The following is a 55,544-nucleotide window of genomic DNA, read 5'->3' as shown; positions in this document are numbered from 1 at the left end:
ATCCGCAGCTGCTTGAGACGATCCGGCGCAAAGCCTTGGAATTGAAGGAGGATCGTGCGTACCAGAAGCACCTGAATCTGACCTTCATTACAGGCGCCGATCGCTATATCCCTGAAATCGAAGAGCTCATTCACGATCGCAACCGGCTGGATCGTCTGAGCGCCTTCGCCGGCACGCGGCTTGAGCCTTACCCGCTTTCGGTGGTCGGATCGACGGTCACCTTCATGAGTCCCGAAGATGGAAACGTCGATTGGCACTGTGACGGCGTTCCGGTGACCGAACTTATCCCGCTTTCGATCAGCGATCCGATCATCGGCGGCGAATTGGAGGTGTTCCTGGGGGGCTGCGAACCCGGCAAGGCCCGCGTGGATCGCGGTGAGGAACTTGATCCGAGCGAGCTCCTCCGGATCAAGCATTCGGTCGGTCACAGCACGCTCGGCCACTTCCTCGGCGTTCTGCACCGGACCAAGCCGCTGGAGTACGGCGAGCGCGTCACCTTGGTGTTGAACCTTCGGTCGGTCGAGCGCCCCTTCGTGGACGACAACCGCATGTTCTATCTGGCCGCCGACAACGATCTGGACCGCGCTTGGGTCAATGAGATGGCCGAGGATGTCTGGACCAACCAACTGCCCGCATATCGCTCTTCCGGACGAGCGAGCGTGCCTGCGGAATGAGCCATGTCCGCGACGGTGTCCGAGCCTCAGCTCCGGTCGCGGGTGAGAGGCTCGGGGGGTCGCTCGCGGTACCTTGCGCTCTTGCCGCCATAGGGTTCTGGTCGACCAACGCCGTGGTCGCAAAGTACGCGCTCGTCGAACTTTCGGTGCCTCAGGTTCAGGCGCTGCAGTTCGCGGGCGCGACCTTTGCGCTTTGGCTGTTCGGCTTCGGCTTGCCGCGCAAGCGCGTGACCTGGCCGGCACCGCGGGCTTTGGCCTTGGGCGCCTTGGGGCTGGTGGGAACCATGGTTTTCCAGTACGTCGCCTTCGCGGTCGGCCCGATTGCGACGGTCAACCTGATCGCCTACTCCTGGCCATTGCTCACGGCGCTCATCGTAGCCGCCGTTGGCGTCGCCTATCGCCCGCTCCGTCTCGTGATCACCTCGGCGGCGGGGTTCGTCGGCGTCGGTTTGCTGATCGGTGGCGATGCGGCGTTGCTACAGGGCGGAGGGTCTCTCGGCGGATACGCGGCGGCTTTCGCGTCGGCCATTTGCATGGCGGTCTACACGGTTCTGATCGGCCGCTACTCGGTTTCCGCCTCCAGTCTTCTGCTGGCCGCCGCGCTGATCGGGTTGATCGGCACCTCGGCCTGGTGGCTGCTTACCGGCGCCGGAGTGCCATCGGTGCCTTACATTCTTCTCGGCCTCTACCTCGGCATCGGGCCCATGGGGGTTGGCTACCTTCTCTGGTCCCTGGCCCTTCGCCGTGGCGCGGCCGGCTCGATCTCCACTCTCGGATACGCAACGCCGGTGCTCTCGACGGTCCTGCTCTACATCTCCGGCGAAGCCGTGACATGGGGTGCCGTCGTCGGCGGCCTCATCATCATCGTCTGTTGCGTTTTGGTCGGTACAGGAAAATTGGAACAGCGAAGTGATGTTAAACCAGCATGAAGATGTAGATACTGTCGCCGATGCGTTGTGGCGACGGTACGGAGAGGCGGCCCGGCTGCAAGCTGCGCTCGCTGCTTATCAGGCGATCCAGCGTGAGGATTTGAAAGCCTGCGCAAGGTGGCGTGGCATTCTCGACCTGCTGGAAGAGAAGGCCGCGCATCGATGCGAGCGTCATTAGCTCGGGCATTCCGCGACGCGAGGCACCTTCACCTGACCGCGAGCGAAAATTTTATCCAAAAATCCTGGAAATCGAGTTTTTCTAGGGCTTTTGGTATCACAGAGCGGTGATCGCAAAGCCCGGAAGAGCGAAAATCCGCCGTTTTCCTCTCTACCTTTAGTTTTTCTAAGTGGCTTATGGCGGGCGGATCGTCGAGCCTGCACCTATGGTTCGAAACATTGATCAACACGTCGGGCGGCGGATACGTCAGGCCCGAGCGCTGCGGGGCCTGAGTATGGAAAAGCTCGCTCAAGCCCTCGGCATCTCATACCAGCAGCTCCAGAAGTACGAGGTTGGAAGCAACCGCGTAAGTTGTGGCCGGCTCTGGCTCATTGGACAAACCCTGGACCTGCCGATTGGCTTCTTCTTCGACGGTCTCGAGAACGAAGGGCTGGCGGCCGGAGGCGACGATGCTCTGGTGTCGCGTCGAACGATCAACGCGGCGCGTCAGCTCGAGGAGATCGAAGATCCGGCTTTGCGCGACCAGTTGGTCGCGATGATCCGGACCTGCGCACGCTCCGGTCACGTCGTTTCCTGATGAGGCCGCCCGTCTCCTGAGGCCTCGCGTCCTTTGACGTCGCCCGTCTTAGGCGTCCGAGGACCGTGAGCGACCGTCGGGGTCGCTTTACTCGGGCCGTCGGTCATATCTCGTCACGCAAATGCGGCCGCTCTATGCTCGCCCCGGCCCGGCGAACGGGTCACCCAATCGAATAGGTCGTGGGGAGGACTTTGCGTGAACGAGCCGCTCGTCTTCTATTTCGATTTCTCCAGTCCCTACGGCTTTCTGGCCGCGCGGGAAATCGGTGAGCTGGCGGCCCGTCATGGTCGCGAGGTGACTTGGAAGCCGATGCTGCTGGGCGCGGTTTTCAAGCAAAACGGTATGCAGCCGCTCATGGACATCCCCCTGAAGGGCGATTATGCCCGGCGCGACCTGTCACGTGAGGCGCGGCGTGTGGGGATCGACTTTCGTTTGCCGGATAGCTTTCCCTTCGCCTCCATCGCGGCCGCGCGCGCCTTCTATTGGCTTTGGGATCGGGACCCGGCCGCCGCCCGAGATTTCGGTTTGGCCCTGTTCGAGCGCGCTTTCATTGCGGGACAAGACATTTCGAAATCGCAGTCGGTCTTGAGCGTCGGGGAGGCCCGGGGCATGAACTGCGAGGAGCTTGAGAAAGCTCTGCAGGATCCCGCTCTGAAGGACCGGTTGCGCCGGGAGGTCGAGGGCGCGATTGCCGCCGGCGTTTTCGGCTCGCCGTTCGTCCTGGTCGACGGCGAGCCCTTCTGGGGATATGACCGTTTCCCGCGGATCGAGGGCTGGCTCGAAACCGGCGGTTGGTAGGTCGCGGAGAACAAGCGCCGATCCCGTTTCAGACCTGTCCCAACACATCGCGGAACAGCGCCGCGTCCACGTTACCGCCGCAGAGCATGACCGCGACCTTGCGGCCGCGGTTGCGTTCCTTCTGTTTGAGACAAGCGCCCAGGGCGGCTGCTCCGGCACCCTCCGCAACGTTGTGGCAGTCGGTATAGAGAGCCCGCATGGCCCCGGTGATCTCGTCTTCGGACAGGGCCACGATCTCGGTCACGCCTTTCAACAGCACCTCGACCGCTTCGGGCTCCGGGACTCGGCAGGCCATGCCGTCGGCGACGGTGACCGCTTGTTCCGTCGAGACAGGCTTGCCGGCTTCTAAGGAGAGCTGATAGGCGGGCGCACCCTCCGCCACAACGCCAACCACTTCCGTCTTCAGCCCCAGTGCGTCGCGCGCCGCGAGCGTGGCGGTGATGCCCGAGCCCAGGCCCACGGGCACATAGACGCGGTCGAGATCGGGCACCGCCCGGAAAAGCTCCAGCGGGTAGCTGGCGACACCGCGCACCAGGCGCTCGTCGTAGGAGGGCAGCATGTGCAACCCTTCGCGCGCGGCCAGGGCCTCGGCGTGTTCGCGCGCGGCTTGGAAGTCGTGGCCTTCGACGACGAGTTCGCCGCCGAAGGCGCGCATGGCGGCGTTCTTCTCCACCGAATTGCCTTCGGGGACACAGACCACCGCGCGAAGGCCGTAGCGCGCGGCGGCAAAGGCGACGGACTGACCGTGGTTCCCGCGCGTCGCGGTGATGACTCCGGGACCCTTGGTTCCTCGCGCGGCCAGGTCCGCCATGTAGACCAGGCCGCCGCGCACCTTGAAGGCGCCGGTCGGCGTGTGGTTTTCGTGCTTGACCCAGACTTCGCAGCCGGCGCGTTCGGCCAGCAGCGGCCAAGCATACTGCGGGGTCGGCGGCATGGCGGCATAGACCGTCTCGGCTGCGGTCTCGATCTCGCTCAGGCTGGGTAGACGCATGGCGTTTCAGGTGGCCTCCGTTTCGGGGTCTCGGCTCGCTCCGGAGCTCAGTTTAACGCCGCCGCTCGCGTTCGCGCTCCTCTTGTTCGACGGTGTAGCGCCGAATCTCCGTGAAGCCGAACAGGAGGAGCAGTACGCCGAGTACGATCTGGATCGCGGCAATCACGCGGATCGGATCGCTGGTGGGAACGATGTCGCCGTAGCCCACGGTGCTGAGCGTGATGACGGAGAAGTAGAGGCTCTCCAGAAATGCGATCTCCCGCAGCTCCCCGGCGATGCGGAAGTGCGGCGAGAGCGTGTAGACGTCGATAATGCGGTAGAGGCAGGCGAAGATCACGATCAGCAGCGTATAGAAAGTCAGAAAGGCGAAGGTCGGCACCACCAGCCGGCTGATCCGCCTGAAGAAATCCTCGAACAGCAGGCCTGTATCCAGCAGGAAGATCGCAACCTCGCGGCTAACGAAAAGCACGATGAGCGCAACCAGGGTCATCGCGCCGACGAAGAGGCCGTCATGCCAGGCCGTGGAGAGTCCCTTGCCCGGCAGGGCGAAGGTGGCGGCTCCGATCAGCATCACGGGCAGAAGCCAGATGAAGGGGCGCCAGAAGCTGCGTTGTTCGCGCAGATGCTCGGCCGACACGATCGACTGGATGCGGGGGCGGTCGCGCAAGGCCCCCAGCATGAAGGCGATGATCGGCAGCAGAAATCCGACCTTGATGGCCCAAAGCGACAGATTCGGCAGGAAGTTCACCTGCACAAAAAACACGAAGACGCAGGTGTAGAGCGCCAGGTAATTGGCGAAGGCTACGGTGAAGAAGCGGCCGCTGGCGAAGGCGAAGTAAAAGACCGAAACAGCGGCGGCGATGCTGGCGATGACGACGAGGCCGAAGGTATTCAGCCCCGGCGAAACCGCCAGGGTCACCAGTAGGATCATGGTGACAGTGAAACCCACCGCCGCCGCCCAACCGCGTCGCGAACGCTGCATAGCCTGTTGTGCTCCTGTTGGCAGAGCCACGAAGCGGTAGAGGCTAGCGCCCTGTACGGCGCCACGGCAACGGGGCAGGGCGGCGACCTTCAGGTGGCCTTGACGCCGTGCTGTCGAAAGATCGGTCTCTGGGTTCGGCTCTGTCGACCGAAGCGCGTCAATCGTTCGCCGGCCCTTGCCAGTTCGGCTTACGCTTGTCGAGAAAGGCCGTCAGGCCTTCCTGACCCTCGGGCGATACGCGCACGCGCGCGATGCGCCGGGCCGTATCGGCGATGACCTCGTCAGAGGCGGGGCGCTCGGCGACGGCGAAGATCAGATCCTTGCACTCGGATACCGCCTGCGGTCCGTTCTTGAGCAAGGTCTCGATCAGGTCGTCGCCGGCGCTTTCCAACGCGTGCGGCGGCACCACCCGATGGACCAGCCCGAGATAGTAGGCCGTCTCGGCCGAAAACTTCTCGGCCGTCAGAAGGTAACGTCGTGCGGCGCGCTGACCGATGGCGGCGATCACGTAAGGACTGATCACGGAAGGGACCAGGCCGAGCTTGACCTCGGTCAAGGCGAAGGAGGCCTCTTCCGACGCGATGGCGATGTCGCAGGCGCAGACCAGTCCGACGCCACCGCCGAAGGCGGGGCCCTGTACCAGGGCAATGGTCGGCTTGCTCAGGAAGTTGAGGGTGCGTAAGAGCTCGGCCAGCGCTTCCGCGTCCTGCAGGTTCTCGGCCTCGCCGTAGCTGGCCATGGCACGCATCCAGTTGAGATCCGCCCCGGCGGAGAAGGATGTACCCTCGGCGGCCAAGGCCACCACGCGCACCCGCTGGTCCTCCTCGAAGCCACGCAGCACCGTGGTCATCTCGGCGATGAACTGGTCGTTGAAGGCGTTGTGCACCTCGGTGCGTGTCAGCGTGAGTCGCGCCACGCCGCGCTCGTCGATGGATTCGAGGAAGAGGGGGTGCTGCATGGAGAAGACCTTCGCTACATCCGGAAGACGCCGAAGCGCGTCTCCGGGATCGGGGCGTTGAGAGACATGGAGAGGCCGAGGGCCAGGGTCATGCGGGTGTCGAGCGGGTCGAGGATCCCGTCGTCCCACAGGCGGGCGCTGGCATAGGTCGGGTGGCCCTGTTGCTCGTACTGTTGGCGGATCGGCGCCTTGAAGGCCTCTTCTTCCTCGGCCGGCCAGTTGCCGCCCTTGGCCTCGATACCGTCGCGCCGCACGGTGGCCAGCACCCCGGCCGCCTGCTCGCCGCCCATCACCGAAATGCGGGCATTGGGCCACATCCAGAGCAGGCGAGGGGAGTAGGCGCGGCCGCACATGCCGTAGTTGCCGGCGCCGAAGCTGCCGCCGAGAATCAGCGTGAACTTCGGCACCTGGGCGCAGGCCACGGCGGTGACCAGCTTGGCGCCGTCCTTGGCGATGCCGCCGGCCTCGTACTTGCGGCCGACCATGAAGCCCGAGATGTTCTGCAGGAAGATCAGCGGAATGCCGCGCTGGCAGCAAAGCTCCACGAAGTGGGCCCCCTTCAGCGCCGACTCGCTGAAGAGGATGCCGTTGTTGGCGACGATGCCGACCGGATAGCCCATCAGGCGGGCGAAACCGCAGACCAGCGAGGTGCCGTAGAGCGGCTTGAACTCGTCCAGCTCGCTGCCGTCGACCAGGCGGGCGATGACCTCGCGCACCTCGAAGGGCCGGCGCAGGTCGGGTGGCACGATGCCGTAGATCTCGGCGGGGTCGTAGAGGGGCTCGCGCGGCTCGGCCAGCTCCAGGCCGTGGCGCTTCGGACGATTGAGATTGGCCACGATGCGCCGGGCGAGGCCGAGCGCGTGGGCGTCGTTCATCGCCATGTGGTCGGTCACGCCGGAGGTGCGGGTATGCACCTCGGCGCCGCCCAGATCCTCGGCGCTGACGACCTCGCCCGTGGCGGCTTTGACCAGCGGCGGCCCACCCAGGAAGATCGTGCCCTGGTTCTTGACGATGATCGACTCGTCGGCCATGGCCGGGACGTAGGCTCCGCCGGCGGTGCAGGACCCCATGACGGCGGCGATCTGCGGGATGCCCTTGGCGGAGAGATTGGCCTGATTGAAGAAGATCCGGCCGAAGTGATCGCGATCCGGAAAGACTTCGTCCTGGCGCGGCAGGTTGGCGCCGCCGGAGTCGACCAGATAGAGGCAGGGCAGGTGATTTTGCTCTGCGATTTCCTGCGCGCGCAGATGTTTCTTGACGGTCAAGGGGTAGTAGGTACCGCCCTTCACCGTGGCGTCGTTGGCCAGGATCATGCACTCGCGGCCCGAAACTCGGCCGACGCCGGCAATCAGGCCGGCGGCCGGTACGTCGTCCTCGTAGACCTGATAGGCCGCGAACTGCGACAGCTCCAGGAAGGGCGAACCGGGGTCGAGCAGGGTGCGCACGCGCTCGCGCGGCAGCAGCTTGCCGCGCCCGATGTGCTTCTCGCGTGCGGCCTCGCCGCCGCCCAGCTTGATGCGGTCGACCAGATCGCGCAGCTCCTGCACCAGGCTGCGCATCGCCTCGGTATTGGCGCGGAACTCCGCGCTGCGGGTATCGATGTTGGATTTGATGACGGTCATCTGTCTGGAGCGGTGAGGGGCCGTAACGGCTTGAGGAACGGGGCGGCTACCATGTCCCCCAAGCCGGTTTCGGGCAAGCCGCTTCTGTGGGCGTTTCTCGGTGCCGCCCAGACGGCCAGGAGATTGGCTGGCGAGGAAATCAGTCCGCCAGGAAGTCGGCGATGGCCTCGCCGGCCTGGGCGATGTTGAAGATGCCGTTCAAATGGCCGAAGGGGCCGGTGACGGTCACCACCTCGGCCTCGTTGCCCTGGGCGCGCAGCTTCTCGGCCCAGCGCTCCGACAGGAAGGGCGGGAAGATCATGTCGCCTTCGGCCGGGACGAAGAGAACCTTGGCCTGAATACGATCGATCTCCTCGGCCACGGAGAAGGTCATGTTGGCCTTCGACATATAGAGGAAGTGATTTGCATCGGTCGTCGTCGCGCGCCCGTCGCCCGAGGCCTGCAGGCCGGCCTCGACCTTGTAGGCCGCGCCGAAGGCCGCCTTCGGATCGCCGCCCTCCTCGGCCGGCGCCCGGCCGAAGGTGGTGTCGGCCCAGTCGAAGTGAAGGGCATTGAGGGTGACGAGTTGCAGGGCGTTGGACAGCCCCTCGACCGGCGGTTCGCCGTCGTAGTAGTCGCCGCCGTTCCAGTTGGGGTCCATCTGGATCGGCATGTTCCACATCTTCAGCAGACCGATCACGTAGGCCGGCATGTCGAGGCCCGGGCTGATGACGGGAATGGCGCGCGGGACCATCTCGGGATAGGCCGCGGCCCATTCCATGGTCTGGACCGAGCCGCCGGAGGCCCCCATCACGGCGTAAAGCGTCTCGATGCCGAGGCTCTCGAGCAGGGCCTTTTGAACCTCGACGAAGTCGCGCATGGAAACGACCGGGAAGTCGAGGCCGTAGGGCTTGCCTGTCGCCGGATCGATGCTGGCCGGGCCGGTGGTGACGACCTTGGGGTCGGCGACGTTCAGGTTGACCAGCGTATCGCTGGAGATGACGTAGAAGCGGTCGGTGTCGATCGGTTTGCCGGGCCCGATGATGGCGTCCCAGTATCCAGGCTGCGCCTGGTCTTCGCTGTACTTGCCTGCGGCATTGGAGGTGCCTGAGAAGAAGTGGCAAATCAGGATAACGTTATCCCGAGCCTCGTTGAGTTCGCCGTAAGCCTCCCAGCCGATGCGCACCTCGGGAAGGGTTTCGCCCTGCTCGGTGACGAAAGTCTCCAGCACGAATTCGCGCTTCTCGACCAGTTGGTCGTAGGCGGTCGCCGGACCGACAACGATCGGGATTGCAGCCAAAATCGCGGCGGCCCCGACAAGGGCGCGCCAAGTTCCGCAGAGTCGCATCTGTTTCCTCCCCGTTTCTCTCTTTCGGTTCGGCCCACAATCCCCAGGACCAGGCCACGTGTCGACGATAGCAGGCCGGCGAGGGCGCCGACATGGCCTTGCGCGGGTTTGGATCGCCCGGGACAGGATCTTGTGACGCCGGGGCCGGGTTGCGCCGATGGCCCGAGGCGATCATCTTCGGAGCCGAACCACGGCGGCCGATGGCTGCCGACATTGATTTCCGGCGACGAGAGCGGGAGTGAAGCATGACCATCGATGTCTATTCCTGGGCCACCCCCAACGGGCACAAGGTGCACATCGCGCTGGAGGAGTTGGGCCTGGACTACAAGGCCCATGCGGTCGACATCGGTCAAGGCGACCAGTTCAAGCCCGACTTCCTGAAGATCAGCCCGAACAACCGCATTCCCGCCATCGTCGATCCGGAGGGTCCCGACGGCCAGCCGATCTCGGTTTTCGAGTCCGGAGCGATCCTGATCTATCTCGCGGAGAAGACCGGCAAGTTGCTGCCCGGGTCCGGTGCCGGGCGCTATGCCGTGCTGCAGTGGCTGATGTGGCAGATGGGCGGGCTCGGTCCGATGCTGGGTCAGGCGCATCACTTCCTGCAGTACGCGCCGGAGGATGTGCCCTACGGCAAGACCCGCTACGCCAACGAATCCCAGCGCCTCTACAACGTGCTGGACAAGCGTCTCGGCGAGGCCCGCTTCCTGGGCGGCGACGACTACTCGATCGCGGATATCGCGGCCTGGCCCTGGACGCGGCGGCCGGACCGTCAGAACGTCGAGACCTCCGATTTGCCCAACTTCAAGCGCTGGTTCGCGGAGATCGAGGCGCGGCCCGCGGTCCAGCGCGGCGTCGAGGTTCTGGCCGGCGTTCGCAAAGAGGGCTTCGACGAGAAGGAGAGGGAGATCCTCTTCGGCTCCGCCCAGCTCGAGCGGCGCTGAGACGCGAGCGCGTGAAAGTGCTGGCCCGTCCGCAGACCTTTGGCCATTCTCGCGCGCCATGAGCCGAAACAACGATCTCAAGCCGGAAACGCTCGCCGCCCAGGCTCTGCATTTCCTCGACGGCGAGACGGGGGCTGTGGTGCCGCCGCTACACCCCTCCACGACCTTCGCCCGCGATGCCGACTATGCGCCACGCGGCGCCTCGACCTATGCGCGCTACGGCGGCCCGGCCGTCGACCAGGTCGAGGCGCTGCTGGCCCGGCTGGAAGGGGCGGAGGCGGCGTTGGTCTTCGCCTCCGGTCTGGCGGCCTCGGCGGCGGTGATCATGGCTTTGAAGCCGGGCGACCGCATCGTTTGTCACGCCCACATCTACTGGGGATTCCGTGAGTGGCTGGAGGACTTCTGCCCGCGCTTCGGGCTGGAGCTGCGGCTGATCGACATGACGGAGACCGCCCAACTCGATGATGCGCTGGCTGGCGGCGCGGCCTTGGTTTGGACGGAAACGCCGAGCAATCCGCTCTGGGAAGTCATCGACATCGCCGCCATCGCCGAGAAGGCTCATAAAGCCGGGGCGCGGCTGGCGGTCGACAGCACGGCGGCCACCCCGGTGCTGCAACGCCCCCTGGAACTGGGGGCCGACATCGTTATGCACTCGGCGACCAAGTATCTGAATGGCCACAGCGACGTCCTGGCCGGCGCGCTGGCTGTCAAAAGGACCGATGAGTTCTGGCAGCGGATCCGCTTCAACCGGACGGGTGTGGGCGCCATGCTCGGCGCCTTCGAGGCCTGGCTGTTGCTGCGCGGTCTGCGCACGCTCTATCTCAGGGTACGTCATGCCAGCGCGACGGCGCTGCACCTGGCCAGCCGGCTCCAGCGGCATCCCAAGGTGCTGCAGGTGCTCTATCCCGGATTGCCCGATCATCCGGGGCACGAGATTGCCTGCCGGCAGATGGAAGGCGGCTTCGGCGGCATGCTCTCCCTGCGCGTCGCGGGGGGACTGGCCGGAGGGTTGAGCGTGGTGAAGACGACCCGCGTCTTCGTGCCGGCCACCTCTCTCGGCGGTGTCGAGAGCCTGATCGAGCATCGCAAGACGATCGAGGGCGAAGCCTCGATCCTGCCCGACGATCTGCTGCGCCTGTCGGTCGGCATCGAGCATCCCGAGGATTTGCTGGCCGACTTGCAACAGGCGCTCGACCAACTCGCGCTCAAGGAAGGAACCGCCGCGGAATGACCATTCAGCTCTATACCTGGGGAACGCCGAACGGACGCAAGATCTCGATCGCTCTGGAGGAACTGGAGCTGCCTTACGAGGTCCATGCGATCAACATCACGAAGGACGAGCAGTTCGCTCCGGCCTTTCTCAAGATCAGTCCGAACAACAAGATTCCGGCCATTGTCGACCCGGAGGGCCCGGACGGCCGCGAGATGGCGCTCTTCGAGACCGGTGCGATTCTGCTGTATCTCGCCGGAAAGACGGGGAAGCTGCTGCCGGACGATCCTCGCGAGCACTGGGCGGCGCAGCAGTGGCTGATGTGGCAGATGGGCGGCTTCGGGCCCATGCTCGGCCAGGCGCATCACTTCCTGCGTTTCGCGCCGGAGGACGTGCCCTACGCCAAGACCCGCTATTCGAACGAAACCCGCCGGCTATACGGCGTGCTCGACAAGCGGCTGGGGGAGGTGCCCTACCTGGCCGGAGACAGCTATTCGGTGGCGGACATCGCCACCTACCCCTGGGCGGCGCGGCATCCCTGGCAGCAGATCGAGCTGGAGGAGTTCCCCCAGGTCAAACGCTGGTACGACGAGCTGACCGCGCGCCCGGCCGTCGAACGCGGCATGGCGGTTCCCGCCTGACGGGACGGCCTCGCGGCGGTCGCCGTGTGGAATGCCACGAGGCGATGCTTAGAGGGCGGCCCGCCGCTCGACGAGGCGGGGACGGCCGCGCCGGCGCTGCGCGACCTGCGGCAGAGGCTCGACGGTTTCGCCGACAGGGTCGCCGCGCCCCGCCAGGGTCATCAGTTCGCCGCGGGCTTGCTGCAGGCGCGTCAGTTCGCGTGCGTCGTCGCGATCCCACACCTCCATGCAACTCAGCCTGATCTCGACGAGATCGATCAAGGTGTCCAAGCTCTGCGTGGAAATAGTCATGCTCCGTACCCTCTCATCCCTCCGGGCCGTGGCTCCCCCCGCGCAACTCCGACACCTTTTGAGAGGGTCGGCTCCCGCGCTCCGCGCCACGGCGTTTGACGGGGCAAGGTTGTGTCGCATTTGGATAAAAAAGGATGAACCTGGCGAGCTTGATTTGAGCTTTTACAGGGCCTCGTGCCATTTTCCCGAAAAACGATTGCCGGATACTTTTTACACGCACTATAGATTGTTGAGGTCGGGAGTGTCCGGGGCGGCAATACATCCGCAGGCCAAGCTGATGCGCGCCGGCAAGCCGGCCCTCATGCCCGCCGCCTCCGGACCGAAGACTTCCGGCCGCTACGGCTGCGAACCGCGAGCCCGCGCAAGCGGCGCGTCGTTGACAAGCCGAGTTCGGCGCAGCTAGAACCAGCATCCGCATACGTCGTGGAAAACCGCCACTCGTACTGCGGAGGGGTGGCCGAGTGGCTGAAGGCGACGGTTTGCTAAACCGTTATACGGGTAACACTGTATCGAGGGTTCGAATCCCTTCCCCTCCGCCATTATCTTCGATCAAAAAATAAGTCAATTAAATCAACGAATTTCCAGCGTTGTGGCTCGTTGATCCCCACACGATTCCCCCACACGTTCCAGTCTTTGGTTAGCCGCGCCACCCGCATATAGTTTGCAGCCACGCGATACCGAACCTGCGTGTTCTGCTCGATCCGCGCCTTGAACTGCCCGTGGGGCGTGACGGCCTTCTGGGCGAGAAGCTCCTGCCCAGCTCGGCGGGCCTCCAGGAGCATTCCCTTGGCGTGGTTCTCATTTTTGAAGGGAAGGGGGGTAGGTATGCAGAATGCACAGCGTAGGAGATGCATAGCTTCAGGCTAGAAGTCCGAGTCCTCTTCTTCGGGCAAGAAGGGGTCAGGCACCTCGCGAAGCTCCCAGAGTACCTCAGGAAGTTTCCTCCCGAAGTACACCTCGAACGCCTTCGCTGTGACCTCCGGGTTGTTCGCTAGTTTTGTCCCGAACGCCCTAGCCATTCTATCTGCCCAGTCGTTAGCCAGCGCCTCTAAGGCTTCTTCTCGTTCATCGTCGGTCATGGGCGCGAACTCCTGCTTTCGGGCTGCCGCACGCGCGGCGTACCATGCGGAGTAGTTCTTGGCGTCGTCCCCAAGCGCCGAAGCAGCGCGTCTCATAGTTGCTACCAACCCGTCTGAGACACCGGCTGCCTCCCGAGTTTGTCTCTTTGAATACCTGCCCAACAGGATCAGCCTCCAGGCGTAGTCTTGTCGGTCTCTGGTGGTCATTGGGAGCTTCGCTTTGCTGTTCGCCCGCCCTGCCTCTAGCACGGCCTCTTGCAGGCTCCCCTTGAATGACCGCACGGGGACAGGCTGAGTGAACTTCTCTTGGAGGTACGCGGCGTGGCGGTGGTGCCCGTCAATGAGGACGGGTTCGTCACCAACCCAGATCACCGTGAGGGCGTCTAGGACACCCGTGTTTCGCAGCGACCGCCGCAGTTCGCTTACGTGTCTCTCCTCGATCTCGCGGGGTTGAAAGAGGCGGGGGTAAAGGGATATCGCCTTGACCGGCAGCCTGTCGGGCAGGGGTGAACCTGCGGGCGATGCCGCTGCTGCCTTTCGTTCAAGTTCGGCTTGGATGGCTGCAGGTTCGAACGTGTCGTTGTTGGTCACCCTGCGGCCCTCATTAGCTCGCCAAGCTCTCGCTGTGCCCATTCGTCGGGCTGCTTCACAGCGACTTCCTCAAGGTGATCTTGGAGCAGCCTGAATGCGCGCCGTGTAACGACCGTCGTTGAGACTGGCCTCCCGAGGGCCTCTGTGTAGGTCGCCTGGAGGCTCGCTAAGATCGCTGAGTGTCTGGGTGACAGGAATATCCGTATCGCGCGCCGCCGCTCGGCAACGGGCTTCTTGATCGCGAGGAGGGTCATGGCGTGGAGTTCCTTTCCGCACGTGGTTGGGCTGTTGCCACACGAGTGCGTCATGTCTGCAAAATGAAACGGGGCCGCCCTCTATGTGAGAGACGACCCCGCTAAACGGGATAGAGACGGGCGCGCTGTCGGCTCCGATGCCTAGGCGTCTGACTGCGTCAGAAGTCTGAGAACTGATAGATGTTTATGAATACTGGTGTATGTACTCCATCGCTCTCGACACTCCGTCGCGCTGGGGCGTCTGACCGCATCTGGGCAGTAGAGGCTAGGCTCTTCCTATAGGGCAACTTAATCACCCAGCGCCTCAGACATTCCTATAGAGGAACCTATTTCCCCCTGACTTCCCCCAACCTGCGCAGCGTGTACCAGTTGTCCCAGGTCACTTCCCATTTTTCCTTCCCCCGCGACGGGTCAATGAAGACCTGCCCAACTTGCGGTATGCGCAGGAAGAGGCCTCCCGAACCGGGCGCGTCCGTCTCCAGGATGAATTTGTCATTCAGGCCTTTAATCAGCATAGCTTCACACTCCAGGTGGCTGTTGAGCATAAGAGGCCAGACCTCGCGGCGGGGGCTTGTTGGCCGCTATGCTGGCATGCGACACCTTTCGGGATATCGTCCCCTCGGTGTCTGCCTGGAGTGGACTCCGCGCCGTCACGCGTGTCCAGTATATTCTACTATGCGCAAGTGGGTAATAAGCGTGCGTCCGCTTAGCGCGGGCAGTACCCTGGCAAAGGCAGCCTCTTCCCCGCGACCGTCTCCAGGTGGGCGTATCGGCCCCCCGAGTACCGCAGACAATCCCGCCCTAAGCCGGCAGCGATCACCTCTGCGGAGATATCCCGATCATTGAGGAAGCAGTCGCCTATCTCTCGGTCATAGTTGCGCCGTCCTTCGAGAACGCAACGAACCCGCTTACCTGCTACGAGGCTCACCATGAAGGCCTTGGCCTCCTGTCCTCCCGGCTGGTCCATCTCGGGGGCATGAAGACCGCTGAGCCGCACCGCAGTGCCTTCCACCTCGATGGTATCGCCGTCGCGTACCCGAGTTACCGCGCCTTCGAGTTCGGCAGTCGGGTCACCCCTGTGTGTAACAGCAGCGTGTTCGTCAAAGAGGTCAGGGATGTGAGTTACCGTTGCTCCAGCAAGCGCTGCCACGATCACAATGAGGACGAACCGGCGTCTTGGGCGGTGCATACGCCTTCTGCCGTTTTCCAACTTCATTGTCTTCCACATGGCGCGCTCCTCCACCATTGATCGGCGCACGGGGGTACTCTGCTGTTGGTAACTATCCAGCGCCTAGGGGCCGCAATCGCACTCTCGCCAGAACTACGCTTTGTCCAACACTCGGTAGACGCTGGCGCGGCCTATCCCCAGGCGGTTGGCAATCTCCGTAGCCCCTAGCCCCTCTGCCTTCATACGGCTGACCTCGGCTGGGTTGATCTTCGGCTTGCGCCCTTTGTAGACCCCCTTTGCCTTCGCCCGCTCAATGCCCTCCATCTGTCGTTCGCGCCTTAGGTTCGTCTCGAACTCAGCGAAGACCCCGAGCATGTCCAGGAAAGCCTTGCCGGCTGCGCTCCCTGTGTCGATGGGCTGCTCGGTGGCTTGGAGGTTGGCTCCGCGTTTCCTCAGCTCCCGGACTATGTCTTGTAGGTCGCCTATGCTCCGCGCCAGCCTGTCTACGCGGGTTACCACCAGTGTGTCGCCTTCTCTCAGGAACTCCATAAGGGTTGCCAGTTCCGAGCGACCTGCGCGGCTAGTGCCGCTTACTTTCTCCTGCCGGATCACGTCGCACCCGTGGGCCTCCAGCGCTGCTGTTTGGGTAGAGAGGTCTTGGTCGGTAGTCGATACCCGAGCGTATCCGTAGACAGCCATTCTGGCCTCCAAGTGTCTCGTATGGGTCTTAACCCTGAAGACGTACTGTCTTGGAATGCCGATGTCAATCCTATCGAGACACCAAAAGCTTAGCTCCGGCTGTCTCGCTCATGTGTCTCGTTGAGGTATAGCTTAGAGAGACGCAGAGGTTGTCTGATAGCTTCCCGCCTCAGCAAATACTAAGGTGTATAAGGCACTGTGTTAGAGGAGTTGAAATGGTGACTAGCCTGAAAGACTTCGTTCGCAGCGCGATATTAGAGGTTGTTGGGGGGCTGACTGAAGCGCAACACGCTCTCCAGTCGCCTGAGGCAGGTTCTTCGTATCCGGTCCAAGTTGTGCCCAACTGGCGGAATGTGCGGGGTGCTAATCAAGCTGTTGCATTCGACTTCGATACCGGTCAGCCAATCGACATGGTTGAATTCGATATCGCAGTGACAACTGGCGACACTACCCACGCTGGTGGCGGCGCCGGTATTCAAGTTGTGGGGATCAAGTTGGGCGGTGAAGCCGGCCAGCGGGTCGAGCAGGCTTCGACAAGTAGGGTAAAGTTTAAAGTTCCTGTGGCGTGGCCAACCAATCAATCGGTTAAATCCCAGCCGGGGCCTTACAGAGCCGATACCGATTACAATCCGTATGCTAAGACAGAGTGATAAGGCTGTGCAGCTCTACACTCCAGCCGGCTTGTTTGCTGGTGGCCAAAGTGCCGCATGGCTGTTGCTGCGCGCTACTCAAGCTTGACCCGAGTTCGAACTCGTATGAGAGAAGCCCCCCCTTTACCGGGGGGAAATCGTCCCGTCCCCCTACATAACAGCCGATCAGAAATGCGCCGCGAAAATCCGCGGGTCTCTGCCTGGGATTTCCTCCCGATCACTCCGGTTTTCAGGAGGCTCTGAGCGGCCTCAGAACAGGCCTTGGCACATGCACGGCTATTGCGGTGGACGTAGGTTCACTCCCGAAGGCGGGCTATTGTAGGCGTTCTGCAGCGCTTTCGTCCGTCAGCCCTCAAAGTTGCTTCTGTGCCTTCGTTCGGCTACTATTGCGCGTGTTCAAAAGAGGGGGATGTGCCCGTGCTGGGGGCGCTTACCGAGCTGTTCGGAGGGGTGTTCGCCGTCGTCGTTAAGGTGGGCGGTACGCTGTTCTTCATTGCGGCTGTGCTCTTGGCACTAGAGAAGGCCACGCAGCTCGCTGAGATCGGAATACTCCGTTGGCGCTGGGACAAAGCTGATCGCCTTAGACGTGACCGATCTAACAGAGGATCTTAGGTGGGCAACAGCGCGTCTCTCACGGGACCAAACCTACGTGCGGTAGCTGCTCTGGCCTTGACCTGGAGTGTTCCAGGAAGACAGCGGCAACGCCGCAGCAGGACGGCCTAGCGTCCCAACGCGCTGCTTCGGCGCTTATCCAGTCGGGTGCGCGATCCCCTAGCACTCACCTACGGTCTCTTCGGTTTCCCGAACCCCGTTGTTAGCACAGACAGCGCGTTCACTGGACCACAGCCATGGCACGACCGTGGCGTTCTCTCTTTGCACCTAGCCCTGGCCCCTACAGGGACGCCTCACGCCGGGTGCCATCCACCGCGCCGCGAGACCGGGGAAAAGAAAACAGCTTCGAAAAACAAAGCAGCCCCTTCCTACCCCCTTTTGTTGAGGCCTACTCGATATGGGTGGTATCGCCTTCAAGCGCAACCTTTAGACACAAGATTTTGTGATCTAGTGCCCGTGCGCCGCATCGTCGTGTTGTTAAGTTGGGTAGCTCAATTTCTCGATGGCCGCCCTAAGCACCTCCAAGCGGCTCCCCCCAGAGTAAACACCGTAGGTCATCGACGGCTTGTCATGCCCGAGGATGTCCGCTGTGACGTTCTCTGTTATCCCCGCGTTCTCCAGTTCCGTTGTCACCGTCTTGCGGATGGAGTGGAAGACGTGCCGCTTGCTGTGCCCTAGGTCGTCCTTAAGCCGGCCGAACCGTTTCCCAACGGCGGCAGAGCGCTCGCCGTGCTTGGTCTTCTTGAGTCCTGGCAGAATGTAGTCGTCGGCGCCGTTCGCGGCGGCCTTCAACCTGCTTAGCGTCAGTGCGAGCTTCGAGTGGATAGGGACCTTGCGCCACCCTGCGGGCGTCTTTGCGTCCACCACCTCGAAGTGGTCCGCGTGAACCTGTCCTGCAGTGAGGCTGCATAGCTCTTCGATCCGGCAGCCTGTCCACATCCCTAACCGGATCAAGTCTGCCAGCGTTCCGTCCTGGCGTTCCTCTGCCGCTCTCAGTAGCGCCACGACCTCTGCAGGCGTAAAGGGCAGCCACCGCCCGTGCCGTCCGCCGCTACCTGCCTTAGTGTTCTTCACCAATGCGCGAAAGGGATCAGCGTCTCCCGATACCAGCCCATAGTCCTGGAGGTAACTCCAGTAGCCCCGACAAGGCGCGAGTACGCGCTGTACTGTCTTCCGACTTAGCCCGCCACTGCCCATCAGCTCCTTGTTGACCCAGGTTATCAACTCCCGGCGTGTCACGTCTTGGAGATAGGTAAACCGTCTGGAAAGCCTCTGGAGGTCGCTGCGGTACATTGATCGTTGCCGAGGTCTTAGGTCGGTCTTGGTCGCTAGCCACTCCTCCAGGCGTTCATCAGTGCGAACTAGCCGCCCGAACGCCACGTCTGCGAAGCGCTTCGCCTGGCTGTGCTCTGGTAGCTGCTGAAAGCGCGGGTCGCGGTCATCTTCGATGCCGGCCCGTGCGGCAGCGGGATAAGTGATCCGCTCTGCTGCGTCGGCAATCTGGTCGTCAATGATCTCCCGCTCGTGGTCGCTGGTAGCCGTCTCCCGGAGCCGCCTCCAATAGTTCGCGTCCCGCGCCAGCGCGTCTCCTGACTGCGATCTTGCCCGCTCGATCTCGCCGCGCCAGCGGGCCTCTAGGATACCTGCACGGCGCTGTGCTTCTGCTTTGCTCTCAGTCGCTAGGCTCTGACAGAAGCGCTTGCGGCCGTCGAAGGCGGGGCGCACACTCTCCGGTATCTCGTGGATGGCATACCACTTCCGCCGCCGCTTCTCCAGGTACATAGCGAGGGTTTCCCACACGTTTCCCCCATACGCTATGCCCAAAAATGCTTGGAATTCAAGGAGTTTATGGGATTTTGAGTGCTGGGTCGGAGCCTCCCTTCCCCTCCGCCATTCATCAATTGATCTCCTTGTATTTCAATGGGTTGCCGCTCAGATTGTCTAACCTTTTTGCAGGGTTAGACACTTCGTGTTCCAGAAGCGTGCGCATCGTCGCTTCGCGACGCCCTCCGCGGCGGTGGGTTGGCCGCCCGGTGCCCGGTCGGGCGCTTGACCTCTTCGGGTTCGAACTTAAACCCTCTCTCGGCCATTCGCCGCCGAACGCGCGACATCCCGCTATGACATTTGACGACCGCTATAGGGAACAAAGCACCCGCTGACGGGCAGGCTCAAACGAACGATCTTGACCTGATGAAAGGTATTGCGCGGGTTGGAACCTTGTATAACCCACAGCACGAAGCGAATGCTGAGGAATTGGAAGCCCACACATGCCGACGAGCGAGCCCGAGACAACAAAACCCTCAGCGCGATGGCGCGCCGATGCGATCAAGGAATATCGCTGTAAAAACCTTATAGCGGTGATCGAAAACCCGAAAGACATTAAAAACATTGGAACCGTTATACGGAACGTCAATGCGCTGGGTGTTGAGAAAACCTACGTTATCGATCCACGCAAAGCGCTGGCGAACGATTGGCAGGATATGAGGGAAAAAAGGAGTTCTCTCAGCAAGGTATCCGTTTCGGCGGTGAAATGGAGCTTTGTGAAGCGCTTCGATAGTACAGAAGAGTGTATCGCCCATCTTCGCAAGAATCGGTTTGCATCGATCGTCACATCACCTCATGTAAGGGGAAAGAAGAACGCTGTGCTGGACGAGACGGATTTCACAACACACGCCAAGCTTGCAGTATGGTTCGGAAGCGAAAATCAGGGCATTAGCGACGTAGCGGCAGAAAACGCCGAACTGTGTGTGAGTATTCCGATGTTCGGAATGATCGAAAGCCTAAATCTTGGGACGACTTCAGGGATAGTGCTCTACGAAGTGACGAAACAGCGTAGGGCCTACCAGCGTTTATACCGAAAGAGGAATAAACGAGTGCCGGTTTTGAGGTCTGCTGATACCCAAAAAAAGAAAGATAATGCTGGTTGATCAGTCTTTGAACGATTGGCGTCGCCTCAATCCAGACGCCGCGAGACCTGAGATCATTCATGACGTCCGCTTTGGGCTCAAAGCCCTCGTAAGGGACGTGCGATTGAAAAGCTCACCATCCGCGTCCTGGTGTAGTGCAGCAGCGGAAAGCCGGGAAGGATTGGGCTATGTTTCGTATCGTCGAGTTACGTTGTCGTAGCGCTATAGCGAAAACGTAGTTCGCATTTTCGTCGCGCATGCGCCGCCATTTGCCACCGATTATTATGCGACAGTCTACGACGCCGATTTAGCGAGCGCCTTGCGGACAGAGTGGGCATTGCAAATGAGAGTCTCAAACGGGAGGGGTCTGTCTTGATTCAGAATGATCATTCTGTTACTGTCCTTCCATGCCGAGAAAAGCCTCGTTCACCGCCGATGCGTTGACCGGCAAGGCCCTGCAGCAGTTCTGGCTGCAGGGGTATCATGCAACATCGATGGATGACCTTGTCGAGGCGACAGCGGTCAGCCGCCACGGCATCTATTCAACCTTCGGAGGCAAGAAGAAGCTCTTCCTTGCTTGCTTCGACCGATATCGAGAGGCCGTTGTCTCTCCGGCGTTCAACTGTGTCGAAGGTCCGGATGCGGACCTCGCCACCATTGCGGCCTATTTTGAATTCCAGATTTCACGCGGCGAAGCGGCAGGGCTGCCCGGTCCGGGCTGCTTCGTCGCCAATTCCGCGACCGAGGTTGCCCCTCACGATACCGACACAATGGCGAAGGTCGCCGAACACAATGACCGGCTGCGGCGGGGTTTCAGGAACGCCATCGCCCGTGCATACGCAAAGAGTGGATCAGCCGGCGACGCCGATGTGACCGAGCTGGCGGATGTCTGCGTGATCTTCACCAACGGACTTTGGTCGATGTCGCGCACCGTTACGGACGCCAACGATCTTCGGCGCGCGGTGAAGGCCTTCCTCGCAGTCTTGAGAGGCACGCTGACATGACATCGCTGGAAACGGGCATCGCCGCCCTTGCCGTATGGGCCTCTCGCATGCGCACGCGAAAGGGCCGGTCATGAGCAGATACCTGTCCGCATTCGGTCCGGTTGAGGGACTTGAGGGGCTGTTCAGCGCCCAAAAGGACGCTCTGCGCTGCACTGCGATCAGGCTGGTCTGGGGAGATCTGTGCCTGTACAGCCCGGTTCTGGGTCTTGGCGACGCGGCGCTTGAAAGCCTGCAGGCGCTCGGCGAGGTGACGTACCTGCTGGCACCCAATCACTATCACCACAAGGGTCTCGACGAATACCGCGAAGCATTTCCCACTGCTAAAGTGTGCTGCACAGCCGCCGCGAAAACCAGGCTGGAGAAACAAACCGGGTTATCGTTTGAGGCCGTGCATGAGGCGGCTCCGGCCTTTCCCGGCAATACCTGCTTAGTCGAACCCAGAGGTTTGAAGACGGGAGAAATCTGGATCCGGGCGCACAGAGGTGAACAGCTTGTCTGGATTGTGACGGATGCGTTCTGCGGTACGAAAGGGTCCCTCGGCGCAGTCGTCGACCGCCCGCAACTGCTGAGTACGTTTCCGAGCTTCGGTATAGCGGATCGAGAGGCCTATCGGGACTGGCTGTCGGAGGAAATCGCGAACAGACCGCCCACAATGATCGTTCCATGTCATGGCTCAGTCGTAGCGGGCCAGACTATCGCTTCCGATGTCTTGAAGCTCCTCCAGGATCTGGGCTGACGAGCCTGGATCGCAATCGACTTTGCGTTGGGTTCGAAGCCGCCGTTAGGGGCAAGCTTTGGGGAGGACACCAACTGCATCCGGGTATGGTCGGCTCGCGCTCCATCTCGCGGAACGGGGCAACACGGCGCGTCGGGGGGTGTCTTATCGTGGTTCGACAGCGAAAACACAGTTCGCTTTTTCATCGCGCGGGGCCCGCCATTTGCCGCTATTTACACGACGGAACACGACGCCTCCGAAAGCGACCGCTTTACAAGCAAAGCGGACATGTCCTGACAAGTCGGTCGCCATGTGTTACGCGGCTCTATGCGCAGCTCCTACGATACGATCGGCGTCAATTACGCTGATCTCCGGAAACCCGACTCCCGGATTGAGAGGCTGATCGGACGAGCTCTGGGCTCCGCAAAAACCGTCCTGAATGTCGGGGCTGGAACGGGGTCCTATGAGCCCGCCGAGCGGCAAGTCACGGCGATCGAGCCTTCGGCGGAAATGATCCGGCAGCGCGCTGTCTCTGCCGCTCCCGCTGTTCAGGGCTATGCGGAAGATCTGCCCTTCGAAGACAGTTCTTTCGATGCGTCGATGGCGATCCTGACGGTCCACCATTGGGCCAACAAAGAGAAAGGCCTCAAGGAAATGCGTCGCGTGACGCGGGGCCCGGTCGTCGTATTGACATACGACCCTGCGCACCGGGGGTTCTGGCTTGCGGACTACATTCCGGAGCTCGTGGCCTTGGACGAGGCGCGAATGCCAAGAATAACGGATTATCAGAAATGGCTTGGGCCGTTGGAGATTTCGACCGTTCCAATTCCGCGTGACTGCACCGACGGCTTCCTCTGCGCCTATTGGCGGCGGCCTGCGGCCTATCTCGATCCCGGAGTTCGGGCCGCCATGTCGTCCTTTTGGGCGCTGGGCAACATATCCGAAAAGTTGCAAAAGCTCGCGAGCGACCTGGATAGCGGCGCATGGGCGCAGCGGTATTCCGAGCTGCTCAACCTCGATGCCTGCGATCTTGGCTACCGCCTTGTCACGACGGAGTGACATGCTCTCTGGAGCGAGCGTTTAACGCGACTCAAAGGCCCGCCTATGAGCTCGATTCGGCCGTTGGGCGATCCCGAAGTTCTGGTTTGCGGTTTCATTTGGCATGGTCCTGGACCGCACAATCGGGTTGCCGGTTGGGCGCGCCCTTCTTGCGCTGGAGCGTCGTCGCGGATGAGCGACCGCGCCGGTGCGCGCCGTGATCCAGTCGGTGATCTGCGCGAGGGCGCCGCGGGCATAGGCGGATCGACCCTCCCACAGAAACCGAAGGGTGGTGTGCCATGGCCATTCGCTGGTCAATTGGCTGTTGTAGGGAGACTCTTTCAGCAAGCCGTGTGTCGCCCGGGGAACAATAACGATCCGATTTGCGGGATGACCTCCGGCAAGCAGGCCGCGATAGATTGCTGCGTTGCTTTCCGCGTCTACGTTGAGGTCCTCCTGCCCCCAGATCGCGAGTGTGGGGATCTTGAGACGGCCTAGATAGGCTTGTGAATCTTCCTCTCGGTTTCGCTGGATGAACGCCCAGCGGGCCCGGCCCATCTCGGCCGGGACCACATCGGGGTCGAACCGGGCATCCCGCCCGAAGACACGCTCATTCTCAAGAGCGGCGCCGGCAAGCGATCTTGCGATCTCGGCCGCGTCGGCGCCCGCCCGGCTCAGCCGGATTCGGGTGTAGTAGGTGCCCTGATCGCGCCAGGACACGGCGGGGCCGACGAGGGCGATAAAGTCCGCTTCTTCGGAAGAAAGACGAGGCAGAACCCAGCCCGCTTGCGAAAATCCCAGCGCCCCGCGAGGGATGCCCTCCATGCGTCGGGCGAGGGCGTCGAGCGCGCCGCTCGTCTCGACCGCCCGATCCTCCATCGATTGATCCAGCCAGGCGCCCTCCGACCCGCCGATCCCGGGCTTGTCCCAAGACGCCACCGCAAGGCCGGCATCGAGAAGCGCATTGATGAGGGGCGCGTAGCCCCCCGCCGCGATTCTGTCCTGGGGTCCGTCCCCGTGGACGAGTGCTACGGCGGCAATCGCGCGATCCTCTGGCAGCCAGAGCGTTCCGGCCAAACGGGCATCGTTTGCCTCGAATGCGAAGCTTTCGTGTGTCCGCCGGTCGAGATCGTGATCTTCGAGACGCCAGAGCAAAATCCCCGTGGCAATCAGAAGGCACGCGCCGCAGAAAACTAGGATTCGCCACCGGGTCATGTGTGTCGCTGCTCTACCATACCTGTCCGTCTCAAAACGATAGGGACGTACCAGGATGGGCGCGAAACCCCGACGGCCAAACTTTCAAGAGTGAACCTGGCGTGTGGGCTGAGCAACGAAAGAACGCTGCTCGCAGGGAGAGATTGTATCCCGAGAGTTCGACGATCCGCCGGGCTATTGGCATAAGGCGCTTGCATTTATACAGAGTTTTCGACCGCAGCCACGCGATCAGGGCTGTTTCGTGCTGCAGTAGGCTCCTCGATGTTTGTGGGCTTCAAGACGTCAAGTCAGGCGGCCGGACTCATGTCGTGAAAGAGCTCAAATCGGTCATAGAACGATAGCAAAGAGATCGCGTGGACGTTCGTCCGGCATATCCGGCTGCTTCTGCTCATTTATCTCTTATTTCCAGGGCCTTGCAAGTTATCCCATCCCACCGTTTGGTGGGGTTGGTGTCGACTGCCCGGCACGTAGAGAAGAGCTCACAGAGTTGCGGGCGGCAGCGGCCCTCCCAATATCGATATCCGAGTCTCCAGATGCGAACCGCCGCCGAGGCGCAACCGGGAGGACGGTATGACTGCCGCGCTGATCTCTCCAGCAGACCTTCAGTCGAAGATTGGCTCGAACATCACGATCATCGACACGCGTGATCGCGAGTCTTATGCCGCCGGCCACATCGCCGGCGCCGTCAATCTGCACGACATCTTCACCTATCTTTCGACATCGACACCCGACGGGATGAAGGAGCTGACCGACAAGTTTGCAGCCATCTTCGCCGATGCGGGTCTCGACGGAACCAGGACCGCGGTCATCTACGAGCAGTCGATGGACACGGGCTTTGGCCAATCCTGTCGCGGTTACTTTCTCCTGAAGTATCTTGGGTATCCGTTGGTCGAGGTCTTGCACGGTGGGCTCAGCGCCTGGGAAAGCGCGGGGTTGCCACTCACCAGCGAGGTGCCGAACCTCGATCCAGCCGGGTTCGCCGCCGACCCGGAAGCCGCTGAAATCATGCTGACGACCGATGACGTGAGAGCCGCGCTCGGCGATGAACGTATCGCGCTCTTGGATGTTCGCGATGTCGATGAGTGGATCGGGGAAAGCTCGTCGCCCTACGGCAAGGATTTCTGTCCACGCAAGGGACGAATTCCGGGCGCGCGCTGGCTGGAATGGTATCGCATGATGAAACCGACGGCCGACGGTGTGATCTTCAAAAGCCGGAATGAAATACTGGCCGAGTGCGCGACAGTCGGCATCGACCGCGACATGTCCGTCTATCTCTACTGCTTCAAGGGAGCCCGCGCGTCCAATACCTACCTCGCATTGAAAGAAGCGGGTTTCGAGGATGTTCGAGTCTATTTCGGCTCATGGAACGAGTGGTCGCGCGACCCAGAACTGCCGATCGAGGAAGGCTTTCCGTTCAAGACCTAGAGTCTGCTTCTTGTGATCTTAGGAAGCCGCTTCGCGGTTCCGCCAATCGCAGGAAGCGGACTCTGGGTTCGGTGTTTGATCCCGGGTTTCGATGGGGCAGTCTTTTTACAGGCCTGGACGCAGGCGCTATGGGCTGGGAACTGCGCTCCGGCAGAGAGCAGTCGGGGACCGGGCCGCAGACGAAGATCGCAGAGGCCCAAAAGGCGGGGAGTCCGCGCCTGATCACGCTCTAAAGAGCGGCGGAGGTGCGGAGCTATGGCGAAGAGAAGGTTCGCTTCCTGCCGTCTGACGTGCCCTTCGCCATATCATCCTTTTTCCGGTGGCACCGCATGACCGAGGAGCAGCTTCGTAAATAGGATCGGCACGAACCATTCAAGGCCGGGCGTGGGACCAACGGCGTAGAGGGCCGCGGCGAAGGCGATCAAATACAGCGTCACGGCGGCTGGGCGCTTCAGGAGGTCGGGGATGCTCAAGACGGTTAAGGCTGAGACGAGAAGCCAGCCGCCTATGAAGATCATGAACCGCCAGTCGAATTCCGGTCCCCGGAACATCCAGGCGACAAGTGCGATGTGCAGCAGATGCAGACCGATGAAGGTCAAATGGTCTTTCGCCGTTCGGCCGCTTCGGTGATACCAGCGTTTCGTGGTGTCGGTCATGTTACAGACGGCACCACCGATAACGTCGAAGGCAATCACGGCTCCCACGACGACCTGCACCAAGCCCATACCGAGGGATGCGAGATAGACGGCCACCAATAGAGCGCTCGTGAAGCTTGTTCCCATCACAAGCAGGTTTTCGCCGACCGTCATGCCCGGCCCGACCAGGCGATCCCATGATCCGAGCAGCCCGGCGCGCGGAGCTGGAAGCAGTCGCGACATTTCCGATCCTTCGTTCTAGCCGGAGATCCGACGATGCAATACCAGCCGGCCAGCGATTTTTCCACACCCTGCGGTGGCGGCTTCCAGAACGTCCTGGTGTGGATTTTCTCTAAGCCGGTTGGGGTGGCGATCCCTTGACGGCGTCGGCTCTCTGTCCCTGGCTTTGCGACAGGACAAGGCTGAATCTTCTCACTGCTTGAAGCAATGCTCGCGGTGCCATTGCAGGAAGGCCGGATGCGGGCGTGCGGAGGCTTGCGCAGGTGGTATCGCCCGGCCGCTCGGGTTGATCAGCATCCGCACGGCTTCCTGATCGTTGGCCTGTCGGGAGATCAGGATGTCGAGGTCGTCGGATAGGCCGATCAGGCCACGGTCGAACATCCAATGCACGGTGCCCGAGAGAGAGATGCCGTTGTTGATGCTGTCGGGACCCTGGGCATGGACAGGTCGAATATGGGCGGCGGCGACCTCCGCCCGTGCGCCGCCGTTGATCAGCTTCAGCCCGCTGACGGCGCAGCGTTCCTGATAGGCGCGTAGGACGCTGCGGCGGAAGATCCGGTCGCGAACCGGGCGCGAGGCGAAGTAGCTGACGCGATCGCGGGCCTGCTCGTAGTCGAAAAGCGCGGGTTCCTCCTGAAGGCCCCCGGTTGGCGCGGTTTCGTCCAGGCGTGGAAGAAAAGCGTCCTCCTCGTTCAGACCGAGGGCGACGATCCGGTTGAAATCGTTCGCCGAGAGGGGACGCACAGCCGCCTGGGCGCGGCCCGAGATCCGTCCTTGCGGGTTCAAAAGGCCACGTTCGACGAGGCCGCCCGCACCGCTGAAGGGAACGGGATTGGCGAAGTCGAGATAGCTTCCGGGTTCGATCAGCGCGAGGTATCTGTCCGACCTCTTGGGATCGGGAACGATCTGCTCAAGCTTGGCCATGGCGAAGTAGCCGCGCGTTCCGGGGACTTTTCGCGGCTCGAGGTAGACGATCCAATCCCCGAGGCAGGCCTCGACACGGTTGAGGTACTGCGGAGGAAACTGATAGCGCTCCGACGGGCGGTCGTCGTAGATCGAATCCGAGCGATGAATGAAGACTCCGAACCCCATGCAACCCTAATAGCGTGCTTCCGGGCAGGAAGCACGCGAACAGCTTGCCTGTTCGGTCAGGCCGCCTTCGGGCGATGACCGGACTGCGGGCTCCCGATAGGTCTGCCGGGTGCAGCGGCGACAGGTTTCCTCGGAGGTTAAAGCCATGACCACGCGCGCGATCGTGCCGCCGGAGTTTCGGGCGGCGTCGGAGCACCTGAAGATGTCACCGGCCATCCTGTCCGGGAACCACCTGTTCTTGACTGGCGTAACCGGGAGTGATTCGCGCGGCCACATGCCGGAAGATCCGGAGACTCAGATGCGGAGCGCCTTCGACAAGATAGCAACGGTCCTGCGTGAGACGGGCCTGACATCCCAGGCGATCGTCGAGATGACGAGCTATCATGTCGGTTTGCGCGGTCACTTCGAGCTCTTCGATTCGATCCGCCTCGAATATCTCCGGGATCCTTACCCGGCTTGGACGGCGGTTGAGGTCGCCGGCCTGAGACGCCAGGGTGCGATTGTCGAGATCCGTGCGATTGCGACCACTAGTCCTTTCGGTTGAGTCGACCTGCTCAGGACGCGAACGAGGCCAGCCGCGAAAGCGGCGAAACGGGCCGCACCCTGGCTCGCGACGGCCCGGTCGAACTCTCAACAATCCATCGCTGCAAATCAGTCGCCTGGCGCCGAGCGCTTGAGATAGGCTGGAGCCGACACCCTGTACCGCGTTGGCGGCGATGGCGCCGGCTACGGGATTTCTTGTGACGGTCCTACGTCACGGCAGTCTTGGAGGCCTTCATCTTGGAGGGGGCGCATATCACTCCTTTGCGGCATGTCCTGGCCGGCGCGGCTCCGCCGTCGGCCCGTGACTGACGCGGTCGGATCGCTCACCGTGCGCCTGTCCGCAGTTCCGCGGCGTGTGTTCGTCCTGGGCGCCACGGGCACCAGCGGCCGCGCAACCGTGCGCGCGTTGGTCCAGCGGGGTCATGAGGTGGTGTGTTTCGTACGCCCCCGTGCCGGGGTGGCCGGCCGCTTGAAACCCGATGATAGCGCTAGGTTGCTCGAGGGTGCCGAGGTGCGGTTCGGCGAGGTGACGGACCCTGACTCTCTCGCGCATGACGGTTTTCGCGGCGAGAGCTTCGAGGCTCTGGTGTCATGCCTGGCCTCGCGCAGCGGGTCCCCCAAGGATGCCTGGGCCATCGATCATGGCGCCCATGTGAACGCGCTCTCCGCCGCCGGCGCGGCGGGTGTCTCGCAGGTCGTACTGCTTTCGGCGATCTGCGTTCAAAAGCCGCTACTGGCCTTTCAGCATGCCAAGCTCGCCTTTGAAAAAGCGCTGATGGAGTCCGGCCTGACCTACTCCATCGTCAGGCCGACCGCCTTTTTCAAGTCGTTGTCCGGCCAGGTCGATCGGGTAAAACGCGGCAAACCCTATCTGGTGTTCGGCGACGGTACGCTGACCGCCTGCAAGCCGATCAGCGATCGCGATTTGGGGCAGTACCTCGCGGAATGCCTGGACGATGAAAGCCGGTACGATCGCGTGCTGCCGATCGGTGGGCCCGGCGACGCCGTTACACCGAGACAGCAGGGGGAGCGTCTCTTTCACTTGCTGGGGCACGAGCCGCGCTTTACCCAGGTGCCGGTCGCGCTGCTCGATGCAATTGTCCGGACGCTGAGCCTCACTGGCCGCGTCCTGCCTGCGGCGGCGGAAAAGGCCGAGCTTGCCCGTATCGGGCGCTACTACGCGACCGAGTCGATGCTCGTTCTGAATACGGCGACAGGACGATATGATGCGGAGGCCACACCCTCGGTGGGTTCCGAGACGCTGTTCGACTTCTATGCACGGCTGATCAAGGGCGAGGCCTCGGCCGAACGCGGCGATCACGCCGTATTCTGATGGCGGCCGACAGGCGGCTGGAACAGGATCGCTCCAGGTGGGATGGTTACAGCGATCTCGCTCTATCGCAGTAACTGATCCGGCGGCATCGGTGGGGCGACGTCCAGCCGGTGGACGGCAGCGCCGTTGGCGTCCGCTGCGATCTCGGGAAAGACCTGCCGGACGAGGGGATCGTGGCCGGGCACGATCAGGTCGCCGGCGCTGGCCAGTTCCGGCAGCCGGCGAAAGCCGTCGAGCATCGCCTGGGCGTTCTCGACAATCGGAAAGACTTTGCCGAACAGGTAGTTCTCATAGAAGTGCGAGGCGTCGGACGCGAGCACGAGCCATCCCCTGGCCGTGCGCACCCGCACGCACTGGAGGCCACGGGTATGGCCGCCGATGGCATGTACCTCGATGCCGGGTGCGATAAGCCCGGCGCCTTCGTGGAAGACGACGCGGCCGGAGTAGACTTTCCGGATCAGCGCGCAGACATGATCCGCCGTGAAGGGCATGCGCAGGGCATCATGGCACATGCAGGGTCCCGTGACGTAGGCCATCTCGGCCGCCTGGAGGTGAAAGGTCGCCTTGTCGAAGCGGTCGAGGGAACCGGCGTGATCGTAGTGAAGATGGGTCACGACCACGGTCTCCACCGTCTCCGGATCCACGCCGAACCGCGTCAGGCATTGCGCCGGATCCAGCAGGATCGGCCGGCCGCGGCGGGCTCCCTCGGCGGTATCGTAACCGGTGTCGACGACGACGGTTCGACGCTCGTTCCGGATCACCCACAGGAAATAGTCCATGGGATGCGGCGCCCCCGGGTTCGCATCGAACAGGAAGGAATCGCTGCGGGTCCGGCTGTTCCGCTCGGCGTACTTCAGGGCGTAGACTTCGTAGAGTTCGTCCATCGCGTGAACCTTCCGAGAATTGAACCTGGCAGCTATCTAGACTAGGCGACTATCTCTTCTGCTCCCAGGTTGTCGCCGACTTTTCCAGTACCCAAGGGGCGACGTCGGTATCGAACGACTTGAAATGGTCGGAGGCAACGTGGTCTTCGAAGGCCGCGAGGTCGTTATAGATTTCGTAGAGAAATACGCTGTGCGGCCGCTCGGCGGAGGTCCAGACGTCGAAGATGTGGCATCCGGGCTCATTGGACAGGGAGTCCGCGGCCTGCCGGACCATGCGCGCCAAGAATGACACGCTGTCTTCCGGCCGTACTTTGAACTCTACGGTTACGCAGTACATCGTTACGCTTCCTCTTTTGGTTCGATGGGAATCTTTGCGCTTGTCTCCGTGCGCCTGCCGCGCATGAAGCGTCTGCGGAAGAAACGCTGCACCGCCGGCACCTGGGACAAGATGAGAAGGAGGTTGAGGGTCAGCAGGATGGCGGCGCCGGGCCGGGTGACGAAGGTGGTCAGATCGCCGTCCGAAATCAGCAGGGAGCGCCGGAAGGTTTCGTCGAACAGCCCGCCCAGAATGACTCCGATCACCAAGGGGGCGATCGGATAGTCCATGCGGATGAGGGCGTAGGAGACCAGGCCGACGACGATCATGAGGAAGAGGTCGTTGGTACCGCCGCCGACGGAGAAGGAGCCGATGGTCGTCAGGACCAGAACCACCGGCAGGAAGATCGTTCGCGGCAGCTTCAGCACGCGGATGAAGATGCGGGCCATGAAGAGGCCGAGGACGAACATGGTCAGCGAGGCCATCGCGAGGATGGCGACGATGCGGATGATCAGCATCGGATCGATGGTCGGGCCCGGCGTGACGTTGTTGATCATCAGAGCGCCCAGCAGGGCCGCCGCCGGAGGGGATCCGGGAATCCCGAGTACGAGCAGCGGGATCAGCGCGCCGCCGATGCAGGCGTTGTTGGCGGTTTCGCTCGACAGCAGCCCCTCCAGGGAACCCTTGCCGAACCGCTCCGGCTCGCGGGAGACGCTCTTGCCGACCCCGTAGGAGACCCAGCCGGAGACATCCTCGCCCACGCCCGGCAAAGCGCCGATGCCGACGCCGATCGCGCCGGAGCGCGAAATCGTCGGCAGGTACCTGCGCACCGTGCCCAGACTGGGAAGGATCCGGCCGACCTGTATCGGCGTGCCTGTCAAAGGCCCGCTGCGCAGGCCGAGGAGGATTTGCGGGATCGCGAAGCAGCCCATCAGGACGGGGACGACCTGAAAGCCGCTGAGCAGGTAGGACCAACCGAAGACGTAGCGCTGTTCGGACAGGATCGGATCGAGCCCCACCATCGCCATTGCCAGGCCGATCAGCCCGGCGATCCAACCCTTGATGACGAGATCCGAGCTCATCAGCGTTCCCGAGACGAGAATGCCGAAGAGCGCGAGCAGCGCCTTCTCGGGTGAGGCGATCTGCGACGACAGCGCCAGCAGGATCCATACGAAGATCAGCAGGCAGAAGGTCCCGATCATCGTGCCGATCATGGAGGCGGTCGTGGTCAGACCGAGCGCTTCGCCGCCGCGTCCTCTTTGGGCTAGCGGATAGCCGTCCATCGCCGTCGCGGCAGAGGCCGCCGTTCCCGGAATACTGAGAAGGATGGACGGATAGGAACCGCCGTAGATGGCGCCGACATAGGCACCGATCAGGGCGATCAGGGACTGTTCGACGGGAAACTTGTTGCCGAAGAAGCCGGTCAGGATGGTCACGGCCAGGGTCGCCGTCAGGCCCGGCAGCGCCCCGAACACGATCCCCAGGGACACGGAGCAGACAAGATAGACGTAGGTGAGGGGATCGCTTGCAAGGTCGAGCAGGCTGACACCGAAGTTGACGAACTGGGTGGCGACGAAGTCCAGCATGATCACTCGCGCGACGCGCCTGCGCGCCATGGCCGCAGGGTGACGTAGTAGTGATACTCGATCTGCCCGAACAGCAGCCCCGTGCGGTTGGGGACGTTCTGGCGGAAGCCGAAGGCCATCACGATCACCAATAGGAGCGGGATCAGGAAGGCGATCAGCGGTGCCGCCTTGATGTAGCCGTCGATCCTCCCGGTGGCACGCCGCGTCTCCCACAGCATGCCGATCGACAGTGCAAGAAAGGCGCCGAGCGCGACCCAGTCGTCATCGTGGGGTGCGTTCCACTGCGACTGCGGAAAATGCGCGATCAGCGCATAGAGGGAGGGGCTGAGCACGGCGAAGAGCGCGATCGAGGTTGCGCGGGCGCGCAGATCGTGAAAGCCGTAGATCAGGGCACAGATGACGAGCGCACTTGCGATCGTGAAGTCCACCCGCGGCACCAGCCCGAAGATGTAGGCGAGCATGATCGCCGCCACGGCCAACGTCCGCGCCCCCGCGGGACTCCTTATCCAGGTCGCCGCGCCCAGATCGAGCAGGCCGCGCGGCGCACCGCCCTGGCGGATCGCAACGACCAGCAGCGCCACTGCCAGCAGCAACAGCCCGGTGAAGAGTCCGTAAGGGACGATAGCGGCCGAGTTGTACCAGCGGCCGGCCTCAACGCCAGCGGCGTTGGCGCGGAAGAAGGGAATCTCGGATGTCTTGTACAGAAAGAACAGGCTCGCCGCGATCATGACCAGCGCGGTCCAGAAGTCCTGCCGACGCAGTTTCGTCTTGTCCGGCATGGCTCTATCCCCTGAAGAGGACGGACCCGGCCGAATGGACCGGGTCCGCTTCCCTCAGCTCCGTCAAGAGACTAAGGCTTTGGAATGTTCAGCGTCTCCGGGTCCACGGAGGTCGCGCCCAGGTCTTTCAGGGTCCAGGCGAAATTGCTTTCGAGCTTGGCGAACTCCGCGCTGGCGTCTTCGCCGTGGAGTCCGGACAGGTCGTAGTAGTTCTGTGCGGCCCAGTCCTTCACGGTCTGCGACGCCATCGCCTTGGTGAAAGCGGCGCCGATCGTCTCTTTGGCCTGGTCAGGAGCCTCCGCGAGCAGCGCGAAGCCGATCGCCTGCTTCAAGGGAAGATGGTCCGCCAGGGCCGGATAGTCGTCGAAGGCCGACGGGACTTCCAGGTCGTCGAGCTTGCCGGTCTCGGGAACCAGCATGGCGAGGGGACGGATCTGGCCGCCCTTGATCAGGGCCTGTTGTTCGGCCAGCGAGGTCACGATGACTTCCACTTCGCCGGACACGGCGGCCTCCTGCGCCGGGCCGGAACCGCCGTAGGGCACGAACTTGAACTTGCTCCCTGTCCCTTGCTCGAGCGCGAGAAGGTTCAGGTGGTGGATCGAACCGGCGCCCGATGCCGCGGCCGGGATCGATCCCGGATTGGCCTTGGCGGCTTCGACCAGATCATCGAGCGTTTGATGGTCGGAGCTCGCGGTGACGGAAATCAGGTCGGGCGAGCCGCCGACGATGAAGGGATACCAGATATCGAATTTCTCGTCCCAGCCGCCCTGGACGGCCGCCGTGACGTTGGACTCCGAGATGCCGGCGAGCGTGTAGCCGTCGGCTGGCTGATTCGATACGTAGACCATGCCGTTCGAACCGGCGACGCCGCCGGTGACGTTGTTCACGGCGATCGAGACGGGCAGCTCCTTTTCCATCTCCGCCATGATCATGCGGTTGATGGAATCGGTACCTCCGCCGGCGCCCCAGACGACGACGGTCGTGATATCGCGAAAGGGATACTCCTGGGCGCTGGCCGAACCGCAAACGAGCGCCGTGCCGAGCGCAAGCGCGGTAAGCTTGCTCATTGAGCCGATCATTTTCCGTTCCTCCCCTTTTTGCATTGCCGTCTTCCGCGGCAGTCCCTGCGAAACAGGGTCTATTTTGCGTATGCATTATTTTATGCATTGTCAATGAGATTATCGCCCGCTATGTCTTCTCGTTTGCTAGGTCTTCCCATTGTGCGCAGGGCGTTGCGGCGTCGACCTGCGCGTCCGGTGAGGACGCCGGCCGGTAACAGGAGTTGGTGGTGAGCGACCAGGCCGAGCATCCACTTGCCGCGCCGCTTCGCGTGGTGACCGTCGGTGCCGGCTTCTTCAGCGGTTTTCACGTCGACGCCTGGTTGCGCAACGACCAGGTCTCCTTCGTGGGGCTCGCCGATCTCGATCTCGACAAGGCGCGGACCCTGTTGCGCGACTTTGGCGGCGAGGAGCGGCAGACTCTTCTAGGCCAGGACTCCGGTGATCTCTTCGCACAGGTGCAACCGCAGATCATCGACATCGCGGTCCCACCCGACGCGCACTTGGCGCTGATCGAAAAGGCGGTGCAAACCTCGGCGCGCGCGATCATCTGCCAAAAGCCCTTCTGCGGAACCTACGAGCTTGCGCGGCGCGCGGTCGAGATTGCGGAAGCGGCGGGTAAACTGCTCGTCGTTCATGAGAATTTTCGCTTCCAGCCCTGGTATCGCGCCATCAAGCGGGAACTCGAAGCCGGGCGGGTCGGGACGCTCTATCAGATCACTTTCCGTTTGCGGCCCGGCGATGGCCAGGGCGCGAAGGCCTACCTCTCGCGCCAACCTTACTTTCAGAAGATGAAGCGCTTTTTGATCCACGAGACCGCGGTCCACTGGATCGACACCTTTCGGTATCTGATGGGCGAACCGAGCTCTCTCTTCGCCGACCTGAGGCAGCTCAACCCCTGCATCGCCGGCGAAGACAGCGGCCTTTTCCTCTACCGCTTCGCCGATGGCCGGCGTGCGCTCTTCGACGGCAACAGGTTGGCCGACCATGCCGCCGACAATCACAGGCTGACCATGGGGGACTGTCTCGTCGAGGGGTCGAACGGCGCGATCGCCTTGAATGGGTTCGGAGAACTGACGTTCCGCCGACGCGGCAGCACCGTCTGGGAGCCTGTCGAGGTCAATTCTCCGCAGGAGGGATTCGGCGGCGACTGCGTCTATGCCCTTCAGCGCCATGTGACCGATCATCTGCTTCACGGCAGTCCGATCGAAAACGAGGCATCGGACTATCTTCGCAACATGGAGATCGAGGAGGCGGTCTATCGCTCCGCCGCCCTCGCGTGCGCTGTCGAGGTCGCCCCCTTGCTGGCGCGGTCCCGATGACGGACAAGGATCGCTGCGGCGTAAAGCTCGCGGCCGGCTGGGCCGCCGTCTGTTCAGGGTCCGGCCGCCGCATCGAGAACGGATAACGGCAATCTGCGGGAGTATCGATGAAGCGAGGTGAAAGCGTCACGCGGGTGGATGACGCCTACGAACGTCTGAAGGCCGAGATTCTCAAAAATCGATTGCCACCGGGATTTCAGGCGACCGAGCCGGAAGTGGCACTCCGGCTGGGCATGAGCCGAACGCCGGTGCGCGAGGCGCTGATACGTTTGCAGAGCGAGGGATTGATCGAACTCATACCCCGCCGCGGCGTCAGAGTGCTGCCGATCTCGCCGACCGACATGCAGGAGATTTACTGGTTGCTGACGGCGCTCGAACCGGACGCGGCGGCTGCGCTTGCCAGCAAGGGTCTGACGGCCGAGCAGATTGCGAGCCTGGAAGAAGCGACCAGCGCGATGGAGAAGGCGCTGGAGGAAAAGGATCTCGATCTCTGGGCGGTTGCCGACGACCGCTTTCATCGGGAGTTGCTGTACTGCACCGGCAACGGCCGCCTGCTGTCCTTCGTGACCACTCTGTTCGACCAGGCTCACCGGGTCAGGATGATCACTCTGCGTTTGCGCGATTTGCCCACGAAGTCGACGGCCGAACACCGTGCGATCCTGAAGGCTCTGCGGGCCGGCGATGCGGAGCTGACCCGGCGTCTGTTCCGGGCGCATCGCGAACGGGCGGCCAAGGAACTGCTCGCCGTGCTCGAACGCGGCCGGCTGTCCAGCCTGTGAGGTTTCTTTCCAACGGATCCGAGAAAGCCAGGTGAACGAGAGCCCGTTCAACGTCGCGGGATGCGCCGCCGCCTAAGCCCGCCGGTGGACTGAATTCACCCGCCGGTTGCTGGCGGTGTCGCCGTTTTGTCCTCTTTTCAGCCCACAGGCATCGCCGACTTGGCACGCCGCGTCCCAAGCTTGCCTGGCTAGTCTGTCGCTGGATCCGGAGTCCGTGCCCCACCCTGGAGTGGCGCGGCCGTCGGCGTTGTGTGGAGATCGAGGGAGAGGCGAGAGATGCAGACCCCACTGGTGACTGTCGTAGTGACGCCACGCGAGCGTTTCGGCGTGACACAGGAATCGCTGGAGAGCCTCTACGATAACACCGACGAGCCCTTCGAGCTGGTCTATGTCGACGGCAAGTCGCCGCGACGGATTGCGCGCTATATCGAAGAGCAGGCGGAGGCACGCGGGTTCCGGCGTATCCGCACGGAGCGCTACCTGACACCGAACGAAGCGCGGAACCTCGGCGTCGCCGAGGCGCGAACCAAGTACGTCGCTTTCGTCGAGAACGACGTGATGTACACGCCCGGCTGGCTGAGCAGTCTCGTTCGCTGCGCGGAGGAAACGGAGGCGGCGATCGTCGCACCGCTGATCTGCCAGGGCTTCCCCTATCACACGCAGATCCATCACGCCGGCGGCGAGTACACGCCGCTCGAGCGGGTCGACGAATTCCTGGACGACGCGCAGTCCCGGGGTCGTCGGGAGATCGCGGAGAAGATGTACGGTCACGGTGAGCCGCTCAGCGACTGGGATGGCCGTCTCCATCGCCATGACACCGGCTTCTGCGAATTCCACTGTGTCCTGGTCCGCCGCGATATCTTCGATGTCGTGGGTCCGCTGGACGAAGCGATGCTCTGTACGAAGGAGCATATCGATTTTTCGATGAGCGTACGCCGCGCCGGCGGTCGCATTCTCTTCGAGCCGACGTCGCTGGTGACCTATCTCTTTCCCAACCGGCACCGTCCGCTCGAACCCAGCGACTGGGCCTTCTTCCTGCTGCGGTGGAGCGACACTTGGGAACGCAAGAGTCTGCATCACTTCCGCGACAAGTGGGAGCTGCGTGAGACCGCCTACTTCACGGATCGCTATCGCAATACCGGCTGGCGCCGCGTCCAGGGCGTCGTTCGGCCGCTGGTCCGTCAGCTCCCGATCATCGGTCGCAGCGAGCTGCTCGTGAGGATCGCGGTCCGCCTGATCCGACCTTTCGAGCATCTTCACAATCGCGTGCATGTGGCACGCCATGGCCGCCAGGCCGCCGCCAATGCCTCCTGGACGCAACCGGCAACAGCCGCCGACTCGGCTGCTTGAGACTCGGTGATCGAAGGCTTATCGGCAGGTAAGGGGGCTGCCGGTCGCCTACGCGCGGGCCGGCCGCCTTCGCGTCACAATCGGGCCTGAGACGGAACGATCACCGGCCGCCCGGTCCAGGCCGCTGCTTCCCGGTTTCCGCTCGCGACCTGCCTATAGACGTCCAGAAGCCGGTCGTTCAATCGATGCATATCGTACTCTGCTTCGACCCGGCGCCGCCCGGTCAAGCCGAACGTTTGCCACAGGTCCGGGGAATCGCACATGCGTGCGATCGCGTCGGCCAAGGCGCCCGAATCCCGTTCCGGGACCAGAAAGCCGGAGACGCCGTCTTCCACCAATTCCGGAATACCGCCGTGGCGCGTTGCCACGACGGGTAGGCCCATGGCCATGGCTTCCTTCAGCGTATTCACCGAAGCGTCCTGATCGCCGTCGGCCGCCGTAACGCTCGGCGCTGCCAGCACGTGCGCCGCTGCGAGCGTTCCCAGCACTCCGTCGTGGTCCTGCGCACCGTGGAGATGCACCCAGGGGCGAAGTTCAAGCTCGTCGATCAAGGCTTCCAGGCTGGCGCGCAGCGGACCGTCGCCGACGATATCCAGTTCGACCTCGCGGCCCGCGCTGCGCAGCTTGGCAATCGCGCGAACTGCGTATTCGACACCCTTTTTCCCGACCAGGCGGCCGACGAAGGCGATGCGGAAAACACCGTCGCTTGGCGGCGGCGGCGGCGCGAAGGCGAAGTGCCCGACGTCGATGCCGGACCGCAGCACCGCAATACGCTCCGGCGCGCAGCCGAGCTCGATCACACGGTGGCGGAAGAAGTCGCAATTGGTGAGGAAGAACTCTCCACGCGCAAAGAGGTCGGCGTAGACTTGAGGGCCGGCCGTCTTGACGAACTGGCTGATGTCGTAACCGCGGAAGTGAGTGACGATCCGCCCCTTGAAAAGGCCGGCATCGCGGAGAGCGAGCGCCGAGAGCGCCAAGTCTCCGAACTGGCAATGCACGATGTCGTAGTCCTGCCGCGGCAGCAGGGGGACCGCTTCGTGCAGCAGCCGAAGCGACAAGGCCCGGCGTCCGAAGCGCAGCGGATTGAGCAGGCGCACGACAGCCGGTGGATTTTGCCGGAAGACCTTTGCTATGCAGCGCGAGCCGCTGGAGAGACGGGCGCCCAACGACCGGGGAACCTGCGGCGCATAGCGCGTACGTTCCACCAGTTCGTAGTCTTGAACGACGGCCTGTTCGACGCCGTCTTCGCGTGGCGATCCCCAGAGCGAGAAGACCGTCACCTCGACACCGCGTTCGATCAAGCCGGCGAGCTGATTGAAGATGAATGTTTGAGAGACGAGCGGGAATTCGCCGGTTACGAAGGCTACCCTCATCGTTGGTACTCACAGCTGTTGTTGGGATCGGCCAAGGCTTTATCTCCGGCTATGCTGTACGTGTGGAGCCACGGGCTGCGGACAGCGCTTGCAGGCAGTCGCGAAGTGCGGTTCGGCCGATTGCGAGCATCGTCACCGCGAAGGTCGCAGCGCCGAGAGCGATCTCGATCAGCAAGGCGAAACCTTCGGAGAACTCTCCCGTGTCTGCCGACTGCCACAAAAAGACGGCTCCGGCCATTGCGGCGGTCGATGCCGCGATCGGCAGCAAGTCCCGCAACTGGCCGGCGACGGGTAGCCCCGTCACCCTGTGGAAGACGTAGAGCTTGATCGGCCACATCGCGACGCTCGTCGCCAGGACGGCGAGGGCGATGAAGACGATGCCGAGCGGTGCCAGGGCGGCCATTGCACAGGCGAGCAAGCCAAGACTGGCCAGGGCCAGATAGAGATGCCAACGCGCATGACCCAGCCCGCGCAGCACGCTGTTGTTGACCCGGGTGAGGGCGGCGGGGATGCCGCTGAGCGCGAGGACCTGAGCCGCCGGGACGGCCTCGGTCCATTGTGCGCCCAGCACTATCGGGATCAGCTTCGGTGCGACCAGAGCCAAGCCGACGAAACTGGGCAAGGCCAGCAGCGACGTCAGGCGCGACGCCGTGCGAAAGACCTGCTCGACGAGAACCGGATCGCCCTGCGCCCGCGCCGTGGTCGGCAATGCGACCCGGGCGATCGGCTCCAGCAGAGCGGATTTGAAGATAGAGGTGAGACGCAGCGCGATCTGGAGCAGTCCAAGCGATGCCGCGCCCAGCAGCACACCCGCCAGCAGGCGCGAGAGGTTGTTGCTGGCATAGAGCGTGAGGCGCAGACCGATCATCGGCAGGCCGTAGCCACGCAGCTCCCCGAAGCTGCGCGGCTCGAACGCCGCACGGGGCCGCCAGCGGGCCGCCGGCCAGACCAAAGCCAGTTCAACGACCTTCTGGGTCAGAAGCTGACCGACAAGGCTCCAGGCGCCATAGCCTTCCACCGCCATGGCGATGCCGACCGTTCCGCCCGCCGACAGGCCGGCAAAGGTCCGCAAGGCGAGCGGCCGGATGCGGAGCTTGCGGCGGAGGATGGCGACAGGCACGGTCGCCAGCGCGCTCAAGAGCACGACGGGGCTGAGCGCCTGCATGAGCGGTTCGGCGCGCGGGTCGCCCAAGAGCCGGGCGATCGGTCCCGCCATCAAGACCAGCAGCAGCGTGAGCAGCGCCGCGAGCGTGACCAGGAACCAGAAGGCCGCGTCGCAGTGGCGGTCGTGCAGATCTTTACGTTGGACCAGCGCCTCGGCGAAGGCGTCGGATACGATCAACTCTCCCAGTCCGACAACCAAGAGGGCGAGCGCGACAAGCCCGAAGTCCTGCGGCCCCAGAAGCCGGCCGAGTACGATGAAGACCGCCGCTGCGATCAGGTGTCGGCCCCAGCTTTCGAGCGCTGTCCACAGCGATCCGCGCACGGCTTTCGTCTTGAGCCGTTTGGCGTCGCCTTCGCCGTGGGGACTCGGTAAGGGGTCTCGCGAGATGATCGTCACCGGGGGCGTTCCATCTCCAACGGCAGGCATGGAGTCGACCATGCATTCGACTTGGATCCGCTAGAAACGTCGCCGGTAGCGCGACCTCCCCGATCGCATCACCGCGAAGCACATCGTCGCCTGAACTAGGTTCCAGAGCCTTCGAGGGCTCTTTGAGATGGTTAGAGGTCGCGGTTCCGTTGACGACTGCTTGACGTCCAGAAAACCTCAGCTTGCATACTGATTATGGCCGCAGTCATTCGTAGACGTTAGCATCTTCCCGCAAGGCGCGCACCGCGATGCGACCTGGGTCACGCATTTGTTCCGAATGACCGAGCGTCGCCGGAGGGCGTTATGAACCGTCGGCGCGGACACCCCGCGACCAAGCCGGAAAGCGGCTAACTGTAGCGCCCAAGACGCACTGCGGTCTGGCCCTTCCAGAGCCGCCGGGTCGGCATGAGCAGAACGCAATCGTCATAGGGCGTGGTCACCGGCTCCTCGCCGTCGTAGGCGATCACCGTGCCTGCCTTTGAGATCGTCTCCAGGCCCGTGAAGTCTTCGACGAAGCGAAAGTCGTCGCTGCGGATCGTGACAGGACCGCTGATTTCCAGAACCTTTTGTTCGGCTGCCGCTTCTAGGGGGGCAAGTGCAGCGATCGCTTCGGCCTCGACGGCGTCGAAGTGGCGGAGAAACCGAAGGGTGCAGTCGAGTGCCAGATCGGCCGCGGCGGCTTCCCAGTGCTGACCGCACTCGATCAGGAGAGAACTCGTCGGCGAGGCCGGATCGTCGAAACGGCCGTAATCCCGCAAGCGTCGGCCGGCGGCATGGCCGCGGTCTCGCACGATCACCTGCGGCACGCCAAGACCTTGCGCGAGCGCTACGTTCTTCTCCGCCATGCCGGCCAGAGCCACCGGCGCCGAGGGCTGTTGCATGGAGTGAATATCGAGCAGGTGATCGGCCGCGTCGACCACCGGCCGGACGGCGCGCGCCCGGCGCAGATCGGCACTGTCGCGCGGTCCCTCCAGCGTTTCCGGGTCCCAGAGCCGGTTGAAGTCCTCTTCCACCCAGCGGCTCGCGAAGGGATCTTCGGCATCGAAGCTCAGGTAGGCCTCGACGTTCATGAAGGCGAGAGTCAAGGTGCCTCGCTTCGGTCGCAGGCCGGCCGCGAGCAGGCGGTCGAGCGCGATGGCGCCGCAAAGCTCGTTGCCATGGACCACGGCGGAAACCAGGAGGTGTGGACCGGGTCTGTCGGCGCGGAACCGCCAGATCCAGTCAAGGTTCGTATTGCTGTCCCGCCACCGTCCGATGTCCGGCGGCGCCAGCTCGATGGGATAGGGATTTTCGATGGTCTGAGGCATGATCCGGTGACTCGCTTCGACTCTGAGAAGGAACAGCATAGCGCGCCATGATTGCCGTTTCTGCCCCTCTGACCGCCGCGCCCCGCATAGCCTTGGCGGGCGTTCTGTTGGAAAGCAATGCTTTTGCGCCGCCGGCTCGCGAAGGCGACTTCCGAGATCGCTACTACTTTCAAGGGTCTGCGCTCCTGGCGGAGGCTCGCGCCGAGACCTCGATCATACCGCGCGAGATGTCTGCCTTCGTTCAGGCCATGGATGCGACCGGCCCTTGGGTCCCGCTGCCCAGTCTGCTGACCGGTTGTCAGCCGTCGGGACCGGTGGAGCAGGGTTTTCTGGAGCGCTGTATTCGACAGATCGAGGCCGATCTGCAGGCGGCGGGTCCGCTCGACGGCGTCTATCTCGCTCTGCATGGGGCCATGGTGGCGACGGAGGACCTCGATCCAGACGGCGCCCTTCTGGCACGGGTTCGCGCTCTTGTCGGACCCCAGGCCATCATCGTGGCGACGCTGGATCTCCACAGCAATCTCTCGGAGCGGATGGTGGCTTCGGCGGACCTGCTGATCGGCTACTTGACCAATCCGCATTTGGACATGGTGCCGCGCGGCCAGGAGGCCGCCTTTACCCTCCGCCGCCTGCTGGCGAGCGGGCGTAAGCCGGCCAAGGCCTTCGTGCGCTTGCCGCTGACGCCGCCGAGCGTGACGCTGCTTACGGCCGAGGGTCCCTACGCCGAACTGATCGCCACCGGTCAGCGGCGGCAGAACGAGTTCGGCGGCGCCATTCTGAATGTCACGGTCCTCGGTGGATTTGCCTTTTCCGACTCCTCGAAGACCGGGCTTTCCGTGCTGGTTACGGCGCAGGAAGATCCGGTGGCGGCGGAAACGCTGGCATTGGAATTGGCGAGCCAGGCCTGGCGCAACCGCGGTCGGTTTCGCCGGCGTCTGACGTCGGTCGCTCAGGCCGTCGATCTGGCCCGGGAGGCGACCGCACAGCCCGCAGAGCAGCCGGCGGTCCTCTTTTCGGATGCCGGCGACAATCCTGGCGGCGGCGGCGGCGGCAATACCCTTTGGCTGCTCCAGGCCCTGGTCGAGGCTGGCGTGGAGCGGGTACTCTACGGATCCGTCTTCGACCCCGAGCTGGCGGAGGAGGCGCGCAGGCAAGGCTTTGGGGCCCGATTCCAGGCTGTCTTTAACCGGCATGGCGAGAGCGAGTTCGCCAAGACCCTGACCTTCCCAGCCGAGGTGGTGGCGCTGCGCGAAGGGGCGGTGGTGGGTCGGCTCGGGCTCTTCGCGGGCCGCCGGCTGGAGCTCGGCAAGTGCGCGTTGCTGCGGATCGCCGGCGTCGAGGTGGTGGTGATCTCCGACCGACAACAGACCGCCGATCCGGTGTTTTTCGAGATGTTCGGGCGCGACCCGGGGCAGGCACGCGTCGTCGCGGTGAAGTCGCGTGGGCACTTCCGGGCGGGCTTCGCACCCTGGTTTTCTCCGGCGCAGGTCTACGAAGTCGATACGCCGGGCCTGACCGCGCCCGTGTTGGAGCGCTTTTCCTGGCGGCATCTGCCGCGGCCCAGCTACCCATTGGACAGGGATACGATTTGGACTCCACAAGTCCGCCGACTCTGAGCAAACTGATGTGAAGAAAAACGGGGACGGTCGCAAAGGCCGCCCCTCGGGAGTGCGGTACGACGGGGTTAATCCGGGGGATGATCAAGACTCGAGCCAGTTGGCTGTCGAGGTTGATCGGTTAGCTCTGCAGGCTCGCCGTAACGGCGGACTGCACTCTCTCTCATGAGTCCGGCGGTGCGGGGGCCTCCCTGGTCCGGCGTTAGACCGTCTGGGACTTTCGGCGGCGCCGTCCTGGCGCAATCGGGCTCGATTACACGGCAAAGGAGAGGCTTCCGACCATGACTCGACGAACCCACTGGATCCGACGCGGCCTGCTCGGCGCTTTTGCCGCCGCAGCGTTCGGACTGGCACCGGCTTCGGTTCCGGCGCAGGACCTTTACGGCACACTTGCCAAGATCGATGACGCCGGGGAGATGGTCATCGGCCATCGAGAAACCTCGATTCCCTTCTCCTGGATCGGCAATGACGGCGAGCCGCAGGGCTACTCCATCGATCTGTGCTTGCGGATCGCAGACGCGGTCAAGGAGGCGCTGGGCAAACCCGATCTCGGTGTCCGCTTCGTGCCGGTCACGCCGCAAACCCGGATCCCGCTGCTGGCCAATGGAACCATCGACATCGAATGCGGTTCCACGACCAACAAGCTGAGCCGGCAGGAGCAGGTGGCTTACCTCCCGGTCACCTTCATCACGGGGACCAAGCTCTTGGTGAAGACGGGATCCGGTGTCGAGACGCTCGACGACCTGAGCGGCAAACGCATCGCCCTGGCACAGGGCACGACCAACGAGCGCGTGATCAAGGCGGCGATCGAAGCAGGCGGACTCGATGTGGACGTCCTGAACGTGAAGGACCATGCGGAAGGCTTCCTCTCGCTCGAGACCGACCGTGTCGACGCCTATTCCACCGACCACATCCTGCTCTTGGGCCTGATCACGCGATCCCGCGATCCGGAGAACTACGAGGTGGTCGGCGACTTCCTGTCCTATGATCCCTACGCCATCATGGTTCGACGCGACGACAGCGCGTTTCAGTTGCTCGGCACGCGGGTACTGGCCGATCTGTTCCGCTCCGGTGAAATCCGCGAAATCTATGCGCAGTGGTTCGAGCCCTTCCCGACCAGCGACGATGTCTCCGAACCGCCGACCGAGCTGCTTGAAGCGGCCTGGAGTCTCAACGCTCTGCCCGAGTAGGTCTGGTCGAGTAAGTCTGCCCGCATAAGACGGCGCCCGGCGCATCGTGCGTCGGGCGCCCCTTCGGTTCGGTCCGACGAAAGGCGCCGATGCAGTACAATTGGAACTGGGGCATCCTTCTGCAGGATCCCTATCTCGGCTGGCTGATCTCCGGTGTCGGCTGGACGCTTGCGGTTGCCAGCGCGGCCTGGGTTATCGCCTTCACTCTCGGTTCTGTCGTCGGGGTGGCGCGCACCTTGCCGAATCGCTGGGTACGGGGCATCGCCACGGCCTACGTCGAGCTTTTTCGCAACATTCCGCTGCTGGTGCAGCTTTTCATCTGGTACTTCGTCGTTCCCGAGCTGTTGCCGGACGACTGGGGACGCTGGGTCAAACGCGACCTGCCTTTGCCCGAATACACGACGGCGGTGGTCGGGCTCGGTGTTTATACGGCCTCACGGGTGGCGGAGCAGGTCCGCTCCGGGATCGAGTCGATTTCGCGCGGCCAGTCCATGGCCGGCTATGCCAGCGGTCTGACCAGCGCGCAGCTCTACCGCTATGTCCTTCTGCCCGTCGCCTACCGGCTGATCGTGCCGCCACTGACGTCCGAGTTCCTGACGATCTTCAAGAACTCCTCTCTGGCGCTGACGATCGGCGTGCTCGAACTCACCGCCCAGAGCCGACAGATCACCGAGTACACCTTCCAGGGCTTCGAGGCCTTTACGGCGGCGACCGTGATGTATGTCGTCATCACCCTCTTGGTGACCGCGGGCATGTCTCTGGTCGAACGCCGAGCCCGGATACCGGGCTTTATCGCCGGGGGGACTGACCGGTGACCTTCGACCTCAGCGTTATCGCCGACTCCCTGCCTTTTCTCGCGGAAGGGCTCGCGCTCTCCTTCCTGCTCACGCTGCTGGCGGCCGCGGGTGGGATCGTACTGGCCGTGGTTCTGGCGCTGATGCGCCTGTCCAGTTTTCGCCTGCTGTCGCTGATTTCGGCGGGTTACGTCAATTTTTTCCGCTCGATGCCGCTGATCCTGGTGATCTTCTGGTTCTTTTTCCTGGTGCCTCTGGCGATCGGCCGGCCCGTCGGCGGCTTCTACTCGGCCCTGATCGCCTTCACGCTCTTCGAGGCGGCCTATTACAGCGAGATCATCCGCGCGGGGATCCAGTCCGTCTCGCGTGGTCAGGTCGCGGCGGGCTACGCGACCGGGCTGACCTACGGCCAGACCATGCGCTTCATCGTGTTGCCCCAGGCCTTTCGCAACATGACGCCGGTGCTGCTCACCCAGGGCATTGTCCTTTTCCAGGACACCAGTCTCGTCTTCGTCGTCGCGCTGCGCGACTTCATGACGGCGACCACCATCGTCGCCCGCAACGAAGGTCGGCTGATCGAGATGTACCTCTTTGCGGCGGCCGTCTACTTCGTCATCTGTTTCAGCGGGTCGCTCTACGTCCGGCGGCTCCAGGGGAAGTTCACGAAATGATCGAGATCCGGAACATCGACAAGTGGTACGGCGACGTCCAGGTTCTGCGGTCCTGCAGCACCTTCGTCGCCAAGGGCGAAGTGGTGGTCGTTTGCGGCCCTTCGGGATCCGGCAAGTCCACCCTCATCAAGTGCGTCAACGGGCTCGAGCCCTTCCAGAACGGAGAGATATCCGTCGACGGAGTGCAGGTCGCCAGTCCGGAAACCAACCTGCCGAAGCTCAGGGCGCGGATCGGGATGGTGTTTCAGAACTTCGAGCTCTATCCCCACATGACGGTAACGGCCAACATCTGTCTGGCGCGGGAAAAGGTGCTCGGTCGCAGCCGGGGCGAGGCGGAGGAGAAGGCGGCCGCTTTGCTGGCGCGGGTCGATCTGTCCGAACATGCGCACAAGCATCCCGGGCAACTCTCGGGCGGTCAGCAGCAGCGCGTCGCCATCGCCCGCGCCCTGGCCATGGATCCCATCGCGATGCTGTTCGACGAACCCACCTCCGCGTTGGATCCGGAGATGATCAACGAGGTGCTGGAAGTCATGGTGGAACTGGCCCAGGAGGGCATGACCATGATGGTCGTCACCCATGAAATGGGCTTCGCCCGCAAGGTCGCCGACCGTGTCGTCTTCATGGATAACGGTGAGATCGTCGAGGATGCGGCGAAAGATGCCTTCTTCGGAACGCCGCGCAGTGATCGGGCGCAGCAGTTCTTGTCCAAGATCTTGCATCACATCTGAAGCGCGTATTGCGGCAGATTGGACTCCACAAGTCCGTCCAGACTGATCAGACTGGCCGCCAACGATCGGGGAGCGGTCGCAAAGGCCGCCCCACTGGAGTGCATCACGAACGGGAGTATTAGGGGATGTTTATCCGCAGACTTGCGGCGACCGCCGTGCTTGCCGCGGCAACGTTCGGTTTTTCGGCCGCGGCCGGCGCCGAGGAGCTGACCGTCGGCCTGGCGTCCGAGCCGACGTCGATCGATCCGCATTACCACAACTTGACGCCCAACAACTCGCTGGCCCGTCATATCTTCAACCCGCTGATCTTGATGGACGCCAATCAGGCCTTGATTCCGGGCCTGGCGACCTCCTGGATGGCGATCGATGATCTGACCTGGGAATTCAAGCTGCGCGAGGGTGTGACCTGGCACGACGGCTCGCCCTTCACGGCCGATGACGTTGTCTTCACCCTGGAGCGGGCGGCGAATGTCCCGAACAGTCCTTCGAGCTTCGGCATCTACATCAAAGGTAAGACGGCCGAGAAGATCGACGACCATACGGTCCATATCAAGACCGAGGTCCCGACGCCGCTGATGCCCAACGACATCTCCACCTTCTCCATCGTCTCGAAGGCGCACGGCGAAGGTGCGGGCACCGAGGACTACAATTCCGGCGCCGCAGCCATCGGCACCGGCGCCTACAGGTTCGTCGAGTGGGTGCCGGGCGACCGGATCGTTCTCGAGCGCAACGAGGACTTCTGGGGCGAACAGCCCGAGTGGAGCAGCATCACGATCAAGCCGATCAAGTCCGCGCCTGCGCGCCTAGCGGCACTGCTGGCCGGTGACGTCGACTTCATCGAGGGCGTGCCGACCACCGATATCGAGACTCTGGAAGGCAATGAGAACATCACCCTCTCGCAGGGGATCTCCAACCGCGTGATCTATCTGCATCTCGATCACTTCCGCGACGAGTCGCCCTTCGTCCGGGCCAATGGCGGCGGCGATATCGTCAATCCGCTTCGCGATGTCCGGGTCCGCAAGGCTATCTCGATGGCCATCAACCGGCAGGCCATCGTCGAGCGGGTGATGGAGGGTGTTGCGATCGAGGCCGGTCAGCTTCTGCCCGAAGGCTTCTTCGGCGTGAGCCCGAACCTGCAGCCGATGCCCTACGATCCCGAAGGCGCCAAGGCCCTGCTTGCGGAAGCCGGCGTTCCCGATGGCTTCGAGATGACGATTCACGGTCCGAACGACCGTTACATCAACGACGCCAAGATCGCGGAGGCGATCGCGCAAATGCTGACCCGCATCGGTATCAAGACGACGGTCGAGACGATGCCGCGCTCGGTCTACTTCAAGCGCGCATCGCGCGGCGGTCCGGACGGCACCCCGGAGTTCTCCTTCATGCTGGTGGGCTGGGGGGCCGGAACCGGCGAAGCGTCCTCGCCGCTGAAGTCGCTGATTCACACCTACGATGCGGACCGCGGCTTCGGCGCGTCCAATCGCGGCCGCTACTCCAATCCGGAAGTGGATGCCTTGATCGAGGAAGCTCTGGCGACCATCGACGACGCCAAGCGGCAGGATCTCCTGGCCGAAGCGACCGAAGTGGCCATCGAGGACGGCGCGATCATTCCGCTGCACTACCAGGTCAACACCTGGGCCGGTCGCGAGGGGATCAGCTACAACGCCCGGACCGACGAGTACACGATCTTCACCGAAGTCTCATCGGTCGAGTGAGCCTTGGCTTTCCGCCCGCCCGGCCTGACAGGCCGGGCGGGCTCTCGCCGTCCGTGAGGCCGTCTTGTCAGTCTTCATAATCCGCCGGCTGCTGCAAAGCCTGCTGGTCGTCTTCGTGATGTCGCTGCTGGTGTTCTTCGGCGTCAATGTCGTCGGCGATCCCGTCGACATGCTGGTCAACCCGGAGATGACCCAGGCCGACATCGAGGCGACGATCCGCGCGCTGGGTCTCGATCGGCCGATTCACGAGCAATACTGGCATTTCCTGACCAACGCGCTGGAGGCCGACCTCGGCAAGTCCTTCATCTTCGGCGAACCGGCCCTCAAGCTGATTCTCCAGCGCATGCCGGCAACTCTCGAACTGGCCTTTGTTTCTCTCGTGCTGTCGGTGGTGATTGGGTTGCCGCTCGGCGTCTATGCCGGTCTCAATCCGGAAAGCCGGGTCAGCCGGACCATCATGGCGGGGTCGATCCTCGGTTTCTCCCTTCCGACCTTCTGGGTCGGGCTGATGCTGATCATGATCTTCGCCGTTCTGCTGGGGTGGCTGCCGTCGACCGGGCGGGGCGATACGGTCGAGGTTCTCGGCGTCAGCGTCAGCTTTCTCACCCTCGACGGTCTATCCCATCTGCTGCTGCCGGCCTTCAACCTCGCGCTGACCAACATATCGCTCGTCATTCGCCTGTCCCGCGCCGGAACCCGCGAGGTGGCGCAGCAGGATTACGTGAAGTTCGCGCGGGCCAAGGGGCTGGGCCGGCGCCGGATCATATTCGTCCATGTGCTGAAGAACATCATGATCCCGGTGGTGACCGTGCTGGGACTGGAGTTCGGCGGTCTGATCGCCTTCTCGGTGGTGACCGAGACGATCTTTGCCTGGCCGGGCATGGGCAAGTTGCTGATCGACAGCGTTCAGAATCTCGACCGGCCCGTTATCGTCGCCTACCTGATGATCACCGTGCTCTTCTTCATCGTGATCAATCTCGTGGTCGATCTGCTCTACTCGCTGCTCGATCCGCGGGTGCGGCTCCAGGATGTGAAGGCATGACGACAGCGACGGAGCCGACACCCGAGGAAACTCTGCGGCGCGGCCTCGATACCGGCGCGGAGGAGCAGGCGGCGCGGCAGACGCCCTTCCGGCGTTTCTGTCGCGACTTCTTCGCCAGTCCGGTCGCCGCCGTCGCCTTCGTGGTCCTCTGCGGCGTTCTCTTCATCGCACTCTTCGCGCCCTGGATCAGCCCGACGAACCCTTACGATCTGGCCGTCGTCGACGTGATGGACAATCGCTTGCCACCCGGCAGCACCAGCTTCGACGGCAGCGTGACCTACTGGCTCGGCACGGACGGGGCGGGGCGCGACGTCCTGAGCGCCATTTTCTACGGTCTGCGCACCTCGCTTTTCGTCGGCGTCGCCAGCGGACTGATCGCGCTTCTGATCGGCAGTTCCATCGGTCTCGCCTCGGCTTACTACGGGGGACGGGTCGACAGCTTCATCATGCGGGTCGTCGATATCCAGCTCAGTTTTCCGGCGATTCTGGTGGCACTGATCCTGTTGGCGGCGCTGGGGCAGGGCGTCGAGAAGATCATTCTCGCCCTGGTCGTCGTGCAGTGGGCCTACTACGCCCGGACTGTGCGCGGTACCGCCCTGGTGGAGCGCCGCAAGGAGTATGTCGAGGCCGCCGCCTGTCTCGCCTTGCCGCCTAGGCGTATTCTCTTCCGGCATCTGCTCCCCAATTGCCTGCCGCCTCTGATCGTGGTCGGTACGGTGCAGACGGCCTCGGCGATCGCGCTGGAAGCGACCTTGAGTTTCCTCGGCCTCGGCCTGCCGATTACCGAGCCTTCGCTGGGGCTGCTGATCGCCAACGGTTTCCAATACATGATGAGCCTGCAGTACTGGATCAGCGTCTTCCCCGGCGTTGCGCTTCTGATCACCATCGTCAGCATCAATCTGGTCGGCGACCAGCTGCGCGACGTGCTGAACCCGAGGCTGGAGCGATGATGGCAGGACCGACGGCGACCGACATGCCCTTGCTCGCTGTCGAGCGGCTGCAGACCCACTTCTTCACGAAGTCCGGCGTCGCACGGGCCGTCGACGATGTCAGCTTCAGCCTTCGGCGCGGCGAGGTCATGGGGCTGGTCGGAGAGTCGGGGTCCGGCAAGTCGGTAACCGGATTCTCGATCATGGGACTGGTCGACCCGCCCGGGCGGGTCGTGGGCGGTCGAGTGCTGTTTCAGGGACGGGACCTGACGACGCTCGACGAAAACAGCCTGCGCGGTCTGCGTGGCGCGCGCATCGCCATGATCTTTCAGGACCCGATGATGACCCTGAATCCGGTCCTGCGCATCGACACGCAGATGATCGAGACGATCCAGGCGCATGAGCGGGTCGATCGGGACAGCGCGCGCCAGCGCGCGCGGGACGCCCTCGGCCGGGTCGGCATCGCGTCGCCGGACGAGCGCTTGCGCGCCTATCCGCATCAGTTCTCCGGCGGCATGCGCCAGCGTGTCGCCATCGCCATCGCGCTGCTGAACGGGCCGGAGTTGATCATCGCGGACGAGCCGACGACGGCGCTGGACGTCACCATCCAGGGCCAGATCCTGCACGAGGTGCAGACCCTCTGTCGGGAGACGGGCACCGCGCTGATCTGGATCACCCATGACCTTTCGGTGGTGGCCGGGCTCGCCGACCGGGTGGCCGTGATGTATGCCGGCAAGCTCGTCGAACAGGGGGAGGTGGATGCCGTGCTCGATCGCCCCCGGCATCCCTACACGGCCGGGCTGATCGGGTCCGTGCCGACGCAGAACCAGCGCGGTGCGCCGCTCGCTCAGATTCCCGGCATGACGCCATCGCTTCTGTCCCTGCCGCCCGGTTGCCCCTTCGCGCCGCGCTGCCCACGCGCCGACGCCGCCTGCGAGGTCCTGCCCGAACCCGCGACCTTGCCGGACGGCCGTGTCGTCCGCTGCCATCATCCGCATCTCGATGGCGCGACGGTATGACGGAAGCACCGATCCTTGCCTTGGAGTCCGTCTCCAAGCGCTTCGTCAAGCGCCTCGATTTCGCCGGCAAGCTGGCTCGAAGACTCGGTGCGCAGGTGCGCGAGGAGACGGTTCACGCCGTCGACCAGGTCAGTTTCTCTATCGAGGAAGGGGAGGTGGTCGGGCTGGTCGGCGAGTCCGGGTGCGGCAAGTCCACGCTCGGCCGCGTGGTGGCGGGCCTCCACAGCGCGAGCGACGGCCAGGTGCGCTGGCGGGGGGAGCCGGTCGCCGGACTGACTCACGGCCAAGCCAAGGCTTTTGCCTTGGCCGTTCAAATGATCTTCCAGGACCCCTTCGCCTCGTTGAACCCGCGTATGCGGGTCGCCGAGATTATCGGCGAGGCGCCGCTTTACCATGGGCTTTGGACCCGGTCGGAGGCTGATGACCGACTGGCCGCAACGATGCGGCGGGTCGGGCTAGACCCCAGCTACCGGCGGCGCTACCCGCACCAGTTCTCCGGCGGCCAGCGCCAACGTCTCGGGATCGCTCGGGCGCTGGCCGTGGAGCCGAGTTTCATCGTCTGCGACGAGGCGGTAGCGGCGCTGGATGTCTCGATCCAGGCGCAGGTGCTGAACCTCTTCATGGAGCTACGCCGCGACCTCGGTCTGACCTATCTCTTCATCAGCCACGATCTGGGTGTGGTCGAGCATATCGCCGACCGGGTTGTGATCATGTATCTGGGGCGCGTGGTCGAGATCGGCGAGACCGAGACGCTCTTCGCGGAACCGAACCACCCCTATACGCAGGCGCTGCTTGCCGAGGTGCCGCGCATCGACCTGCGGCGGCGGACCTACACGCCGGTGAAGGGGGAGATTCCCTCGCCGCTCGACCCTCCGCCCGGTTGCCACTTCCACCCGCGCTGCCCGCACGCCGGACCGCGCTGTCGCGTCGAGGTGCCGCAACTCAAGGAAGTGACGCCCGGCCGCCGGTCGGCCTGTCATCTGAACGACGGAGGTGTTGGGCATGCCGGCTGACCCTGCCGACCTGGTCGAGCTGCTTCCGGCGCGGGGCGAGCCGGTTCCGCTGCTCCTGGACAGCCCCCACAGCGGCAGCTTCTATCCTGACGATTTCGACTATGCCTGCTCGTTGGTCGAACTGCGCCGGGCGGAGGACATGTATGTCGACGAGCTCTTCGCGACTGCGCCGGCGCGGGGAGCACCGCTTTTGCGCGCCCGTTTTCCCCGCAGCTACATCGACCCAAACCGGTCGTTGGAGGACATCGATCCGGACATGATTGCCGGCGGCTGGCCGCAGGCCATCCGTCCGGGCGAGAAGACGCGGCTCGGCGTGGGGCTGATCTGGAGCCGGCTTCAAGGCAAGACGCCGATCTACCGGCGCAAGCTCGGCGTTGAGGAGGTGCGGCAGCGGATCGAGCGCTGCTGGAGGCCCTATCATGCGACGCTGGAGCGCGAGGTCGAACGTTTGCATGCGGCCTTCGGGTGTCTGTTTCATCTCGACTGTCATTCGATGCCGGCGAACGGCGATCCCCGGATCGACGGTAACAGCGATCCGCGCGCCGATTTCGTGCTGGGAGATCGCGAGGGCACGGCCTGCTGCGAGGCCTTCACGGCGAGGGTTGAGGCTTATCTCAAGGGACTGGGCTACGACGTTCGGCGCAACCAGCCCTACAAAGGCGTCGAACTGGTACGTCGCTACAGCGATCCGGCAGCCGGCCGGCACAGTCTCCAACTCGAGATCAATCGCCGGCTCTATATGAACGAAGACAGCTTCGAGAAGACGGCCCACTTCACGACCTTGCAAGCCGACCTCGATGGCCTGCTCGCCGATCTGGCTGTCTTCGCAGCCGAAGAAAGTCGCGTCGTAGCAGGGGCGTGACCGGCCGGCGCTGAGCTTGGCCCGGGCCAACTGCATTGGCTCCAGCCCGCACTTGACTTTTCCTTGCCCCTCGACCTGCTCGGACGAGCCTCGGTTCGATCTGTCTCAATCTGAGTCGTTTGACACGACAGGCGTCGGTGAAAAAGGGGGCGTGCGCTTCCTGAGCCAAGAGGGCGACCGAAGAGATGATCTGCGGATCTGGAGACGGAATGACATATTCTTCGTAAAAGTTCGGCCTTTGACTGTTCTACTGTTATTTGCTATTATTAATTATTCGTTTTATTATGAAATTGAGGTGAAAAAGTGTTTGTATACGCTTTTGTCCTCGGAGCGTTCGACCGTTTCAATTATGGTGACATTCTGTTTGCGCATATATCTGCATATTTACTGAAAGAAAAATTTCCTGATATACAAATTCACTTTATAGGATTTAAGAAAACTGATCTCGGGCGATCTGGCGGTGTTCTCGTTCGGGACTTTAGTTTCATCGATCAGTTTAAATCCGCGCCCGGCGAGTCTTTAGTCTGGGTGTCCGGCGGCGCCGTTTTGGACGTACGCTGGTGGACAATGACCCAAATGCTGCTGTCGGACCGGGGGTCGAAAGCTTTCCGCCGCGTCCGAAGATATCTGCGCGATGAGATGCTGGACTTTCTCTGTCGCCGGTATCATCGGTCGCCGCATCCGATGCCCTGGATATTCGATAGGGACGCTCTCCCGTTCGATGAGGGTTTCGCGATTGCCTACAACTCCGTGGGCGGTGCGAATTTTTCACCTCTTCCCGAGAGACTCAGGTCCGCGGTTCGAACGGGGCTTTCCACAGCCGATTACGTTTCCGTGCGGGACGCGAACTCGAGAGATGCACTCGCGGAAATTGGGGTTGCGCCCGTCGAACTGGTCCCTGATAGCGCGGTTCTTCTGAATGAGTCGTCACTCAGTAAGACTCTGTTTGGGCTGGGTGAGGAGGAGGCAAACGCCGATCCTTACGGAACACGACTCTCCCTTCCCGAAGGGTCTATCTGTTTTCAATGTGCGGGGCGGTTTTTTAGGAGATTCGAAGACGATATCTGCGATCAGATCGAAAAATTGCACGAAGTGACCGAGCAAAATATTGTCGTATTCGGGATCGGGTACGCCCCCTTCCACGACGACCATCTCACGATTGATGGGATCTCCGACAGGTTAGGCGAGAATGAGTGGTTACATGTTTACAGGGAGGAGAGTGTTTCCGGAATCGCCCGCTTGATACAGAAATCGAGCTGTTACATTGGAACCAGTCTTCATGGCTACATAACGGCTTTTGCCTTTTCCAGACCGAGAGTCGGTCTCTCTCCGGATGTCGGAAAGCTCGTCGGTTTCAGAGACGCCTGGGACCTCCCCAGCATGCCGGTGGGCATTTCTTTTTCCGATTTTTCAGAAGCCGCTTGCCGGGCATTGAGACACGATCCCGAGACGTTGAACGGCGTTGCACGCCGTACGAAGGATCTCTACGTTTCGAAATTCGAGGCTATTTGGGACGGCGCACTGGCGGATAAGGCCGCGGGCTCGTCGAGATCCTGAAATCTCGGCAGCGGCTTCGCGCTGCGACAGATGTCACACCTGAAACAGTCCTTCACGGCACCGGTTGCGAGATGGCATTTTTGATCTGCTGAAGATATCCATCGCCGTATCTTGCGCAGGGCTCGACGATGTTCCCCTCTGCCCACTCGTTCCAGGAGCGAACAAATACAATTTTGCGGTCATCTGATTCGTTTTTTAGGGTTTGGATCGCATCTCGCAGATGCTGGCCGAATTTTTCCGGTGTGCTTCCAAAATAGACATGCCCTGATCGGCCGGAGCGCGGAGTGTTGTCCCACCCCGTCGCGACGCAAGGAAATGTGTCCTCGTAGTCGCCGAGAAATGCGGTCTTCACCGCTTTGTCGTAGCTATGGAGATTGGGAGCGAGCTTGAATTTCCTGTTGTTCAGAAGGCGGCGTAAAAACTGCGGCGCCAAATGATCGCGGAAGGTCGGACGAAGGGTGGTTACCGCATCGTAGTAGCCGAGTTCTGACGTTCTGCTTTCTCGCAGAAACCGCAGCGCGACGAAAAAGATTCCGTCCAGACCATTCTTTCGTGCGAGGTCCTGCCAAGTCTCGACGAAAACATCGGTATCGGGAATGTCCTTCGGGCGGTACACGCAGAAAAGAGGTTTTCCTCCGACGCGAATGTAACGCTCGTCTCGAAAAAACGGGAGAAGGGCATTGAAATGAGCCTTATAATCTTCGATCCCCGGGTAAGTCTGCTCCATCAGAATGCGATTTGGGGC

56 protein-coding genes and 1 tRNA gene (2 of these 57 running past the window's edge) are annotated in these 55,544 nt (G+C 62.9%); 31 read left to right on the top strand and 26 right to left on the bottom strand.

The window, feature by feature from the left end; genetic code table 11:
* On the top strand, positions 1-674 hold the 3' portion of the coding sequence (locus DBZ32_RS22010) for a hypothetical protein (RefSeq protein WP_162906572.1). Its footprint begins 118 nt before the window's first position; 674 of the gene's 792 nt are visible here — the last part of the coding sequence; the start codon falls outside the window, past its left edge; its stop codon occupies positions 672-674.
* Entirely contained in the window at positions 671-1,603 is a 933-nt protein-coding gene (locus DBZ32_RS05075) for a DMT family transporter (RefSeq protein WP_119165988.1), read from the top strand. The genes DBZ32_RS22010 and DBZ32_RS05075 overlap by 4 nt, the downstream gene beginning before the upstream one ends.
* On the opposite strand, the gene DBZ32_RS05070 is transcribed toward DBZ32_RS05075, so the two are convergent.
* Positions 1,590-1,778 (bottom strand): hypothetical protein, encoded by a 189-nt coding sequence (locus tag DBZ32_RS05070; protein ID WP_119165987.1) that lies wholly within the window; start codon positions 1,776-1,778, stop codon positions 1,590-1,592. The two genes, DBZ32_RS05075 and DBZ32_RS05070, sit on opposite strands and share 14 nt — an antisense overlap.
* A gap of 208 nt (positions 1,779-1,986) precedes the next feature.
* On the opposite strand from DBZ32_RS05070, the gene DBZ32_RS05065 reads away from it, so the two are divergent.
* A complete protein-coding gene (locus tag DBZ32_RS05065) occupies positions 1,987-2,358 on the top strand; it encodes a helix-turn-helix domain-containing protein (RefSeq protein WP_119165986.1) in 372 nt (123 codons plus the stop codon).
* A 195-nt stretch (positions 2,359-2,553) separates the two neighbouring features.
* Complete coding sequence (locus tag DBZ32_RS05060; protein ID WP_119165985.1) at positions 2,554-3,156, top strand: 2-hydroxychromene-2-carboxylate isomerase; 603 nt, start codon at positions 2,554-2,556, stop codon at positions 3,154-3,156.
* 28 nt (positions 3,157-3,184) lie between these two features.
* Here DBZ32_RS05060 and DBZ32_RS05055 read toward each other — a convergent pair whose 3' ends face one another.
* From DBZ32_RS05055 to DBZ32_RS05035, 5 genes are all read right to left on the bottom strand, one after another.
* Positions 3,185-4,147, bottom strand: a complete 963-nt coding sequence (locus DBZ32_RS05055; RefSeq protein WP_119165984.1) for a threonine dehydratase — start codon at positions 4,145-4,147, stop codon at positions 3,185-3,187.
* Between the two features lie 52 nt (positions 4,148-4,199).
* On the bottom strand, positions 4,200-5,129 hold the full coding sequence (locus DBZ32_RS22255) for a potassium channel family protein (protein WP_208539102.1): 930 nt from the start codon (positions 5,127-5,129) through the stop codon (positions 4,200-4,202).
* A 157-nt stretch (positions 5,130-5,286) separates the two neighbouring features.
* Positions 5,287-6,087 (bottom strand): enoyl-CoA hydratase/isomerase family protein, encoded by an 801-nt coding sequence (locus tag DBZ32_RS05045; protein WP_119165983.1) that lies wholly within the window; start codon positions 6,085-6,087, stop codon positions 5,287-5,289.
* A gap of 14 nt (positions 6,088-6,101) precedes the next feature.
* Positions 6,102-7,709: a carboxyl transferase domain-containing protein gene (locus DBZ32_RS05040; RefSeq protein WP_119165982.1), complete on the bottom strand. Its 1,608-nt coding sequence runs from the start codon at positions 7,707-7,709 to the stop codon at positions 6,102-6,104.
* Positions 7,710-7,848: 139 nt separating this feature from the next.
* Positions 7,849-9,036, bottom strand: coding sequence for an E22 family MetX-like putative esterase (locus DBZ32_RS05035; RefSeq protein ID WP_119165981.1), 1,188 nt, complete (start codon positions 9,034-9,036; stop codon positions 7,849-7,851).
* Positions 9,037-9,281: 245 nt separating this feature from the next.
* Between DBZ32_RS05035 and DBZ32_RS05030 the strand changes: the two genes are divergently transcribed.
* Genes DBZ32_RS05030 through DBZ32_RS05020 form a run of 3 tightly spaced genes read left to right on the top strand, consistent with a single transcriptional unit; the run spans position 9,282 to position 11,828 of the window.
* Positions 9,282-9,977, top strand: a complete 696-nt coding sequence (locus DBZ32_RS05030; protein ID WP_119165980.1) for a glutathione S-transferase N-terminal domain-containing protein — start codon at positions 9,282-9,284, stop codon at positions 9,975-9,977.
* 58 nt (positions 9,978-10,035) lie between these two features.
* Complete coding sequence (locus tag DBZ32_RS05025) at positions 10,036-11,208, top strand: trans-sulfuration enzyme family protein (RefSeq protein WP_119165979.1); 1,173 nt, start codon at positions 10,036-10,038, stop codon at positions 11,206-11,208.
* Entirely contained in the window at positions 11,205-11,828 is a 624-nt protein-coding gene (locus DBZ32_RS05020; RefSeq protein WP_119165978.1) for a glutathione S-transferase family protein, read from the top strand. Before DBZ32_RS05025 ends, DBZ32_RS05020 begins: the two co-directional genes overlap by 4 nt.
* 48 nt (positions 11,829-11,876) lie before the next feature.
* Here DBZ32_RS05020 and DBZ32_RS05015 read toward each other — a convergent pair whose 3' ends face one another.
* Positions 11,877-12,119 carry a hypothetical protein gene (locus DBZ32_RS05015; RefSeq protein ID WP_119165977.1) on the bottom strand — a complete coding sequence of 81 codons (243 nt, stop codon included), beginning with the start codon at positions 12,117-12,119 and terminating at the stop codon, positions 11,877-11,879.
* Between the two features lie 447 nt (positions 12,120-12,566).
* Here DBZ32_RS05015 and DBZ32_RS05010 point away from each other — a divergent pair.
* Positions 12,567-12,658: transfer RNA gene (locus DBZ32_RS05010), tRNA-Ser, on the top strand.
* Here the strand turns inward: DBZ32_RS05010 and DBZ32_RS05005 are convergent.
* The 6 genes from DBZ32_RS05005 to DBZ32_RS04980 form a co-directional block, all read right to left on the bottom strand.
* Entirely contained in the window at positions 12,659-12,901 is a 243-nt protein-coding gene (locus DBZ32_RS05005) for a hypothetical protein (RefSeq protein WP_119165976.1), read from the bottom strand.
* A gap of 81 nt (positions 12,902-12,982) precedes the next feature.
* A complete protein-coding gene (locus DBZ32_RS05000; RefSeq protein ID WP_162906570.1) occupies positions 12,983-13,789 on the bottom strand; it encodes a ParB/RepB/Spo0J family partition protein in 807 nt (268 codons plus the stop codon).
* On the bottom strand, positions 13,786-14,043 hold the full coding sequence (locus tag DBZ32_RS04995; RefSeq protein ID WP_119165974.1) for a hypothetical protein: 258 nt from the start codon (positions 14,041-14,043) through the stop codon (positions 13,786-13,788). The genes DBZ32_RS05000 and DBZ32_RS04995 overlap by 4 nt, the downstream gene beginning before the upstream one ends.
* Positions 14,044-14,369: 326 nt before the next feature.
* A complete protein-coding gene (locus tag DBZ32_RS04990; RefSeq protein ID WP_162906569.1) occupies positions 14,370-14,558 on the bottom strand; it encodes a hypothetical protein in 189 nt (62 codons plus the stop codon).
* A gap of 191 nt (positions 14,559-14,749) precedes the next feature.
* A complete protein-coding gene (locus DBZ32_RS04985) occupies positions 14,750-15,271 on the bottom strand; it encodes a thermonuclease family protein (protein ID WP_208539101.1) in 522 nt (173 codons plus the stop codon).
* A gap of 93 nt (positions 15,272-15,364) precedes the next feature.
* On the bottom strand, positions 15,365-15,910 hold the full coding sequence (locus DBZ32_RS04980; protein WP_119165972.1) for a recombinase family protein: 546 nt from the start codon (positions 15,908-15,910) through the stop codon (positions 15,365-15,367).
* A 215-nt stretch (positions 15,911-16,125) separates the two neighbouring features.
* On the opposite strand from DBZ32_RS04980, the gene DBZ32_RS22005 reads away from it, so the two are divergent.
* Positions 16,126-16,560, top strand: a complete 435-nt coding sequence (locus DBZ32_RS22005; protein ID WP_162906568.1) for a hypothetical protein — start codon at positions 16,126-16,128, stop codon at positions 16,558-16,560.
* A gap of 1,089 nt (positions 16,561-17,649) precedes the next feature.
* Here DBZ32_RS22005 and DBZ32_RS04970 read toward each other — a convergent pair.
* Positions 17,650-18,954 (bottom strand): tyrosine-type recombinase/integrase, encoded by a 1,305-nt coding sequence (locus DBZ32_RS04970; RefSeq protein ID WP_119165970.1) that lies wholly within the window; start codon positions 18,952-18,954, stop codon positions 17,650-17,652.
* Between the two features lie 485 nt (positions 18,955-19,439).
* Between DBZ32_RS04970 and DBZ32_RS04965 the strand changes: the two genes are divergently transcribed.
* The 4 genes from DBZ32_RS04965 (at position 19,440) to DBZ32_RS04950 (ending at position 22,856) form a co-directional block, all read left to right on the top strand.
* A complete protein-coding gene (locus DBZ32_RS04965; protein ID WP_119165969.1) occupies positions 19,440-20,099 on the top strand; it encodes a TrmH family RNA methyltransferase in 660 nt (219 codons plus the stop codon).
* Between the two features lie 386 nt (positions 20,100-20,485).
* Positions 20,486-21,082, top strand: a complete 597-nt coding sequence (locus DBZ32_RS04960) for a TetR/AcrR family transcriptional regulator (RefSeq protein WP_119165968.1) — start codon at positions 20,486-20,488, stop codon at positions 21,080-21,082.
* A 70-nt stretch (positions 21,083-21,152) separates the two neighbouring features.
* Positions 21,153-21,818: a hypothetical protein gene (locus DBZ32_RS04955; RefSeq protein ID WP_119166362.1), complete on the top strand. Its 666-nt coding sequence runs from the start codon at positions 21,153-21,155 to the stop codon at positions 21,816-21,818.
* Positions 21,819-22,124: 306 nt separating this feature from the next.
* The gene (locus DBZ32_RS04950; RefSeq protein WP_119165967.1) at positions 22,125-22,856 is read left to right on the top strand and encodes a class I SAM-dependent methyltransferase; all 732 of its coding nucleotides are present in this window, start codon (positions 22,125-22,127) and stop codon (positions 22,854-22,856) included.
* A 21-nt stretch (positions 22,857-22,877) separates the two neighbouring features.
* Here the strand turns inward: DBZ32_RS04950 and DBZ32_RS04945 are convergent, their stop codons facing one another.
* Positions 22,878-24,050, bottom strand: coding sequence for an alpha/beta hydrolase (locus DBZ32_RS04945; protein ID WP_119165966.1), 1,173 nt, complete (start codon positions 24,048-24,050; stop codon positions 22,878-22,880).
* A 570-nt stretch (positions 24,051-24,620) separates the two neighbouring features.
* Here DBZ32_RS04945 and DBZ32_RS04940 point away from each other — a divergent pair.
* Positions 24,621-25,475 (top strand): sulfurtransferase, encoded by an 855-nt coding sequence (locus tag DBZ32_RS04940; protein ID WP_119165965.1) that lies wholly within the window; start codon positions 24,621-24,623, stop codon positions 25,473-25,475.
* Positions 25,476-25,780: 305 nt separating this feature from the next.
* Here the strand turns inward: DBZ32_RS04940 and DBZ32_RS04935 are convergent, their stop codons facing one another.
* Together DBZ32_RS04935 and DBZ32_RS04930 are read right to left on the bottom strand one after the other, a co-directional pair.
* Entirely contained in the window at positions 25,781-26,284 is a 504-nt protein-coding gene (locus DBZ32_RS04935) for a hypothetical protein (protein ID WP_162906567.1), read from the bottom strand.
* 258 nt (positions 26,285-26,542) lie between these two features.
* Positions 26,543-27,442 (bottom strand): HNH endonuclease, encoded by a 900-nt coding sequence (locus DBZ32_RS04930; RefSeq protein WP_119165963.1) that lies wholly within the window; start codon positions 27,440-27,442, stop codon positions 26,543-26,545.
* Between the two features lie 145 nt (positions 27,443-27,587).
* Here DBZ32_RS04930 and DBZ32_RS04925 point away from each other — a divergent pair, with 145 nt between their 5' ends.
* Both DBZ32_RS04925 and DBZ32_RS04920 read left to right on the top strand, forming a co-directional pair.
* Positions 27,588-27,986: a RidA family protein gene (locus DBZ32_RS04925; protein ID WP_119165962.1), complete on the top strand. Its 399-nt coding sequence runs from the start codon at positions 27,588-27,590 to the stop codon at positions 27,984-27,986.
* Between the two features lie 300 nt (positions 27,987-28,286).
* Positions 28,287-29,318 (top strand): NAD(P)H-binding protein, encoded by a 1,032-nt coding sequence (locus DBZ32_RS04920; RefSeq protein ID WP_235830050.1) that lies wholly within the window; start codon positions 28,287-28,289, stop codon positions 29,316-29,318.
* A gap of 62 nt (positions 29,319-29,380) precedes the next feature.
* Here the strand turns inward: DBZ32_RS04920 and DBZ32_RS04915 are convergent, their stop codons facing one another.
* The 5 genes from DBZ32_RS04915 to DBZ32_RS04895 form a co-directional block, all read right to left on the bottom strand.
* Positions 29,381-30,202, bottom strand: coding sequence for an N-acyl homoserine lactonase family protein (locus DBZ32_RS04915; protein WP_119165960.1), 822 nt, complete (start codon positions 30,200-30,202; stop codon positions 29,381-29,383).
* Positions 30,203-30,251: 49 nt separating this feature from the next.
* Complete coding sequence (locus tag DBZ32_RS04910; RefSeq protein ID WP_119165959.1) at positions 30,252-30,539, bottom strand: putative quinol monooxygenase; 288 nt, start codon at positions 30,537-30,539, stop codon at positions 30,252-30,254.
* A 2-nt stretch (positions 30,540-30,541) separates the two neighbouring features.
* Positions 30,542-32,104, bottom strand: coding sequence for a tripartite tricarboxylate transporter permease (locus DBZ32_RS04905; RefSeq protein WP_119166361.1), 1,563 nt, complete (start codon positions 32,102-32,104; stop codon positions 30,542-30,544).
* A gap of 2 nt (positions 32,105-32,106) precedes the next feature.
* On the bottom strand, positions 32,107-32,883 hold the full coding sequence (locus DBZ32_RS04900) for a hypothetical protein (protein WP_119165958.1): 777 nt from the start codon (positions 32,881-32,883) through the stop codon (positions 32,107-32,109).
* Positions 32,884-32,954: 71 nt separating this feature from the next.
* On the bottom strand, positions 32,955-33,950 hold the full coding sequence (locus tag DBZ32_RS04895; protein WP_119166360.1) for a Bug family tripartite tricarboxylate transporter substrate binding protein: 996 nt from the start codon (positions 33,948-33,950) through the stop codon (positions 32,955-32,957).
* Between the two features lie 221 nt (positions 33,951-34,171).
* Between DBZ32_RS04895 and DBZ32_RS04890 the strand changes: the two genes are divergently transcribed.
* The 3 genes from DBZ32_RS04890 (at position 34,172) to DBZ32_RS04880 (ending at position 37,392) form a co-directional block, all read left to right on the top strand.
* Complete coding sequence (locus DBZ32_RS04890) at positions 34,172-35,263, top strand: Gfo/Idh/MocA family protein (RefSeq protein ID WP_119165957.1); 1,092 nt, start codon at positions 34,172-34,174, stop codon at positions 35,261-35,263.
* Between the two features lie 107 nt (positions 35,264-35,370).
* Positions 35,371-36,042: a GntR family transcriptional regulator gene (locus DBZ32_RS04885; protein WP_119165956.1), complete on the top strand. Its 672-nt coding sequence runs from the start codon at positions 35,371-35,373 to the stop codon at positions 36,040-36,042.
* 276 nt (positions 36,043-36,318) lie between these two features.
* Positions 36,319-37,392 (top strand): glycosyltransferase family 2 protein, encoded by a 1,074-nt coding sequence (locus tag DBZ32_RS04880; protein WP_119165955.1) that lies wholly within the window; start codon positions 36,319-36,321, stop codon positions 37,390-37,392.
* A 74-nt stretch (positions 37,393-37,466) separates the two neighbouring features.
* Here the strand turns inward: DBZ32_RS04880 and DBZ32_RS04875 are convergent, their stop codons facing one another.
* The 3 genes from DBZ32_RS04875 to DBZ32_RS04865 all read right to left on the bottom strand — a co-directional run bounded on the left by DBZ32_RS04875 (position 37,467) and on the right by DBZ32_RS04865 (position 41,663).
* Entirely contained in the window at positions 37,467-38,765 is a 1,299-nt protein-coding gene (locus DBZ32_RS04875; RefSeq protein ID WP_119165954.1) for a glycosyltransferase, read from the bottom strand.
* 49 nt (positions 38,766-38,814) lie between these two features.
* Positions 38,815-40,326 carry a lipopolysaccharide biosynthesis protein gene (locus tag DBZ32_RS04870; RefSeq protein WP_162906566.1) on the bottom strand — a complete coding sequence of 504 codons (1,512 nt, stop codon included), beginning with the start codon at positions 40,324-40,326 and terminating at the stop codon, positions 38,815-38,817.
* A gap of 377 nt (positions 40,327-40,703) precedes the next feature.
* Complete coding sequence (locus tag DBZ32_RS04865; RefSeq protein WP_119166359.1) at positions 40,704-41,663, bottom strand: M14 family metallopeptidase; 960 nt, start codon at positions 41,661-41,663, stop codon at positions 40,704-40,706.
* A 47-nt stretch (positions 41,664-41,710) separates the two neighbouring features.
* Here DBZ32_RS04865 and DBZ32_RS04860 point away from each other — a divergent pair, with 47 nt between their 5' ends.
* The 12 genes from DBZ32_RS04860 (at position 41,711) to DBZ32_RS04805 (ending at position 54,799) form a co-directional block, all read left to right on the top strand.
* A complete protein-coding gene (locus DBZ32_RS04860; RefSeq protein ID WP_119165952.1) occupies positions 41,711-43,279 on the top strand; it encodes a M81 family metallopeptidase in 1,569 nt (522 codons plus the stop codon).
* Between the two features lie 281 nt (positions 43,280-43,560).
* Entirely contained in the window at positions 43,561-44,469 is a 909-nt protein-coding gene (locus DBZ32_RS04855; protein WP_119165951.1) for an amino acid ABC transporter substrate-binding protein, read from the top strand.
* A gap of 89 nt (positions 44,470-44,558) precedes the next feature.
* Entirely contained in the window at positions 44,559-45,284 is a 726-nt protein-coding gene (locus DBZ32_RS04850) for an amino acid ABC transporter permease (protein WP_119165950.1), read from the top strand.
* A complete protein-coding gene (locus DBZ32_RS04845) occupies positions 45,281-45,934 on the top strand; it encodes an amino acid ABC transporter permease (protein ID WP_119165949.1) in 654 nt (217 codons plus the stop codon). Before DBZ32_RS04850 ends, DBZ32_RS04845 begins: the two co-directional genes overlap by 4 nt.
* The gene (locus tag DBZ32_RS04840) at positions 45,931-46,662 is read left to right on the top strand and encodes an amino acid ABC transporter ATP-binding protein (RefSeq protein ID WP_119165948.1); all 732 of its coding nucleotides are present in this window, start codon (positions 45,931-45,933) and stop codon (positions 46,660-46,662) included. Before DBZ32_RS04845 ends, DBZ32_RS04840 begins: the two co-directional genes overlap by 4 nt.
* 125 nt (positions 46,663-46,787) lie before the next feature.
* Positions 46,788-48,377, top strand: a complete 1,590-nt coding sequence (locus DBZ32_RS04835; RefSeq protein WP_119165947.1) for an ABC transporter substrate-binding protein — start codon at positions 46,788-46,790, stop codon at positions 48,375-48,377.
* 64 nt (positions 48,378-48,441) lie between these two features.
* A complete protein-coding gene (locus DBZ32_RS04830) occupies positions 48,442-49,419 on the top strand; it encodes an ABC transporter permease (RefSeq protein ID WP_119165946.1) in 978 nt (325 codons plus the stop codon).
* A complete protein-coding gene (locus DBZ32_RS04825) occupies positions 49,416-50,369 on the top strand; it encodes an ABC transporter permease (RefSeq protein WP_119165945.1) in 954 nt (317 codons plus the stop codon). The genes DBZ32_RS04830 and DBZ32_RS04825 overlap by 4 nt, the downstream gene beginning before the upstream one ends.
* Positions 50,369-51,367: an ABC transporter ATP-binding protein gene (locus tag DBZ32_RS04820; RefSeq protein ID WP_235830048.1), complete on the top strand. Its 999-nt coding sequence runs from the start codon at positions 50,369-50,371 to the stop codon at positions 51,365-51,367. Before DBZ32_RS04825 ends, DBZ32_RS04820 begins: the two co-directional genes overlap by 1 nt.
* Positions 51,364-52,380, top strand: a complete 1,017-nt coding sequence (locus DBZ32_RS04815) for an ABC transporter ATP-binding protein (RefSeq protein ID WP_119165944.1) — start codon at positions 51,364-51,366, stop codon at positions 52,378-52,380. The genes DBZ32_RS04820 and DBZ32_RS04815 overlap by 4 nt, the downstream gene beginning before the upstream one ends.
* Positions 52,370-53,242: an N-formylglutamate amidohydrolase gene (locus DBZ32_RS04810; protein WP_119165943.1), complete on the top strand. Its 873-nt coding sequence runs from the start codon at positions 52,370-52,372 to the stop codon at positions 53,240-53,242. Before DBZ32_RS04815 ends, DBZ32_RS04810 begins: the two co-directional genes overlap by 11 nt.
* A gap of 303 nt (positions 53,243-53,545) precedes the next feature.
* The gene (locus DBZ32_RS04805) at positions 53,546-54,799 is read left to right on the top strand and encodes a polysaccharide pyruvyl transferase family protein (protein ID WP_119165942.1); all 1,254 of its coding nucleotides are present in this window, start codon (positions 53,546-53,548) and stop codon (positions 54,797-54,799) included.
* 52 nt (positions 54,800-54,851) lie between these two features.
* On the opposite strand, the gene DBZ32_RS04800 is transcribed toward DBZ32_RS04805, so the two are convergent.
* Positions 54,852-55,544: the 3' portion of a glycosyltransferase WbsX family protein gene (locus DBZ32_RS04800; protein WP_119165941.1), read on the bottom strand. 375 nt of this gene lie beyond the right edge of the window; the window shows 693 of its 1,068 coding nt (coding positions 376-1,068); its start codon lies off the right edge, out of view; the stop codon is at positions 54,852-54,854.

The organism is Algihabitans albus (assembly GCF_003572205.1).
Taxonomy (GTDB): domain Bacteria; phylum Pseudomonadota; class Alphaproteobacteria; order Kiloniellales; family DSM-21159; genus Algihabitans; species Algihabitans albus.
The sequence above is the reverse complement of the archived record's forward strand: the minus strand, read 5'-3'. Positions and strand labels throughout refer to the sequence as shown.

Coding starts and splice junctions, on each gene's coding strand:
- DBZ32_RS05055 (WP_119165984.1), bottom strand. CDS start 4,147: ATGCGTCTACCCAGCCTGAGCGAGATCGAGACCGCAGCCGAGACGGTC.
- DBZ32_RS05025 (WP_119165979.1), top strand. CDS start 10,036: ATGAGCCGAAACAACGATCTCAAGCCGGAAACGCTCGCCGCCCAGGCT.
- DBZ32_RS05020 (WP_119165978.1), top strand. CDS start 11,205: ATGACCATTCAGCTCTATACCTGGGGAACGCCGAACGGACGCAAGATC.
- DBZ32_RS04980 (WP_119165972.1), bottom strand. CDS start 15,910: ATGGCTGTCTACGGATACGCTCGGGTATCGACTACCGACCAAGACCTC.
- DBZ32_RS04955 (WP_119166362.1), top strand. CDS start 21,153: ATGAGCAGATACCTGTCCGCATTCGGTCCGGTTGAGGGACTTGAGGGG.
- DBZ32_RS04950 (WP_119165967.1), top strand. CDS start 22,125: ATGCGCAGCTCCTACGATACGATCGGCGTCAATTACGCTGATCTCCGG.
- DBZ32_RS04935 (WP_162906567.1), bottom strand. CDS start 26,284: ATGACGGTCGGCGAAAACCTGCTTGTGATGGGAACAAGCTTCACGAGC.
- DBZ32_RS04825 (WP_119165945.1), top strand. CDS start 49,416: ATGACGACAGCGACGGAGCCGACACCCGAGGAAACTCTGCGGCGCGGC.
- DBZ32_RS04855 (WP_119165951.1), top strand. CDS start 43,561: ATGACTCGACGAACCCACTGGATCCGACGCGGCCTGCTCGGCGCTTTT.
- DBZ32_RS04900 (WP_119165958.1), bottom strand. CDS start 32,883: ATGCCGGACAAGACGAAACTGCGTCGGCAGGACTTCTGGACCGCGCTG.
- DBZ32_RS04915 (WP_119165960.1), bottom strand. CDS start 30,202: ATGGACGAACTCTACGAAGTCTACGCCCTGAAGTACGCCGAGCGGAAC.
- DBZ32_RS04925 (WP_119165962.1), top strand. CDS start 27,588: ATGACCACGCGCGCGATCGTGCCGCCGGAGTTTCGGGCGGCGTCGGAG.
- DBZ32_RS05070 (WP_119165987.1), bottom strand. CDS start 1,778: ATGACGCTCGCATCGATGCGCGGCCTTCTCTTCCAGCAGGTCGAGAAT.
- DBZ32_RS04940 (WP_119165965.1), top strand. CDS start 24,621: ATGACTGCCGCGCTGATCTCTCCAGCAGACCTTCAGTCGAAGATTGGC.
- DBZ32_RS04835 (WP_119165947.1), top strand. CDS start 46,788: ATGTTTATCCGCAGACTTGCGGCGACCGCCGTGCTTGCCGCGGCAACG.
- DBZ32_RS04995 (WP_119165974.1), bottom strand. CDS start 14,043: ATGACCCTCCTCGCGATCAAGAAGCCCGTTGCCGAGCGGCGGCGCGCG.
- DBZ32_RS04850 (WP_119165950.1), top strand. CDS start 44,559: ATGCAGTACAATTGGAACTGGGGCATCCTTCTGCAGGATCCCTATCTC.
- DBZ32_RS04895 (WP_119166360.1), bottom strand. CDS start 33,950: ATGAGCAAGCTTACCGCGCTTGCGCTCGGCACGGCGCTCGTTTGCGGT.
- DBZ32_RS04910 (WP_119165959.1), bottom strand. CDS start 30,539: ATGTACTGCGTAACCGTAGAGTTCAAAGTACGGCCGGAAGACAGCGTG.
- DBZ32_RS04930 (WP_119165963.1), bottom strand. CDS start 27,442: ATGGGGTTCGGAGTCTTCATTCATCGCTCGGATTCGATCTACGACGAC.
- DBZ32_RS22005 (WP_162906568.1), top strand. CDS start 16,126: ATGGTGACTAGCCTGAAAGACTTCGTTCGCAGCGCGATATTAGAGGTT.
- DBZ32_RS05030 (WP_119165980.1), top strand. CDS start 9,282: ATGACCATCGATGTCTATTCCTGGGCCACCCCCAACGGGCACAAGGTG.
- DBZ32_RS22255 (WP_208539102.1), bottom strand. CDS start 5,129: ATGCAGCGTTCGCGACGCGGTTGGGCGGCGGCGGTGGGTTTCACTGTC.
- DBZ32_RS05040 (WP_119165982.1), bottom strand. CDS start 7,709: ATGACCGTCATCAAATCCAACATCGATACCCGCAGCGCGGAGTTCCGC.
- DBZ32_RS04945 (WP_119165966.1), bottom strand. CDS start 24,050: ATGACCCGGTGGCGAATCCTAGTTTTCTGCGGCGCGTGCCTTCTGATT.
- DBZ32_RS04875 (WP_119165954.1), bottom strand. CDS start 38,765: ATGAGGGTAGCCTTCGTAACCGGCGAATTCCCGCTCGTCTCTCAAACA.
- DBZ32_RS05035 (WP_119165981.1), bottom strand. CDS start 9,036: ATGCGACTCTGCGGAACTTGGCGCGCCCTTGTCGGGGCCGCCGCGATT.
- DBZ32_RS05045 (WP_119165983.1), bottom strand. CDS start 6,087: ATGCAGCACCCCCTCTTCCTCGAATCCATCGACGAGCGCGGCGTGGCG.
- DBZ32_RS04880 (WP_119165955.1), top strand. CDS start 36,319: ATGCAGACCCCACTGGTGACTGTCGTAGTGACGCCACGCGAGCGTTTC.
- DBZ32_RS05015 (WP_119165977.1), bottom strand. CDS start 12,119: ATGACTATTTCCACGCAGAGCTTGGACACCTTGATCGATCTCGTCGAG.
- DBZ32_RS04885 (WP_119165956.1), top strand. CDS start 35,371: ATGAAGCGAGGTGAAAGCGTCACGCGGGTGGATGACGCCTACGAACGT.
- DBZ32_RS04985 (WP_208539101.1), bottom strand. CDS start 15,271: ATGTGGAAGACAATGAAGTTGGAAAACGGCAGAAGGCGTATGCACCGC.
- DBZ32_RS05005 (WP_119165976.1), bottom strand. CDS start 12,901: ATGCTCCTGGAGGCCCGCCGAGCTGGGCAGGAGCTTCTCGCCCAGAAG.
- DBZ32_RS04970 (WP_119165970.1), bottom strand. CDS start 18,954: ATGTACCTGGAGAAGCGGCGGCGGAAGTGGTATGCCATCCACGAGATA.
- DBZ32_RS04840 (WP_119165948.1), top strand. CDS start 45,931: ATGATCGAGATCCGGAACATCGACAAGTGGTACGGCGACGTCCAGGTT.
- DBZ32_RS05075 (WP_119165988.1), top strand. CDS start 671: ATGAGCCATGTCCGCGACGGTGTCCGAGCCTCAGCTCCGGTCGCGGGT.
- DBZ32_RS04990 (WP_162906569.1), bottom strand. CDS start 14,558: ATGCTGATTAAAGGCCTGAATGACAAATTCATCCTGGAGACGGACGCG.
- DBZ32_RS04905 (WP_119166361.1), bottom strand. CDS start 32,104: ATGCTGGACTTCGTCGCCACCCAGTTCGTCAACTTCGGTGTCAGCCTG.
- DBZ32_RS05065 (WP_119165986.1), top strand. CDS start 1,987: ATGGTTCGAAACATTGATCAACACGTCGGGCGGCGGATACGTCAGGCC.
- DBZ32_RS04960 (WP_119165968.1), top strand. CDS start 20,486: ATGCCGAGAAAAGCCTCGTTCACCGCCGATGCGTTGACCGGCAAGGCC.
- DBZ32_RS04860 (WP_119165952.1), top strand. CDS start 41,711: ATGATTGCCGTTTCTGCCCCTCTGACCGCCGCGCCCCGCATAGCCTTG.
- DBZ32_RS04810 (WP_119165943.1), top strand. CDS start 52,370: ATGCCGGCTGACCCTGCCGACCTGGTCGAGCTGCTTCCGGCGCGGGGC.
- DBZ32_RS04815 (WP_119165944.1), top strand. CDS start 51,364: ATGACGGAAGCACCGATCCTTGCCTTGGAGTCCGTCTCCAAGCGCTTC.
- DBZ32_RS04965 (WP_119165969.1), top strand. CDS start 19,440: ATGCCGACGAGCGAGCCCGAGACAACAAAACCCTCAGCGCGATGGCGC.
- DBZ32_RS04820 (WP_235830048.1), top strand. CDS start 50,369: ATGGCAGGACCGACGGCGACCGACATGCCCTTGCTCGCTGTCGAGCGG.
- DBZ32_RS04865 (WP_119166359.1), bottom strand. CDS start 41,663: ATGCCTCAGACCATCGAAAATCCCTATCCCATCGAGCTGGCGCCGCCG.